The following is a 55,970-nucleotide window of genomic DNA, read 5'->3' as shown; positions in this document are numbered from 1 at the left end:
CTTGACCCCGCCGTCATGCGCAGGCAGTACCGCTCCGAGATCGTCCTGGAGGAGGGCCTCGCGGACGACCCGATGGCGCAGTTCGCCCGCTGGTTCCGGCAGGCGGCCGTCGCGCACGTCTTCGAACCGAACGCCATGATCGTCTCGACCGCCGACGCCGCCGGACGCCCCAGCTCCCGCACGGTGCTGCTGAAGCGGTTCGACGACCGGGGCTTCGTCTTCTTCACCAACTACGGATCCCGCAAGATGCGGGAGATCGACGAGAACCCGTTCGCCTCGCTCCTCTTCCCCTGGCACCCCATCGCCCGCCAGGTCGTCGTCACGGGCTCCGCCGAGCGGATCGGCCGCGACGAGACCGCCGCCTACTTCCGCTCCCGCCCGCACGGCTCGCAGCTGGGCGCCTGGGCGAGCGAGCAGTCCCGGGTGATCGGCTCGCGCGAGGAGCTGGACCGCCGCTACGCCGAGCTCGCGGAGCGCTACCCCGAGGGCGAGCAGGTGCCGGTGCCGCCCGAGTGGGGCGGGGTGCGGGTGGTGCCCGACGCGGTGGAGTTCTGGCAGGGGCACGAGAACCGCCTGCACGACCGGCTGCGCTACGTCGCGGACGACGGCGAGTGGCGGGTCGAGCGGCTCTGCCCGTAGGCCCTCGGGGCCGGGACGTCGGCGCCGGCCTCGGGCTCGGCGCCGGGAACGCAGACGACCCGCGGGCTCGGGTTCCTCTCCTGCAGTGAGAGGAGCCGGCCGGACGTGCCGGCGAGCCCGCGGGTCGGGTGACTGCTTGGGATTGGTACCGGGCTCTACGCCTGGCACCGCACTGGGTGCGTTGCTGACGACGGGCCCTAGCCCGCAGCCACCTCACGCGTCCGGTTTCCGTACATTTCGGGAACCACCTCCCTTCTCGTGTACGGCAGAGCCTAGGCCCGCCCCGGGAGCGCCTCAACCGATTTATCGGGGCGGGATTTCGACCTCCCGAAATGCCCTGCAACTTCCCTGTTTTGCAAGGGAGTTACTCCTTACACTGACCCTCCCGCACCGGGGCCGTCGGGGAGGGGTGTCATGAGCGCACGACTTCTGCCGCGCGAGTACCGCGTCCACGCCCGACAGATGACCGCCGTCTACGTCGCCGTCGGCATCGGCACACCCGGCGTCGCCCTGTCCGTCATGAACCTCGACGACGCCCCCGGCGGGGTGAAGGCCCTGGTCATGGCCGTGATCCTGGTCTTCTTCGGCTGGCTGGTGTGGGCGTCGAAGCGCTGCTCCACCTCCGCCGACCTCCAGGGGATCCGGGTCCGCCGCTTCACCCGGAGCCGCCGCCTGGCCTGGGAGGACGTCCAGGACATCCGGGCCGTGCCCCATCCGGGTGCCGCCCTGGCCGGGAGCGGGCCGAACCTGGTCTCGTACGCCTACGACTCCACCGGACGCCGCCTCCGGCTCGTGTACGTGGACGACGACCACGTGGACGTGCGGCGCGAGGTCGACGCCCTGCGCGCCGCCTGGGAGGAGCTGCGCGGCCCCGACTGGGAGGCCGAACCGCCGGCGCTGCGCCGCATGGACCGGCAGGCGGCGCGCGAGCGGCGGACGGTCGCCGCGCTGATGTGGGGCACGGTGGGGATCGTGGTGGCCTTCCTGGTCGCGATGGTCCTGCTGGTCACCGCCGACTGACGGCCGCCGCGGCGACCCGCGCGCACGACCGCCGCGGGCCGCCGGCCGGTATCGCACGGAACATTCCGGGACGATTCCGGGAAGTGCGTGTGGTGTGCGTCACGTTCCAGTTGAATGATCTGACGTGCCGCACACGCGAACACCTGCGGGGGGTGCCGGGTGAGTGCTTCCGGACGTGGTGAGACCACCGACGATCTGCTGGCAGCGCTGCTGGACGGGATGGACGCCGCCCTGTGCGCGTTCGACGCCGACGGCGTGATCACCCACTGGAACCGCGAGGCCGAGCGGATACTCGGCTGGTCCGCCGCCGAGGCCGTGGGCCGCCACGGGTTCGCCGGCTGGGCGGTGCGCCCCGCCGACGCCGACGACGTACAGGACCGGCTCATGGCGGCGCAGGACGCCCCGGGCCGGCGGGTCCACGAGTTCGCCCTGCTGACCAAGGACGGCGGCCGCGTCCTCGTGCGCACCCAGTCCGCCGGGGTGCCGGGCGCCGACGGGAAACCGGCCGGCGTGTACTGCGCCTTCAGCGAGGTCCACGCCCAGATCGACCTCGAACGCTCCATCGCCCTCAGCGAGGCGCTGATGGACGACGCCTCCTGGGGCGTCGTCCTCGTCGACGTCGACCTGCGCCCGGCCGTCGTCAACACCCACGCCGCCCGCGCCTTCGGGGCCGGCCGCGCCGCACTGCTCGGCCGGCCGCTCGGCGACCTGCTGGAACAGGGCGTCGAGGAACTGGAGGGCGCGCTCCAACACGTCCTCGCCGAGGGCGCGCCGCCCGCCCCGCTGGAGCTGTGGGTGTCCGTGCGCACCCCCGAGGGGGTGCGCCGGCGCTGCTGGCGGTCCGGGTTCCTGCGCCTGGCCTCCCCGCTCGCCGAGGAGCCGGTGCCGCTCGGGGTCGGCTGGCTGTTCCAGGACGTCACCGAGGGCCGGCAGGCCGAACTGGACACCGGGCAGCTGCGCTTCCGGGCCAACCAGCTCCACCGCGCCGGGCGGGCCGCCGCCGACTGCGAGGACCCGACCGAGGCCGCCGCCGTCCGCCTGGACTACGCGCTGGCCGGCTTCGCGGACCACGCGCTGGTCGACGTACTCGCGGCAGACTCGGGGCGCCGCCTCGTCCGCTCGACGCCCTCCCCGTCCGGACGGACGCTGACCCTGCCCGGCCCCGGCGCGATCCCGGTCCGCTACGAGAACGCGCACCCGGCGCTCCAGGCCCTGGACCGGATCGGCCCGGTCCGCGCCAGCGCCCCCGGGGCCCCCGGCGGCGAGGCGGCCGAGGCGTGGGCCCGCGCCCGAAGGTGGCCTTCGGGAGCGACGCACGCCCTGTGCACGGTGCTGCGCAGCCGCGGCCGGACCGTGGGCACGCTCACGTTCCTGCGCGGCCCCTCCCGGCCGGCGTTCGAGCGCGCGGACGCGCTGTACGCGGAGGAGGTCGCCGCCCGCGTCGCCGCCGACCTGGACCTGGCGGGACGCCCGGCGTAGCCGGCCCGGGGTCTCCCGCGAGCCGGTCGTGGGGCGGGCGGGGCGCTCAGTGCCGGAAGAAGATCCGGTCGCCGTACTCCTGCATCACGCGGCCGTTCCACTCGTGGCCGCCGTCCACGTTGCCCGAGCGCAGCAGCGGCGGCTCCAGGCCGCGCGCGGCGAGCTCGCCGGCCGCCGCCGCCATGACCGCCTGCATGATCGCGCTGGTGACCACGGTGGAGGCGGGGGCGAACGGGGCGTCGATGCCGTCGGCCGTCAGCTCGGCGTCACCGACCGCGATCTTGCTGTCGAGGACGATGTCGCAGTGGTCCTTCAGGTAGGTGCCCGAGACGTGCCGCGACCGGGTCTCCGTCGCGTACGCCAGGGAGGTCACGCCGATCACCTTGAGCCCGATCGCGCGGGCGTTCATGGCCATCTCGACCGGCAGCGCGTTGCGCCCCGAGAGGGAGATGATCACCAGTACGTCGCCGTCCGAGGCGGGGCTGCTGTCCAGAACCGCTCCGGCCAGACCGTCGACCCGCTCGAGGGCGCTGCCCAGTGTCGCCGGCATGACGTCGACGCCGGCGGTGCCGGGGACGGCGAGGAAGTTCATCAGCGCGAGTCCGCCGGCCCGGTAGACCACGTCCTGGGCGGGCAGCGAGGAGTGTCCGGCGCCGAACGCGAACAGTCGGTTCCCGGAGGCGACGGCCTCGGCGATGGCCGTTCCGGCCTCGGCGATCCGCGGGCCCTCCTCGTCGCGGACCCGCTCCAGCAGGCCGATGGCTGCGTCGAAGAACTGCCCGGCCAGCTTGCTCTCGCTCATACGCCGTAGGCCCTTCCAGATGCGGTGCGGTGGGGGTGCGTCGTGGTGTCCGCCGCTCACCGTGCGGTCTGGACCAAGGGCGTGTCAATACGGGCGTCAATCCCCGGACCGAGGTCCCGGGCGGCGGGGGCCGGACGGCCCGGGCCGGTGCGGGGGGAGATGTCCCGTACATGCCTTGACGCTCGGCGCGGGACGGTTGTCGGCCCGATGCGTCAGAATTGGGGGCAGGGCCAGCGCACGCAATCCGAGGGGCACGAATGTCCGGACTGATCGACACCACGGAGATGTACCTCCGCACCATTCTGGAACTGGAAGAGGAAGGTGTGGTCCCCATGCGCGCCCGGATCGCCGAGCGGCTCGACCAGAGCGGCCCGACGGTCAGCCAGACGGTCGCGCGCATGGAGCGCGACGGTCTGGTGGCGGTCGCCAGTGACCGGCACCTGGAACTGACCGACGAGGGCCGCAAGCTCGCCACCCGCGTCATGCGCAAGCACCGTCTCGCGGAGTGTCTCCTGGTCGACGTGATCGGCCTGGAGTGGGAGCAGGTGCACGCCGAGGCCTGCCGCTGGGAGCACGTGATGAGCGAGGCGGTGGAGCGGCGCGTGCTGGAGCTGCTGCGCCACCCGACCGAGTCGCCCTACGGGAACCCGATCCCGGGCCTGGAGGAGCTGGGCGAGAAGGCCGAGGCCGATCCGTTCCTGGAGGACGGCATGGTCAGCCTGTCCGAGCTGGACCCGGGCACCGAGGGCAAGACGGTGGTCGTCCGCCGGATCGGCGAGCCGATCCAGACGGACGCCCAGTTGATGTACACGCTGCGCCGGGCGGGCGTACAGCCCGGTTCGGTGGTGAGCGTGACGGAGTCCCCCGGCGGGGTGCTGGTCGGCAGTGGCGGTGAGGCGGCCGAACTGGACGCGGAGATCGCCTCGCACGTGTTCGTCGCCAAGCGCTGATCCCGCGTCCGGCGTCGGTCGACGCCGGGCCGGCCATGGGTGGAACGGTGGAAACGGAAGGTCCCGGCGCCTCGCGGCGCCGGGACCCGTCCTCCCCTGGTTGACCTGGAGCCCCGAGCTCTCAAGGTCATCCCCTTCGGACCGTCTTCCCCGAGCGGCCCGCCTCCCTGCTGAAAGGATCTCCATCGGCAGCGGCGGCCAATCCTTGAGCAAGGTCACTCGAAAGAGCGGTGTTGTCGGCGAGACGCCCGTTTTCGAATGCGGGTTCGATAGTCTGGCCGGGAGCGAAGGGGGTGCATCCGCGGTGGTACGACGCATCGATGTGACGGGGGCCGACGGCCTCCGCTTGGCCGCCTGGGAATTCCGCGAACCGCCGGAGGATCCCCGGACCCCCGGCGTCCTGTTACTCCACGGCCTGATGGGCCGCGCCCTCCACTGGGCCGACACCGCGCGCTGGCTCGGCGAGCACCGCCGGGTGGTCGCCCTCGACCAGCGCGGACACGGCCACAGCGACCGGCCGGAGGCCGGCGCGGACCCCGGACCCGACCCCGACCCCGGCCCCCACCCCGGCCCCCACTCCGTCCCCCGTCCCGGGCACCGCCCCGACCTCGACCCCGACCGCGGTCGCCGGCACCGTTCCGTTTACGGTCCGGCGTCGGGATCCCGCGCGGGCGGAGGACCGGGCTCAGGCCCGGATCCGGGCCCCGATGCCACGACCCCGCTGGGCCGCGAGGCCTTCGTGGCCGATGCCGAGGCCGCCGTCGAGCAGCTCGGCCTCGCCCCCGTGATCCTCGTGGGCCACTCCATGGGCGCCCTCACCGCCTGGCAGCTCGCCGCCCGCCGCCCCGACCTCGTCCGGGCCCTGGTCATCTGCGACATGCGGGCCTCCGCCCTGGGGGCGGCCTCGCAAGCGGAGTGGGAGGAATGGTTCCGCCGCTGGCCCCTGCCCTTCCCCACCCAGGACGCCGCCCGCCGCTGGTTCGGGGAGGACGACCCCCGGGTGGAGCGCCCCGACCCGGGCCGCGGCGCGTTCTTCGCCGAGGTCATGCACGAGGCCCCGGACGGCTGGCGCCCGCTGTTCTCCCGCGACCAGATGCTGACGGCCCGCGAGACGTGGGTGCACGACGCCCACTGGGAGGAGCTGGCCCAGGTCCGCTGCCCCACCCTCGTGGTCCGCGGGCTGGACGGCGAACTGGGCCGCGCGGAGGCCCAGGAGATGGTCCGCGTCCTGCCCGCCGGCCAGTACGCCGAGATCCCCGACGCCGGCCACTACCTCCACTACGACCAACCGGCCGCTTGGCGCGCGGCCCTCGAACCGTTCCTGGAGGGCATCACGGTCGCCACCCGCTGAATTCCCGCCGCGCACCCGCCGCACTTGAGACCCGTCACCGGCGAAAACCAGCCGCCGGTGACGGGTCGCCAACTCCGCCCACCCATGCGGGCGTTGCCGATCCGCCGCCATCGGGTACCTTGCAGCGACCGGGGACCGACCGCGACGCTGACGAGGCCGAGGCTGACGTGTGGGAACTGAGGGGGAGCGGAGCCGAGCCGCTGGAGGCGGACGATCCGCGCCGAATAGGGCCGATCCCGCTGGCGGGCAGGCTCGGATCCGGCGGTATGGGGCGGGTGTACCTCGGGGTGCACGAGGGCCGGTACGTGGCGGTGAAACAGCTGCTGGCCTCCGTCGTCGGTGAGGACGAGGACTTCCTGCGCCGCTTCGGGCACGAACTGGACAACCTCGCGCGGCTGCCCGCGCGGGCCACCGCACCGCTGCTCGCCGGCGACCGCACCGCGCGCCCGCCGTGGTTCGCCACCGCGTACGTCCCCGGGCTCACGCTCCGGCAGGCGGTCGAGCTGAACGCGGGCCCCCTGCCCGCGCCCGCCCTGTGGTCGCTGCTCCGCGAGGCCGCGGCGGGCCTCGCGGCCGTCCACGCGCTCGACATGGTGCACCGCGACCTGAAGCCGTCCAACGTCATGCTCACCCCCGACGGCGTCACCCTCATCGACTTCGGCGTGGCCCGCGCCGCCGAACAGAGCCAACTGACCCGGACCGGCATGGTCGTGGGCACGCCCGCCTACATGGCTCCCGAACAGGCCTCGGGCCGCCCGCTGAGCGGCGCGACGGACGTGTTCGCCCTGGGTTCCGTCCTCGCGTACGCGGCCTGCGGCCGGCCGCCGTTCGGCGAGGAGTCCGGGCACGGGGTGCTGTACCGGATCGTGCACGAGGAACCCGACCTGGAGCCGCTGCGGGAGGTGGACCCGGAGCTGGCCGGGGTCGTCGCGGACTGCCTCGCCAAGGAGCCCGCGGACCGGCCCACCGCCGCCGGACTCCTCGAACGCGCGGCCCGCCGAGGCCCCTCCGGCGCCTCCTCCGGTGCCCCGGCCGGCGCCCCGGTCTGGCCGGGCGCCGTCGCCGGGAGGCTGGCCGAACGGGCCGCGTTCGTCGCGACCGTCCGGGACCTCGACGTCCCCACCCTGCCCCTCGGCGGCGGCGCGGGCGCCCCGGACGCGGAGCCGCCCGCCGACGGGGCGCCGGAGGCCGCGGAGAAGCCCGCGGCCGCGGCCGTCGCGGACGCGCGGCGCCCCGAGCGGCGCCGCCACGACCGCCGGACCCGGATCCTGCTCGCCGTCGTCCCCGTCGTCGTGGTCGCGGGCGGCACCACGCTCGTCGTCCAGAACCTCCCGCACACCGGACCGCTCCGGGCCGGCGCGCCCGCGAGCCCGTCCGCGGGCGCCCCGGACCGGGCCGCCCCGCCCCCGGCGACGGGCTCCGGCACCCCCTCCCCGTCCGGCAGCCCCTCAGGGGTGCCCTCCGCCGGCCCGGGACAGGCGCAGGGACAGCCGCAGGGCCAGGTCCAGAGCCCGGCTCCCGAGGGGAACGCGGGCGCCGGCGGCGGCGCCCAAGGCCCGGCCGCCGGCGGCACGGGCAACGGCCCCGCCCCCGGACCGGGCCCCGGAACCGACCCCGGCCGACAGAACGGCGCGGGAGGCGGCGCGGGAGGTGGCGCAGGGGGTGGCACCGGCAACCCGGGAGGCACGCCCTCCGGTGGCAACGACCCGGCGCCGCCCACGGCCGCCCCGCCGAAGCCGCCCGCCCCGCCGTCCCGCCCCACCTCCGGCACGCACACCTTCCGCAACGGCGACAACGGGGAGTGCGTCACCCAGGTCTACGGCTCCTCGGACTCCGGCTCCTGCGCGGACGGCAGCGCGCGCTGGACCGCGCAACCCCGCTCCGACGGCGGCTTCAAGCTGAGGAACCAACAGTCCGGCGGCTGCCTGTACGCCAACTTCCTGGGCCAGGCCGTCTTCGTCGGGGACTGCGAGCAGGGCAATTCGATGGTGTGGCGGTGGACCTCGGACGGCGGCCTGCGCAACGACTTCAGCGGCGGCTGCCTCGACCTGCCGATGGCCGGCGGCCTGAACACCACGAGCTGCGCCGGCGAGGCCTCTCAGCGCTGGACCACGTAGCAGGCCCGGGCCGGCCGGTTCAGTCGGTCAGCGACAGGACGATCTTGCCGGTGGTGCGGCGGGTGTCGGCGCGCTCGTGCGCCTCGGCCACCCGCTCCAGCGGCAGCACCGCGTCGATCGCGGGCCGCAGCCGGCCGGCCCCGACCAGCGCCGCGATCTCCCGCATCCCCGCCGGGTCGGCCTCCACGGCCATGAACGCGGCCCGCAGGCCGAGCGGGCGGGCCCGTTCGGCGAGGTGGGCCTCGGCGGGGGAGGCGAGGGAGACCAGGAACCCGCCGGGGCGCAGGGCCTTCAGGGAGCGGGGCCCGTACTCCCCGCCGATCGTGTCGAGGACGACGTCGACCGGTGCGGTCGCCGTCTCGAACTCCGTGCGCGTGTAGTCGACGACCTCGTCCGCGCCCCACGCGCGCAGCAGGTCGTGCTTGGCGGCGCGGGCGGTCCCGATGACGTGGGCCCCGCGCGCCTTGGCGATCTGCACGGCGAGGTGGCCGACGCCGCCGGCCGCCGCGTGGACGAGCACCCGCTGTCCGGGCCGCACGTCGGCGGTGTCCACCAGCGCCTGCCAGGCGGTGAGCGCGGCCAGCGGCAGGGCCGCCGCCTCCACGTGGCTCAGCGCGGCCGGCTTGCGCACCAGGTGCCGGGCGGGGGAGGTGACGTACTCGGCGTACGTGCCCGCCGGGACGGGGTGGCGGGGCATGCCGAACACCTCGTCGCCGGGGGCGAGGGTGGTGACGCCGAGCCCGACCGCCTCGACCACCCCGGACAGGTCCCAGCCGAGCGGGACGATCTCGCCGGCGAGCCCGCCGGTGGCCCGGTGCCAGGAGTCCGTCGGGTTCACCCCGGCCGCGTGGACCCGTACGAGGACCTCGGCGACGGCGGGCTCGGGCCGTTCGGTCTCGACGACCTTCAGGACCTCGGGCCCGCCGAAGGTGTCCTGGCCGATCGCGCGCATCGTCTTGCCCATGGTTCGTTTCCCCTGCTCAGCGGGCCCTCGCGGCCCGGACGAGGACAAGATTTCCGCATCGGGGCAGGGGGAACGAGCGGCAAGAACGCCGACAACGGAACAGATCTTGCCAGTAGGATCCTGCCGTGCACCGCGTCGTCGTCCTCGCCCTCGAAGGCGTCTACCCCTTCGAGATGAGCATCCCCGCGAAGATCTTCGGCACGGCCGCCGGCCCGGCCGGGGAGCCGCTCTACGAGATCCTCACGTGCGGCCTCGACGGCGGCCCGGTGACCACGAGCGCCGACTTCACCATCGGCGTTTCCTACGGCCGCGAGGCCCTCGCCACGGCGGACACGCTCGTCATCCCGCCGTTCACCTGCGCCACCGGCGAGGAGCGCGACTGGCTGCCCGCCGAACTGGCCCGGGCCCTGGAACTGCTGCCACCGCACGCCCGCATCGTGTCGATCTGCACCGCCTCCTACGTCCTCGCCGCCGCCGGTCTCCTCGACGGCCGCCGCGCCACCACCCACTGGAACGCCGCCGCCGACTTCCAGCGGGCCTTCCCGGGCGTGGAGGTCGACGCGAAGGTGCTGTTCGTCGACGACGGGCGGGTGCTGACGGCGGCCGGTGTCGCCGCCGGGGTCGACCTGTGCCTGCACCTGCTGCGCCGCGACCACGGCAGCGAGATCGCCAACCGGGTGGCGAAGCTGTGCGTGGTCCCGCCGTGGCGGGCCGGCGGGCAGGCCCAGTACATCGAGAGCCCGATGCCGGAGCCGGAGGTCGCCACGACGGCGGCGACCCGCGCCTGGGCCCTGGAGCGGCTCCACCGGCCGCTTTCCCTGGCGGAGTTGGCGCGGCACGCCCGGATGAGCGTGCGGACCTTCTGCCGGCGGTTCGGGGAGGAGGTCGGCATGCCGCCGGGGCAGTGGCTGGCCCAGCGGCGCGTGGACCACGCCCGGCGGCTGCTGGAGACCACGGAACTGCCGGTCGACGAGGTCGCCGCCCACGCGGGCTTCGGTACGGCCGTCTCCCTGCGCCGGCACCTGTCGGACGCGATCGGCGTCTCCCCGACGGCCTACCGCCGCTCCTTCCGCGCGAGCTGACCGCGCGCGCGGCGCGCCGCGCGTACGGGACACCGCGTACCGCCCCGCGCGTACGGCGCGCCACACGCACCGCGCGCTCTAGGGGTTGTTCGGCAGCCAGCCCTGCTGGACCGCGCGGACCCCGAACTCGAAGCGACTGACCGCGCCCAGACGTTCCATCAGCCCGCCCGCCAGTCGGCGGGCCGTGCGCGGGGACACCGCCAGGCGCTTGGCGATGGCCTCGTCCGTCAGGCCCTGCGCCAACAGCCTGATCACGGTGGCCTCCTGCGCCGTGAGCGCCCCCTCGGCGCGGTCCTGCGCCACGCCCAGCGGGCGCGCGCCCGACCACACGTTCTCGAAGAGCGCGCACAGCGCGGTCAGCGTGCCGTTCCCCGTGAGGATCACCGCTCCGGCGGCGCTGTCGTCGGTGCTCACCGGGATCACCGCCGTGGAACGGTCGAAGATCATCATCCGGGTCGGCAGGTCCGGGGAGGTCCGCACCTCGCCGCCCAGCTCGGTCAGCCACGTCGCGTACGCCACGTTCGGCCGGCTGTTGCGCACGCTGTCCTGGAACAGCGAGCGCATCCGGATCCCCCGGCCCAGCAGCGCCTCGTCGGTCGGCTTCGACGCCTCCAGGGTCTGCGGGTGCTGGCCGCCGCCCGGCGCGAAGGTCATCAGCTCCGTCTGCGCGCCACGCGCCAGGGCAGTGATCCGGTTGCGGATCTCGTCCAGGCCGACGAGCTGGTCGACCCCCGGGCTGGTGGTCGCCGGCGTGAGGTCCGCGAACTCGGCGATGAGCTGCGCCGCCGCCGCGCGCGAGGCCTCGATGCGCAGTTGCTGGGCCGCCAGTTCGGCCTGCTGGCGGGCCATCAGGATCTCCATGCCGACCTCGGGCGAGACGGCGCGCAGCTCCCCGGCCTGTTCGTAGGACGGCCGGATCAGGGACAGTTCGCTGAGGGTGTCGAGGGCGCGGCGGACGTCGTCCTCGGGCGTGTCGAGGTGCGCGGCGAGGGCTTTGACCCCCTCGCGCGGGTACGCGAGCATCGCTCGGTAGACGGCCTCGGTGGTCGCGTCGAGGCCAAGTGTGGCTAGCACAGCGGTTCCCCCCGTGTGACCTTTGATCAAGGTGAGCGCATCATCGCACGCGGTGATCGGGTGGACCAGCGGCCGGCCGCTTCCGGCCAGGGCCCCAACCGTCCACACCGGCGGCTTCGACCGGGGCGGTCCGACCGCCACAGTGGGGCGCATGTACCTCGTTCACGTGGGCGTCCGCGCCCCCTTCGGTGCTGCCCGACTCGCCCCGGACGTGGCGGGTTCGATCCGCGCCCTCGCCGAGGCGGACGAGGACGGCCCGGTCGAGCACGTGTCGGCGCACCCGTACGCGCTGCCCGACCCCGTGGTGGGGGTGTACGTCCTCGCCGACACCCTGGGCGAGGCGGAGCGGCGTACGGAGGCCCTCTGCCGGCGCGCCGTGCGGGACGTACGGGCCCTGCGCGGCTGGCACGTCACCGGCGTCGGGGTCCCCCTCCTCGCGCCGTACCTCGCGGAGCTCGCGCGGGCCGTCCCCGGAGCCGGCGGCCGGATCGGGCCAGGGCCGTTTCCGTCCACCCGAAAGCCCTTCCGACCCCTTTGAGCCACGGCGAGGCTGGGACCACCGGAAGGGCGGGGGCCCGACCGGAGCCACCGGACGAGGCGTCACCGCGGGACGCGGCGCCGGGGCGACCACCCGTCAGCGTTCCCCGAAGGGCACTCCCATGCTGCGTACCCGTTCCGCCCAGGCCGCCGCGGCCGGCTCGCTCACCACCGCCTGGGAGTAGCCCCCGGGGCCCCGCGTCCTTCCCTTCACACCTCACTCATGGAGCCCCGCCATGTCCCGCCTCAAGACGATCGCCATCCGCCTCGCCTCGACCTCGGCCGTGGCCGCGACCGCCCTCACGATGGTCACCGCCGCTCCCGCCGCCGCCGACTCCCTCGGCGGCGCCATAGCCGCCACCGCCCGCGGCGAGGAGGGCAACGGTGCCTGCGCCCACGGCGGTTACGTGGGCGGCCCCAACCAGAACAGCAGCTGTGTGAACGGCCGGACCGCCCACGCCTGGTGCGCCGACTTCGCCGGCTGGGTCTGGGCCCGCAACGGCGTCAGGAACCTGGGCACCCTCAGCGACCTGGCCCTGTCCTTCTACACGTACGGCGAGAAGAACGGCACGCTCTCCTCCACCCCGCACGTCGGCGACGCCGTCGTCTTCAACTACGGCGGCGGCTACTCCGACGACCACGTGGCCCTCGTGACCGGCTTCGACGGCACCACCGTCACCTTCACCGGCGGCAACCAGGGCGGCGGTCAGGGCCGGGTCACCACCAACCGCACGTCCAGTTGGCGCGTGGGCCAGGTCCCGTGGGGCAGTCAGCGGATCAGCGGCTACATCTCGCCCGCCGGCAGCAACGCCCCCTCCTACCCGAACCCGGCCTCGCTGGCCGCCGGCACCCTCGTGAAGTCGCCCGCCGGCCCCGCCGTCAAGGTGATGATCGAGGGCGCGGGCGTCCCGGTGGCCGCCTCCGACGTCACGCCCGGCAAGTACGACCTGAGCCGGATCGTGACGATCGACGACGCGGCCTTCCGCTCCCTGGCCAGTGCCCCGCCGGCGGGCACCGTCGTCCACGACCAGGCCGGCGGCGCCGACCGCTACGTGGTGATCGACGGCGCGGCCCTGCGGATCGGCGCCGAGGACTGGACCGCCGCGGGGTACGACCAGCGCCGCGACATGGGCGTCCCGTCCGCCTGGCTGAGCGAGGCCCGGCAGCGCGACATGGCCTCCGGCCTCGTGGTGATGGATCAGACGGGCAAGGACCCCGCCCGCTACGTGATGGTCGACGGCGCCGCGCTGCACATCTCCGCCGAGGAGTGGACGGCCGACCGGTACAACGAGCGCATGCTCATGGGCGTGCCCGGCGAATGGCTCCGGGCGGCCGTCGCCAAGGCCCCCGGCAACGGCACCGTCGTCATGAACCAGAACGACCGGGACCCGGCCCGGTACGTGATGGTGGGCGGCTCGGCCCTGCACATCTCCGCCGAGGAGTGGACGGCCCACGGCTACGACCGGCGCCCGCTCATGGGCGTCCCCGGCTCCTGGCTCGGCGCCTCCGTCGCCAAGCGGATCCCCGACGGCACCATCGTCAAGGACGTCTCGGGCGCCGACGCGACCGTCTTCGTCACCGCCGGGGGCAAGGCCGTCCCGCTGACCCACGCGGACTTCACCGGCCTCGGCTACGACAAGCGGCCGCTGGAGGCCGTCCCCGGCGCCTGGCTGACCACCGCGCGGGACAAGGCGGCCCCGGCCGACGGCACGATGCTCCTCTCCCCGGGCGACAACACCGTCTGGGAGGTCGTCGCCGGCCGCAAGCGGGCCATGAGCGCCGACGAGTTCGGGCCCGGCAAGCGCGCCTGGACCGACATCGTCTCCGTCCCGGCCGCCTTCACCGCCTCCGTGCCGACCGCCTCCTGACCCCGGGAACGCGAACGGGGCCGGTCACCGCTCCCCGAAAGGAGCGGCGACCGGCCCCGTGGCCGTACGGGCGCGGGGCCTCAGCCCTTGCTGACCGCGTACAGGATCTCCGGGAGCTTGCGGGCCACCGTCGGCGCCGCCAGCCGCAGTCCCGACCAGGCGGCCAGGGTCCCCCAGGCGATGCCCACCGGCAGCACGATCCAGCGCAGCCCGTCGAGGCCGTCCGCCAGGCTCAGCCAGACCGTCAGCGCGATCACCGGCGCACTGATCAGCGTCGAGAACAGCATGCCGAGGCCGATGCCCGCCCACGCCAGACCACCCTGCCCGGGGGCGACGTTCTTGAAGGCGCCGTCCGTCGGGATGGAGTACGCGAAGCGCGCCGAGGCCAGCGCGCCCGTGCACAGCATCGAGCCCAGCAGCGCCAGCGCCAGCCCGAGCGCGGACGGGAAGCTGCCCCAACGGCCCACCAGGGCGGCCGTCACCACCGTGACCAGCACCGTGTACGGGACGGTGACCAGGCCCAGCGCGAGCGCGCGGGCCCGCAGTTCCTCGTAGGCGTCGCGCGGGGTCGAGATGGTCTGCGCGACCATCCAGAACGCCGAGGTGTCCTGACCGAACTGGTTGTACATCTGCATGCCGAGCATGCCCGCCCCGAAGCACGCCAGGTACACCGAACCGGTGCCCTGGAGTGCGTTGAAGACGGGGATGATCAGGCCGATCGCCAGCGCCGTCACCGTGGCCGACTTCGTCTTCGGGTCACGCACCAGGTACCGCAGCGTCCGCTGCATCACCGCGCCCGTGCGACCGACGGGCAGCCAGCCCCACGAACCGCCCGCGCCCCGCTCCTCGCGCGGCGCGGCCGAGGCGATCGTCGAACCGTCCGGGTTGACCATCAGGCTCGTCAGGCTCCGCTCCCAGAACCACAGCAGCCCGGCCAGGCCCGCCAGCGTCAGCGCCAGCTGGGCCAGCGCCACCCCGTACGCGCCCTCGCTCGCCGAGTCGACCATCCCGACGGCGGTCGCCGGCGGCACCCACCGCAGCACCGCCTCGGCCGGCTCCAGCTGCGCGAGGCCGCCCGTTTCGAACAGGCGCTGGCTCGCGAAGTTGGCCAGCTGCGCGCCGACCGCGATCACCAGGCCGCTGAGCAGGGCGAGGTCGCGCCCCTTGCGGCTGGACAGCAGTCGTACGTTCGCGGTCGCCGTGGCCCGGGCCAGGGCCACGCAGCCCAGCAGCAGCAGCGGGGCGCCCACCAGGGCCGCCACCACGCCCGCCGCGCCCCGCGCGACGGCCGCGACCGAGCCGATGGCCAGGCACAGCGTGAACACCGGGCCGATGCCGACCAGCGAGGAGGCCAGCAGGGCCCGTACGAGCGGACGCGGACGCAGCGGGAGCATCACGAGCCGGCTCGGGTCGAGCGTCTCGTCCCCGGCGGGGAAGAACAGCGGCATCACGGCCCAGCCGAGCGCCAGGATCGCGGCGAGGAGCACGACGACGGTGCCCGCCCGGTCGTGCCCGTGCAGCAGCGCCAGGCCCAGGGTGGCGAAGGCGCTGATGACGAGCGAGAAGACCAGGCTGGTGATCCAGACGGCCTTGCGCTTCGAGGAGCCCTTCAGCCCGTTGCGCATCAGGGACAGCTTCAGCCGGACGAACAGCGGCGTGAGCGCCACCTGCGGCGCTGCGGTGGTCGTGGCGGCGGGGGCGGTGGCGGTGGCGTCGGCGCTCATCGGGCGCCGCCCAGCCAGTCGAGGGAGTCGCCGTCGGCCCGGTCGCGGGCGCCGACGAGTTCCAGGAACGCGGCCTGGAGGGAGGGCGCGGAGCCGCGTACGTCGGCCAGCGGGCCCGCGGCGCGGATCTGACCGGCGGCCATGACGGCGACCCAGTCGCACAGCGACTCGACGAGCTCCATGACGTGGGAGGAGAACACGACGGTCGCACCGGAGGCGGTGTAACGTTCCAGCACTCCGCGGATGGTCTGCGCCGACACCGGGTCGACGCCCTCGAACGGCTCGTCCAGGAAGAGGACTTCGGGGTTGTGCAGCAGCGCGGCCGCCAGGCCGATCTTCTTGCGCATGCCCGTGGAGTAGTCGACGACCAGCTTGTGCTGGGAGCCCGCGAGGTCCAGCACGTCCAAGAGCTGCGTGGCGCGCTTGTCGGTCTCCTCGCCCGGCAGCCCCCGCAACCGGCCCATGTAGCCGAGGAGTTCCCGTCCGGAGAGCCGCTCGAACATGCGCAGCCCCTCGGGCAGGACGCCGATGCGCCGCTTCACCTCGACCGGATCGGCCCACACGTCGTGCCCGGCGACGAGCACCCGGCCCATGTCCGGACGCAGCAGACCGGTCACCATCGACAGGGTCGTCGTCTTGCCGGCGCCGTTCGGCCCCACCAGTCCGATGAACCTGCCCGCGGGCAGCTCCAGGTCGATCCCCCCGACGGCGATCTGCTCGCCGAACCGCTTCCAGAGGCCTTCCACCCGTACGGCGGCGGCCGGCGCGGATCGCGCGCCACCCGCCGTGTCCGTACCGTTCGTCGCCCCGCCCGTCGCATCACCCTGGTTCGGCATGCGCCTGCCTTTCGTCCTGTTCCCCGTGGTCCTGCTCTGCTCACCATAGGAGTCGGGGCGCGGGGGCAGTAGTTACGAATGTCATGAAGGCGCAGGTGGGCGGCGGGGAAGGGGAGTCGGGAAGAGCCGCGAGGGGCGTCGCGGTCCGCGCGGGAGGGGCCGTCGGGGAAGGACCCCGCGGGGGAAGGGGCCGTCGGGGTTCGCGGGGGAGGTCAGGGCTTGCGGCGGCCCCGGGCCGCGGCCGCCTCGCTGCCGCACGCGTACGCGAGGGCGTCGATCAGCTCCTCCGTGTCCGGCAGCCAGCGGTTCGCGGGCGTGGGCTTGCGCGCCCACTGCACCGGGCCCCGGCCGCCGAACCGGGTCGGAGGGGCCGCCACGTACTCGCCCTCACCGCGCGCCGCCAGATCGATCTGCGACGGCGACCACCCCGACTTGCGCACCAGGTCGGCCATCTTCACCCCGGCGCCCGGCAGGACGAAGAAGAGCATCCGGTGGTCGGGGGTCAGCATGACCGGGCCCAGGGTGCGCTGCATCCGCTCCAGCCGCGCCAGCGCCAGGAACCCGGCCGAGTCCGGGACGTCCAGCGCGTCGAAGGTCCGCCCCGTCGGCAACAGGATCGAGGCCTGCGGGTGCTTGCCCCAGATCCGGCGCACCCCCACGGCACTGCCCGACGCCAGCGAAGCCCAGTCCTTCACCGCCGGGTGCGCGCCCGGGGCGGGGCAGTCCACCGCCCCGCACGAGCACAACTCCCGGCCGTCGCCGGGCTCCAGCCACGTACCGGCGAAGACGTCCCAGTGCCGTTCTTCCACGTACCGCACGGCATGGTCCAGCAGCTGCTCGCCGCGCTGCTGGGGGATGGGCGCGGTCTCCGTGACTCCGATGGTCTCTTCCACGCCCTTCACAACTCCACCGTGCACCGTCGGTTACGGGCGTAAACCAGCCGGTGGGCGCTGCATCGATCCTGCATACGGGGCGCACCGGTGCACGCGTGGGGGCGCGTAGGAGGCCGGGGCGCGGTCGTTGGGTAACGACACGTCGCAGAGAGGAAGATTCTCCGCACTTCAGGCGGGAAGTGATCATTCCATCGCTCTCCCGTGGCTTCAGGGGGTTTTCAATGGCAGCCAGGCCTCTCGTCGCCCGTCAGCCGAACGAACGGCTGCAGGCGCTCATCCAGGAAGCCGGGTGCTCCAACGCCGGGCTCGCCCGGCGCGTCAACATGTGCGGGGCCGAGCACGGCCTCGATCTCCGCTACGACAAGACCTCCGTGGCCCGTTGGCTGCGCGGACAACAGCCGCGCGGCCGGGCGCCCGGGATCATCGCCGAGGCCCTCGGCCGCAAACTGGGCCGCACCGTCACCATCGACGAGATCGGCATGGCCAACGGCAAGAACCTGGCCTCGGGCGTCGGCCTCCAGTTCTCCCCGACCGTCCTCGGCGCCATCGAGCAGGTCTGCGAGCTGTGGCGCAGCGACGTAGGACGCCGCGACTTCCTGTCCGGGTCGAGCGTGGCCGCCTCCGCGCTCGTCGAGCCCAGCCGGGACTGGCTGATCACCGGGGCCGACCCGCAGGTGGCCCGCAGCGGCGGGGCGCGCGTGGGGATGTCCGACGTGGAGGCCGTACGGGCCACCACGCAGGCCCTGACCGAGCTCGACCACCGCTTCGGCAGCGGGCACGTACGGCCCGTGGTGGTGCACTACCTCAACTCGGTCGTCTCCGGCCTGATCGGCGGCTCCTACCGGGAGCCGGTCGGGCGCGCGCTGTTCGCGGCCGTCGCCCGGCTGACGGAACTGGCCGGGTACATGGCGGTGGACACCGGGCAGCCGGGGCTCGCCCAGCGCTACTACATCCAGGCCCTGCGCCTGGCCCAGGCCGCCGGGGACCGGGCGTACGGGGGCTACGTCCTCGCCGCGTCCATGAGCCACCTCGCCGCCGAGCTGGGCAACCCGCGCGAGATCGCGCAGCTGGCGCGGGCCGCCCAGGAGGGCACGCGCGGACAGGTCACCCCCCGGGTCGAGGCGATGTTCTACGCCGCCGAGGCGCGCGGGCACGCGCTGCTGGGCGACGGCCGGGCCACGGCGGTGCTGTCCGGGCGGGCGGTGACGGCGCTGGAGCGGGCGGAGCCGGAGTCCGGCGACGACCCGGTGTGGATCCGGCACTTCGACCAGGCCTACCTGGCGGACGAGCTCGCGCACTGCCACCGGGACCTCGGCCAGGCCGAGGCGGCGGGCCGGCGCGCCGAGGAGGCGTTGCGCGGCCTGCCCGAGACGAAGGCGCGCCGGCGGGCGATCGGGCTGCTGTTGCTGGCCTCGTCGCAGGTGCAGCGGCGGGAGGTCGAGCAGGCCTGCCACACGGCGACGAAGGCCGCCGAACTGCTGGGCACGCTGCGCTCGCGCCGGGGCGCGGAGTACCTGGACGACTTCCGGACGCGCCTGGAGCCGTACCGGGAGGAGGCGTCGGTGCGCGAGTTCGGGGCGCGGCTGGAGGTTCAGCCGGTCTGACGTGTCCACGGGGCGACCGGGTAGCGTGACCCGTCGGCCGCTCGGGTTCCCGGCGGCCGTCGGAGAAGGCGAGAGGGAGTCTCGGTGACCGAGTACGGACAAGGGGGCGTCCATCGGCCCGGCGTCGGGGAACCCGGCGCCGAGCAGAACGGGCCGCCGCCCCCCGGGTACGCGTACCCACCGCCGCAGTACGACCAGCAGGACCCGAACGGGCCCGCGTACGGCTACCCGCCGGCGGGCCACGAGGGCCCCGGCGCCCCGCACGGCTACGGCTACCCGCCGCTGCCGGACGGGGCAGCGCCGTACGTCCCGCCGGTCCCCGCCGACCCGAACGCCGCGCCGCCGCAGCCGTCCGTCCACGAGGCGGCGACGCAGTACATGTCCCCGGTCCCGGGCGGTGCTCCGGTGGGTGCCCCGCCGCCGTACGAGGCTCCCGCCCACGCGGCGACGCAGCTCATACCCCCGGTCCCGGGTGGCGGTCCGGTGGGTGCCCCGCCGCCGTACGAGGCTCCCGCCCATGCCGCGACGCAGTACATCCCGCCGGTCCCGGGCGCCGGTCCGCACGACGCGGCGACGCAGCTCATACCCCCGGTCCCGGGCGGTGGTCCGGTGGGTGCCCCGCCGCCGTACGAGGCTCCCGCCCACGCGGCGACGCAGTACATCCCGCCGGTTCCGGGCGCGGGGCCGCACGACGCGGCGACGCAGTACATCCCGCCGGTCCCGGGCGCGGGTGCGCACGAGGCGGCGACGCAGCTCATACCCCCGGTCCCGGGCGGTGGTCCGGTCGGGGCCCCGCCGCAGTACGAGGCTCCCGCCCACGCCGCGACGCAGTACATCCCCCCGGTCCCGGGCGCCGGTCCGCACGAGGCGGCGACGCAGTACATCCCGCCGGTTCCGGCGGGCGCGGGGGAGGCGGCGACGCAGCTCATCCCGCCGATCCCGGCCGGGCCGGTCGGCCCCGCGCAGCCGTTCGCGGCCCCGGGGCAGGCCGCCCCGCACGAGGCGGCCACGCAGTACGTCCCGCCCGTTCCGCCCGCGTCCGGCGGTCCCGCGGTCGGGGACGGGTTCGACGCGCTGTTCCGGGACTCCGCCGGCGACACCGGCGGCGGGCACACCCCGCCCCCGACGCCCGTCCACGAGGCGGCCCCGCCGCGCCGGACGCCGCCCCCGGCGCCCCCGCAGCGCCGCGCGCAGCCGAACCGCCGGTCCCAGCCCCCGCAACAGCCGCCGCACCCGCAGCGGTACGCGCCCGCGGAGCCCCCGCCGGGCCCCGCGCCCGCGCGCCGGATCCCGCCCGCCGTCATCGCGGCAGGGGTGTTCGGGCTGGCCGTGGCCGGGCTCGGGGTGGGCGCCCTGCTCAGCGACGGCAAGGCGCAGAACACCGACCCGGGGGCGGTGGCGCCGGTCGCCTCGACCTCGTCCGGTTCGGCGGCCGGCGCGGCCGACGCCCCGGCGGCGTCGGATCCGGCGCGTCCGCAGGCCGTCCAGCTCGACAAGCTGCTCGCGGACAGCAACGACAGCCGGGCCTCGGTGATCAAGGCCGTGGACGACATCAAGGGGTGCGACAACCTCGACCAGGCGGCGCAGGACCTGCGCGACGCCGCCCGTCAGCGCCAGGAGCTGGTGACCCGGCTCCAGGAGCTCAAGGTCGACAAGCTCCCGGACCACGTGAAGCTGTCGGCGGCGCTGACGAAGGCCTGGCGGTCCTCGGCCGCCGCCGACAACAGCTACGCGGCCTGGGCGGAGGACGTGGACGACAAGGGCGGCTGCAAGGACGGCAAGGCCAAGCCGACCGACAACGCGGCCGACGGCAACCGGTCGAGCGGTGAGGCGACCAAGGCGAAGGAGCAGGCGGCGAAGATGTGGAACACGATCGCGGCCAAGTACGGCCTGACCAGACGGGACACCTCGCAGCTGTGAGCATGCGCTCCGCGTTCGGGCGGATCTTCGGCTTCGAGCAGGGCCCCGGCTCGGTCCCCGGCCCGGTGGACCCGGACGCGGGCCCCGACGCGACCGACGGGGAGGGGCCCTCGCCCTCCGAGCACGTCGCGACGATGAGCCGCAACATGGCGAAGGCCCCGGACTTCAGCCACGAGGGCATACAGGCGCTGGGCGATCCCGTGCCGATCATGGTCGGCAACAGCGGCGACACCCTGCTGGAGCTGTGGCTGGAGCCCTTCGGCCAGGACTACTGGCTCCGGCCCGGGGAGACCTTCGTCGTGACCTCGTACGGGGAGCGGGGCCCGTCGGCGTTCGAGATCCACCACGAGCCGGGGCGGATCCAGGTGTGGGCGACGTCCTGGTTCGCCACCGTCAGCTTCCCGGACGGGACCGAGGTCCCCGGGGGCCACCAGCGGCCCCGCGAGGACTACTACGAGGCCTGACGGGCGGCCGGGCCTCCCGTCGGCCCGGCCGCCCGGCGGTCACGTCGAGCGGGGTGCCTGCTCCAGGGTCGAGATCATGTCCTGGGGCTGCTCGCCGGGCTGGGCCACGAGCCGGCCGGCCTGGACGACCTGGAAGGTGACCCGGCCGTTGACCAGGCGCGGGAAGCCGGCCACGGCCCGCATGTCCTGGTAGCGCCAGCTCAGGTCGGGGGTGAGGCCGCCGGTCTTGACGCCCTCGGACCGGTTCAGTTCCCGCGCGAGCTTGCGGGCGGTGACGTCCTCGTCCTTCCCGAAGTGCCGCACGACCTCGTTCAGCACGCTGTACGCGATCCAGGTGGTCTGCGCGCCGCTGTCGTCGGCGTCGACGGTGTCGTCGCCGAAGGCCTGCTCGGAGATGACCTTGCGCATCGGTTCCCACAGCGGGTCGCCGGCCACCGGGTACCAGCTGGTGACGTAGGCGCCCTCGAAGGGGCTCTCCTTGCCGCCGGTGCGGTCGACCAGGGACTGGCTGACGCTGCCGAGGACGGAGGAGATCTGCGGGTTGCGGCGCATGCTCTCGCTCGTGCGGCGGAAGGCGTCGAAGAAGGTCTCGGTGCGCGAGCCGAGCACGGCCGTCACGCAGCTCCGGCCGTCCTTCGGCGCGTCCTTGGCGGTTTCCTTCGCGGCGTCCTTGGGAGCCGTCGTGTCCTTGGCCGCCGGGGACGGGTCCTTCGCGGCGGGGTCCTTGGCGGGGTCCTTCGGGGCGGCGGCGGGCGCGGCCGGGCCGGCGAGGGCCTCGCGCGCCTGGGGCATGAGGTCGGCGGCGTCCTCGGCGGCCCGTACGTCGTTGGCCTCCGGGATCCTGTTGGCCTTCAGGCCGGCGTTCAGCAGCACCGGCATGGAGTCCCCGGCGAGGGTGTCGGGGCGGACCAGGGTGACCTGGCCGCAGACCCGGCCCAGCTGGTGGCCGGAGCCCGCGAGGAGGGCGGGCTGTCCGCCGTTGACGGGGTAGGACAGCGTGCTCTGGAACTCCTCCGCGGAGACCCCGTAGCCGCCGATGAAGGGGATGCCCTCGGCCTCCAGCGGGGCCATGAAGGCACGTCCGTGCTGGCTGTAGGAGCCGACGACGGCGACGGCCTTCTCGGCGATCGCCTTGCGCGCGCAGTCCGCGGCGCCCGTCGGGGTGTTCTTCTCGTTGCAGGTCAGGACGCGGAGCTTGCGACCGCCGACGCCGCCGTTGGCGTTCACCCAGCGCTCGTAGGCCTTGGCCATGCCGGGCATTCCGGGCATGTTGGTGGCCTTCGTGTCGATGGGGGCGAAGGTCATGACCGTGAGGGTGTCGCCGGAGGCCCCCGGGCCGCCGGTGAACACCCCACACCCGGCGGTGAGGCAGACGCCCAGTGCCGTGGCAAGAAGGGTGCGGGAGAAGGCAGTTGCGCGTTGCCGATGGGTCATGTCCACCGACCCTTCCGCCCGCCGGGGAACTGAAGAGTGAGGTGTACACAACATTCGGTGACGTGCAGGTGAATTGCGGGGGGCTCCGGCGCGCGGGTGCCTGAAGATCGTTCCCATCGGGAACGTACGATCGAAAGCGTGACATTCGCCCAAGGTTCGAAGAACTCTTCCCGCCGCGGCGGCCGCTCCACCACCATGGGCGGCATGCCCCTGAACGACATGCCGTGGTGGCGCTGGCGCGCGAACGTGCGCTCGGCGCTGCACATGCTCTCCGACCCGGTGTTCCAGGAAGAGGTCTGGCTGACCGGCGCGGAGGGCTACGGCGACGTCACCGACGCCGTGTACCGCCTCGTCGAGGACACCTGGCTCGACAGCTGGTCCGCCGAGAAGTACGTCGGCACGATCTTCCGCGACTCGCAGGAGGCCGCCACCGTCGACGTCGCCGTGCTGCGGGTGCTGCGCATCCTGCACCAGGTCGGACCCGACGCCCCCGTCTCCGCGTACCTGGAGCACCACGCCTGGCCCGAGGCGGTCCGCGCGGCCCGCGAGGCGCACGTACGGATGGCGACGGCGGACGGCGACGACCCGGACGGGGCCCCCCGCTCCGTGGAGGTCCTGCGGATCCTCACCGGCGCGGTGTGACCCGCGCGGTGTGAAAGGCTGTGCGGTCATGAGCGACCACCCGCGGCCCCAGCCGCAGCAGTACGTCCTGACCCTCTCTTGCCCGGACAAGCAGGGCATCGTGCACGCGGTGTCCAGCTACCTGTTCATGACCGGATGCAACATCGAGGACAGCAGGCAGTTCGGTGACCACGACACCGGGCTCTTCTTCATGCGCGTCCACTTCTCGGCGGACGACCCGGTGACCGTGGACAAGCTGCGCGCCAGCTTCGCCGCCATCGGCGACTCCTTCAGGATGGACTGGCAGATCCACCGTTCCGACGAGCGCATGCGGATCGTGCTGATGGTCTCGAAGTTCGGACACTGCCTCAACGACCTGCTGTTCCGCTCGCGGATCGGCGCGCTGCCCGTGGAGATCGCGGCGGTCGTCTCGAACCACACCGACTTCTCCGAGCTGGTCGGCTCGTACGACATCCCCTTCGTGCACATCCCGGTCACCAAGGACACGAAGGCGGCGGCCGAGCGGCAGCTGCTGGAGCTGGTGCGCGAGCGGGACGTCGAGCTCGTCGTCCTCGCCCGCTACATGCAGGTGCTCTCGGACACCCTCTGCAAGGAACTGAGCGGCCGGATCATCAACATCCACCACTCCTTCCTCCCGAGCTTCAAGGGTGCCAAGCCGTACCACCAGGCCCACGCGCGCGGTGTGAAGCTGATCGGTGCCACGGCGCACTACGTGACGGCCGACCTCGACGAGGGCCCGATCATCGAGCAGGAGGTCGAGCGCGTCGGCCACGAGGTCACGCCCGACCAGCTGGTCGCCATCGGCCGTGACGTGGAGTGCCAGGCGCTGGCCCGCGCGGTGAAGTGGCACAGCGAGCACCGCGTCCTGCTCAACGGCACGCGCACGGTCGTCTTCGCCTGACGCCCGCCCCGCCGTGCGGCCCGCCCGGACACCGGGCGGGCCCGGACCGGCGGGCGCGGGGCCGGCGACCGGCGGGCCGTCGGGCGTGGGGATCGCGGGCGCGCCCGGGCACGCGCCGGGGACCGTGCGCGGACCGGTTACGCGTCCGGGGCCTCGACCCCGCAGTACGCCGCGAAGGCGGTCAGGATCTCGTCCTCGCTGATGCGCCCGTCGCCGTCGGTGTCCAGCGCCGCCGCGACCGGTCCGGCCACCTCGGCCGGGGTGCCCAGGACGCGCAGGACGCGGGCCGCGCCCGCCGGGGTGGTGCCGCGGCCGTCCTCGTCCGCCACCGCGATCACGGCCGCCAGGAACGGCCGGGCGATCTCGGCGAACCGCCGCGGGTTGTCCCGCAGCCGCTTCGCCGCGCCGGTGACGAACTCCTCGCGGGACACCCGCTGGTCCCCGTCCACGTCGGCGATACCGGCCATGCCCTGCCAGAACGCCTCGGCGCCGTTGAAGACGGCCTGACCCTTGTCCGAGCGGGCGGCGGTGGCGAATTCGCTCAGCACGGCCCTCGCGGCGGTACTGAAGTCCTCCCGGTCGATATAGCCGGACCCGTCCTGGTCGAAGGTGGCGAATCGGGCGGCGATCTTGCGCTCGTATTCTGCGCTGTCCATGTTCGGCGTTCCGCCTTCACGTGTGCGATGGGTTGCGGTGGGGGTGCAGTTCAAGACAGGCAGGAGCGTAAGCCCTTCGTGGCCTGCGCGTTAAGCGAAGTGGTCGGAGAGGTGGCCGCATCGAACCCGCGCACGGGGAGCGCGGCGGGGCGCGTACGTGTGTTCCCCCGGGCGGACGCGCGCCCGTCCGGGCGCGCGCCGGTGCCCGAAGTGCCGTGCCGGGCGCCGAAGGTCGGGCAGGATCCGGAAGGGGCGGGCCTAGGGCCTGTCGTCAAACTCCTGTCGTCGCCCGTAGGGCGGCCCTGCGGCGGCTGGTGCGTGCTCTCGGCGTGCCGGGCGGAAGCACGTGTACCGGTCGTACTCGGTCTTTCGCCCGGTGCGGCGAGAGTGCGTGCCAGGCGTCGCGGGGCAGGCGGGAGTTTGACGACAGGGCCTAGCACGCCGGCCACTCCTCCAGGGTGAGGTTCGGCCAAAACAGGCGCGTCAGGGTGGGTGCGGACTACATTCGACGGGTCGACACATGGCTGGGGGCACGATGGCGAAGGATGTTCCACCGCGCTGGGACCGTCGTATGCAGCAGCGCCTCGCCCGCGGGGAGGCCGCCGCGCTCGGCGAGCTCTACGACCGGTTCGCGTCGCTCGTCCACAGCCTGGCGCACCGCGTGTTGGGCGACGAGAAGGCCGCCGACCGGATCACCCGCGAGGTCTTCGGCTACATCTGGGAGAACCCGGACGCCTACGACCCCAAGCAGGGCTCCATGCGCTCCTGGGTCGCCCGCATCACCCAGGGCCAGGCCGTCGCCCGGCTGCGCCAGGCCGAACTGGGCCGGGGATCGCGCGAGGAGCTCGAACAGAAGGTGCGCAGCGCCAACGCGGCGGCCCGCGCCGACTACATCGTCACCTCGATGCCCGCGCCCCTGCGCGCCGCCCTGGAACTGGCCTATTTCAAACGCCGTGACTACCGGCAGGCCGCCGCCGACCTCAAGATCAGCGAGGACGAGGCGCGGCGCAGGCTGCGGCTCGGCCTCCAGCTGTTGTCGACCGCCAACCTCCTTCCCCGGGAGGACGACGCGCCGCCCGGGTACGGCCCCAGCGGATATGGAACGCCCCGATGACCGGCCCTTCCGAAGACACCCCCGACGACGCGTACGAGCGGCCCCCGGTCGGTCCCGCGCGGATACCGGGCCCCCGGGCGGCCGGCGACGACCTGGCGCCGCCGCCGACCACCCCGATGCCGCCGACCCCGACCACCCCGACCCCGACCCCGGCCGCGCCGGACCCGACGCCCGCGACCCCTTCGGCGTCCGTGTCGGAGCCGCCCTCGCACGCCGTGCTGAAGTCCCTGCTCGGCGCGTGGGCGCTGGCCGCCTGCTCCGCCGAGGAGACCCGGGCGGTCGAGGACCACCTCACCGAATGCGCGCCCTGCGCCGAGGAGGCCCTGCGGCTGCGGGACGCGGTGGGGCTGCTGCACCCCGAGGAGAGCCTCGACCTGAAGCCGCTGCTGCGCTCGCGGGTGCTGGAGGACTGCCTGGGCAAGCGTCCGGCGCGGATCCCGGTACCGGTGTGGGCGAGCCCGTACGACACGGAGACGGCGCGGCTCGACGCGCTGCTGCGGGACTTCGGGGACTCCGAGTGGCACACGCCGGTCCGGCTGAAGTGGTTCGAGGAGGAGGAGCGGCGTACGCACCGGACCACGGTGGCGGGCGTGATCGGTCACCTGATGACGGTGGACGGGCTGGTGGCGACGGCGCTGGGCCTGGACGATCCGTTGGGTCCGCAGGCGCCGCCGGGCGGGCCCACGGACCGTACGGAGCACTTCTGGAGCTCGTTGCCGCACCCGCCGACCCGACGGGTGCGCACGCCGTGGCGGGAGCAGGGGCACACCCTGGTCCGTACGGTCTCCTTCGCGGGCCGGGGCGTGGCGGAACTGGCCGTGGACTACGGTGCGTTCGCGCTGCCGCTCGGGGACGCCTTCCTGGAGCGGGCCTTCGAGTGCTGGGTGCACGCCTGGGACATCGCGGACGCGGTGGACTACCCGTACGAGCCGCCGTCGGGTCCGCACCTGAACCGGATGATCGACCTCGCGGCGCGGTTGCTGCCGGGCGCGCTCGCGCAGCGGCGACGGGCCGGGCTGGCGGCGCCGGCGCGCGGGCTGGTCGCGGCGGGGGCTCCGGGGCGGACCCTGCACCTGGAGATCGAGGGCGCGGGCGGCGGTGGTTGGGACATCGCCCTGGACTCGCCGGCGGCGCGGCCCTCGCGGGAGCACACGGTGGCGGAGGTGGCCCTGGACGGGCTGGAGTTCTGCCAGTTGGCGGCCGGGCACATCTCCCCGGAGGAGGCCGCGGCGGGTCAGATCGGCGACCGGGAGGCGATCCGTGACGTGCTGTTCGCGGCGGCCTCGCTGAGCCGGCTGTAGGCCGTCCCTTCCGGACCCGGCCCGCCGGTACGGGTCCGCCCCGCGCGGGAGCGGACCCGTACGGGATCGGCCCGGACCCGAACGGGACCGGCCCGGACCCGAACGGGACCGGCCCGGACCGTGTCGGCCCGGACCTTGTCGGCCGGCCCCGCGCGGGGTCAGGCGTACCGTTCGCGCAGGCGGTACTTGAGGACCTTGCGCAGGGCCTCGTTGCGGGGCAGCGCGTCGACGATTTCGAGCTGTTCGGGCAGCTTGTGGGGGGAGAGCCCCTGCGCCCGCAGGTGGGCGGTCAGCTGCGGCAGGGTGAGCGGGGCGGCGCCGGCCGGCTGTTCCACGACGGCGCAGACCCGTTCGCCGCGTTCCGGATCGGGCAGGCCGACGACGGCGACGTCGCCGACTCCGGGGAGACCGTGCAGGAGGTCCTCGATCTCCTTCGCGGAGATGTTCTCGCCCTTGCGGATGATCACGTCCTTGGCGCGTCCGGTGAGGACGAGGTAGCCGTCGGCGGTGAGGTGCCCGAGGTCCCCGGTGATCAGGTAGCCGTCGGAGTCGAAGACCTCGGTCGAGGGGTCCTGGTTCAGGTAGCCCCGGCAGACGGCCTCGCCGCGCAGTCTGACCTCGCCGTCGGTGTGCGGGGGCAGGGGGGAGCCGTCGGGGGCGGTGATGCGGATGGACATGCCGGCCGGGGGGCGGCCCTCGGTCGTGGCGAGGTTCTCGGGGGTGTCGTCGGGGGAGCCCATGGTGATCATGGGGACCTCGGTCATGCCGTAGCCGTGGGTGAGCCGGCACCCCAGTTCGCGGACGACCGCGTGGTAGATCTCGGGCGGTTTGGGGGCGCCGCCGCCGGCGAGCAGGCGCAGGCTCGGTATGAGCTTCGTGGTGGGGTCCTTGCGCTGTTCGGTCAGGAACATCGAGTAGAAGGCGGTGGAGCCGCCGGCGACGGTGACGCCGTGGCGGCGGTAGCCGGCGAGGGCGTCCGGCATCGCGAACCTCTCGAAGAGGACCGCCGGGAAGCCGTACAGCAGCAGCATCACCGTGTAGTCGGGGCCGGCGATGTGGGCGAAGGGGAAGGCCATGGAGCCGACGTCGTCCGGTGTCAGGCGCAGGGCGTCGGCGAGGCAGGAGCCGCCGGCGATCAGTGAGCGGTCGGTGTGCAGGACGCCCTTGGGGTCGGAGGTGGTCCCGGAGGTCCAGTAGATCCAGCGGACGGCGGTGCCGTCGGCGGGGGGCGGGGGCAGGACGGTGGGGTCGCCGTCCGGGAGGGAGGCGTAGGCCTCGAAGATCCCGCGGGCGCCGAGGCGCTCGGCCATCGCGGTGTGGTCGTGGCCGCGCCAGACGCCGGGGACGGCGAAGAACTCGGCCTTCGACTCGCGCAGGGCGAAGCCGACCTCGCGGTCGCGGTAGAAGGGGATGACGGGGGACTGGACGGCCCCGATCCGGGCCAGGGCCAGGGAGAGCAGGACGGTCTCGATGCGGGTCGGGAGCTGCCAGGCCACGACGGTGCCGGGGCGCACGCCCATGTCGTGGAGGCCGGCGGCGACGCGTTCGGCGCGCTCGCGCAGGGCGCCGAAGGTCAGGGTGCGGTCGTCGGCGGGGTCGTCGGCGGCCTCGATGAGCACCGGGACGTCGGGGGTGAGGTCGGCCCGGTGGGCGACCAGTTCCCACAGGGTCGCGCGGCGGAGCGGCGGCGGGCCGCCTCGGTTCGCGGTGTCCGTCATCGCGGTCCTCCCTCGATGCACACAACTGACGGTTGGTCAGATCAGGCGGAGAGCGTAGGGCGCCGACGCTTGTCGGTCCAGGGGTGGCGGGGCTAGCTTGTTTCTGACGACCCATCAGATGCGGTCGGATTGGGGAGACCATGGAACTGCCTCGGATCATCAGCGTCGACGACCACGTGATCGAGCCCGCCCACCTCTTCGACGTCTGGCTGCCGGCCAGGTACCGCGACCGCGGCCCCAAGCCCCTCACCGCCGGCATCGGCGAGCTGGAGTACGTCGGCGGCAAGTACGTGATCTCCATGGACCCCGACGGCCCGCCGACCGACTGGTGGATCTACGAGGACCTGAAGTTCCCGTACAAGCGCAACATCGCCGCCGTCGGCTTCGACCGCGACGACATGACCCTGGAGGGCATCACGCGCGAGGAGATGCGGCGCGGCTGCTGGGACCCCAAGGCGCGCCTGCTCGACATGGACCTCAACCACGTCGAGGCCTCGCTGTGCTTCCCCACCTTCCCGCGCTTCTGCGGCCAGACCTTCGCCGAGGCCCACGACAAGGAGGTCGCCCTCGCCTGCGTCCGCGCCTACAACGACTGGATGGTCGAGGAATGGTGCGGCGACAGCGGCGGTCGGCTGATCCCCCTGTGCATCATCCCCCTGTGGGACATCGACCTCGCCGTCGCCGAGATCCGCCGCAACGCGGCCCGCGGCGTCCGGGCCGTCACCTTCTCCGAGATCCCCACCCACCTCGGCCTGCCCTCCATCCACTCCGGCCACTGGGACCCCTTCTTCGCCGTCTGCCAGGAGACCGGCACCGTCGTCAACATGCACATCGGCTCCTCCTCCCAGATGCCCGCCGCCTCCCCGGACGCCCCGCCCGCAGTCCAGGCCGCCCTGAGCTTCAACAACGCGATGGCCTCGATGATGGACTTCCTCTTCAGCGGAGTCCTGGTGAAGTTCCCGACGCTCAAACTCGCCTACAGCGAGGGCCAGATGGGCTGGATCCCCTACGCCCTGGAACGCGCCGACGACGTGTGGCGCGAACACCGCGCCTGGGGCGGGGTCCGCGACCTGATCCCCGAACCGCCGTCCTCGTACTACTACCGACAGATCTTCTGCTGCTTCTTCCGCGACAAGCACGGCATCGCCTCGCTGGACGTGGTCGGCCGCGACAACGCCACCTTCGAGACCGACTACCCGCACGTCGACTCGACCTTCCCGCACACCAAGGAGGTCGCCCTCGACCACGTCAAGGGCCTCGACGACGAGACCGTCTACAAGCTGATGCGCGGCAACGCCATCCGCATGCTGGGCCTGGACCTCGACCGGGACCGCTGATGGACCTCACCCACACCGAGGAGGAAGAGGAGTTCCGGGCCGAGCTGCGCGCCTGGCTCGCCGAGGTCCTTCCCGGGCTGCCCGCCAGACCGTCCCCCGACGACTGGCCCGGCCGGCGCGCCTACGACGCCGGCTGGCAGCGCAGGCTCCACGACGCCGGCTACGCGGGCCTGCACTGGCCGGTCGACGCCGGCGGGCGCGGCGCCACCCCGACCCAGCACCTGATCTTCCTGGAGGAGACCGAACGCGCGGGAGCCCCGTACGTCGGCGCGAACTTCGTCGGCCTGCTGCACGCCGGACCGACCATCGCCGCCGAGGGCACGCCCGCACAGCGCGCCCGCTGGCTGCCGCCCGTCCTGCGCGGCGACGAGGTCTGGTGCCAGGGCTTCAGCGAACCCGAAGCCGGATCCGACCTGGCCGCGCTGCGCACGCGCGCCGTCCGCGACGGCGACGACTACGTGGTCACCGGATCCAAGATCTGGACCTCGCACGCCGAGGTCGCCGACTGGTGCGAGCTGCTGGTCCGCACCGACCCGACGGCCCCCCGGCACCGGGGCATCTCCTGGCTGGCCCTGCCGATGGACGCGCCCGGCGTCACCGTCCGGCCCCTGCGCACCCTCGCCGGCTCCACCGAGTTCGCGGAGGTGTTCCTCGACGAGGTCCGCGTCCCCGTCGCGAACCGCGTCGGGGAGGAGAACGACGGCTGGCGCGTCACCATGGTCACCCTCTCCTTCGAGCGCGGCACCGCCTTCGTCGGCGAGGTCGTCGCCTGCCGGCGCACCCTCGCCGCGCTCGCCCGCACGGCCAGGGCCAACGGCCGCTGGGACGACCCGGTGCTCCGCCGCCGGCTGGGCCGCCTGTCGGGCGAGTTCGGCGCGCTGTGGCGCCTCACGCAGTGGAACGTCGCCGAGGCGCAGCGCACGGGCGGCGTCCCCGGGACCGGGGGCAGCGTCTTCAAGCTGGCCTACTCCCACGCGCGCCAGGAGCTGTACGAGGCCGCCGCCGAGGTGCTGGGCGCGGACTCCCTCGCGCTGGACGAGGAATGGGTCCTCGACCGCCTCTCGTCCCTGTCGTACACGATCGCGGCGGGCACCTCGCAGATCCAGCGGAACATCGTCGCCGAGCGGATCCTCGGCCTCCCGAAGGGGCGGTGAGCGGCATGGACTTCCAGCCGACGCGCGACCAGCTCGACCTGCGGGCGGGCGTACGGGACCTGCTGGCGGGCCGCTTCGGGCGCGAGGAGCTGCGGGCCCGCCTGGACTCCGGCGGGGCCCTGGACCGGAAGCTGTGGCGGGAGCTGGGCGCGGCCGGCCTCTTCTGCCTGCGGCTGCCGGAGGAGGCGGGCGGGGTCGGGCTCGGCCTGCCGGAGGCCGTCCTCGTCTTCGAGGAGGCCGGGCGGGCGCTGCTGCCGGGCCCGCTGGTGGCCACCCACCTGGCCGCCGGACGGGTCCCGGGCGCGGCCGAGGGGACGGCGGTGGTCACGGCCCACGACCTGGACGGGCCGCTGGTCGCGCACCTGGGCGAGGCCGACGGGGTGCTGGGCACGGCCCCCGGGCCGCTCCCGCCCGGCGAACGGGTCCGCTCGGCGGATCCGCTGACCCCGCTGTACGCGGTCGCGCCCGCGGACGCGGAGGCGGGCGCCCCGGCACCGGCGGACCGGGAGGCGGGCGCCCTGCTCACGGCGGCCCTCCAGGTCGGGAGCGCGCTGGCGACGCTGGACATGGCGGTGCGGTACGCCGGCGAGCGCGAGCAGTTCGGCCGGCCCATCGGGGCCTTCCAGGCGGTGGGGCACCTGTGCGCGGGCATGCTGGTGCGGGCGGAGCTGGCGCGTACGGCGGTGTACGCGGCGGCGGTCACGGCGGACCCGGCGGAGATCGCGGCGGCCAAGCTCCTCGCCGACGGGGCGGCCGTGGAGGGTGCCCGGGACTGCCTCCAGGTGCACGGCGGGATGGGCTTCACCTGGGAGGCGGACGTCCACCTGCACCTGAAGCGCGCGTGGGTGCGGGCGCGGCAGTGGCGTACGGCGGCGCAGGCGGAAGAGGCGTTGGCGCGTGCGCTGATCGACCCGGAGGTGGGTGAGGAGGGGTAGCAGCCTGTTACGAGAAGGCACGGGAGGGACGACGCGGGACGCATGTCCGATTACAGAGAGTTGATATCGGTTTGTGTCCTTCGCGCGCCTCGATCCGGGCCGGAGGCAGGGGTGTGCTCCGGTACGCTCCCACGAATGCGAGCGGTTGAGCGGCGCGAGCGTCGCACAGTATGCACCACGCCTACTCCTTCGCGCTGGAATATGCCCGAAGCGCTTGTTGTGGTGACTGTATGTCAACCATGCTGCTCGGCAAGGGGGTCACGGTCGGTGATCCCATCCTGTCGCGAGGCGAAGTGTCCGCCGGTTCGGATGGTGTGAGCGGTGCAGGTGCTTCAGGTACAGCTTGAGGTAGGACCGGACCCCGCCGAGGTCGGTCGGGCCCGGCGATGGGCCCGCTCCAGGCTGGCGGGGTCGGGGGTGGGGGAGGACGAGCCGCTCGCGGAGACGCTCATCCTGCTGATCTCCGAGCTGGTCACGAACGCGGTCGTGCACACGGGCTGTCCGGCCGTGCTGCGGATGCTGTTCGGCGGGCCGGGCGTGCGGGTCGAGGTCGCCGACACGAGCGACCGGGCCCCGGCGAGGCGACAGGCCGCCGGGGACGACACCGGCGGGCGGGGGCTGGAGCTGGTGGACGGTCTCGCGGACCGGTGGGGGTGGCAGCGCGAGGGTGCGGGCAAACGCATCTGGTGCGAGGTCGACCGGGCGGTGGCCCCCCAGGCCCCGGCGGCGGTCGCGGCGGTCGCGGGGCTCGCGACCGACCCGGAGGAAAACTTTGCCCGGTGCCGGGAACCGCGGGTGTACCTCTAACGAGGTGTTGACGGTTCGTCACATGTTGATCACCCTGGTGGTGAGCGATTCGTCGCGAGGGGACGCCAAGGGTCCTGTGCCTTGACGAGTGCGGGTCGTGGGGTGGCGGCTGCCGTGCCGCGCTCGGGGCGTGCACGAACGCACGCCGCCACCCGCAGGTCCTCGGTCAGGTCCCCGATCCGGTCCGGATCGGCGACGGACGACGGACCGGCGCCGCTGTCGGTGCCCGTTCGTACGATGATCGCCATGGCAGACATCTACGAGCTGGAACTCGCCCTGGACCTCGACGCGTCCACCCCCGAACCGGTGCTCGCGCGGCTCCGCACCCACCTCACGCCGTGGCCCGAGATCGACGGGGACGAGTTCGACGGGGACGAGTTCGGCGAGGACGGGTTCGACGGGGACGGCGTCCCGCCCCACCCGCTCGCGGAGTTCGACGCGGACGACGAGGCGTTCGAGGGCGCGTACGACCCGGACTACCGGGTGCTCGCCCTGCGCGGGGAGGCGTACAAGGTCGGCGGGACGCTGCACGCCGCGCTGGAGCCGACGGAGCGCGGCCTGCGCCTGACCGCCCGCCAGGAGTTCCACGTCGAGAACCGCCCGGAGGTGCGGGCCCTCCTCGCGCTGCTGGCTCCGCACGTGGTCTCTCCGACGGGCCCGGTGGGCGGGCTGCGCTGGTACGAGGACGACGAGGCGCACCCGCTCGTCCTGGACGCCGAGGGCGGCATCCGGCTGCCCTGAGGACCCCGGGGCGGCGCCGCGGGCGGCACGCGGGCGGGCATGTCGGTCATATGACCATTCACCGTAGGAGGGTCTTGCCGGGCGCCATCGGAGTGAAGGGCCGTTCCCCGGGTGCCGCGTGCGGGGTTGAAGCGGTCACGCGCTCGTTTCCCGGCGCGTCGACGAGATTCCTAGGAGAGTCATGCGTATCCGTTCTGCCCTGACGTCCTCTGTCCTGGCCGCCGGCATCCTGCTGGGCGGTGCCGGCGCCGCGCTGGCCGACGGTGGTGTCGAGATCGGCAAGTTCGCCGGTGGGCACGCGCAGTTCGCGCACACCTGCTCCGCGGCCGCGGCCATCCCGCGCCAGGTCGGCCCGGTTTGGACCTCGACCTGCGCCGGCGAGGGCGAGAAGGAGTGGGCGAAGGCCTACCACCTCGGCGCCTGACGACCGCGCCACGCGAAGGGGCGGTCGACGTTCGCGTCGACCGCCCCTTCGTGCCGGGCGGGGGCACGGGGGTGCCCCCGGCCCGGGGGGTGGGGGTCGGGGGCACCGGTCGGGGAGGGCGGTCAGGGGTGGTCAGGGGTACGGGTCAGCAGGGGCGGATGTGGTAGACGGGGGTCCAGGAGGCGGTTCCGGAGTCCTTGGCGACGTTGGACCAGCGTTCGCTGCCGTCCGAGTTGTAGAAGCGGGCCCGGGTGCCGGAGGTCTGGTTGTTGTTGAAGGTGCCGTTGCCGATGCCGTTGAAGTCGTAGTAACCGCACCGGTAGTAGTCGTAGTTGACGCCGCGCCCGTCCACGATGCACAGGTGGCCGTTGTTGCAGGCCAGGGCGGTTTCGGGGGAGGCGAGGTCGCGGGTTTCGGCGCGGCCCGGGACGGCGAGGGTCACGGTGCCGCCGGCGGTGGCGAGCCTGTTGGCGGAGACCTGGCGGGCCTGGGGGTCCTCGGTGAGGAAGGCGTCGACCCGCTCCTGGAGTTGTCCGGCCTGGCGGTCGGTGAGACCCGCGGCCCGCGCCTGCTCGGCGTAGGCGATCCGCTGGTCGGTCGGGGTGGCGGTCGAGGCGTGGGCGGACAGGACGGGGCCCGCGATCAGGGCCGCTGTAGCGGTCATGATCGCCAGGGTCTTGCGCGCTGACATGGTGGTTCCCCTCTGCGTCGGCGACCGGAGGGCCTTCGTGCGCGACGTGCGCCGGCCCGGTGTCGCGGCCCATCCTTTCGAAGGCGGCGCGGCACATGAAGGGCGTAATCGGTCGCGATGGGGGTCTTCTGGGCTTACCACCCATACCGTCCCACCCCACCAGCCTCACGCGTCTCGCACGTCTGTGCGCGTGCCTCGGTGTAAGGGGCAACGGTTTTGCCGCCCTGGCGTGCGCGTTCCCCCCGCCCCCACCCCTCCCCGCCCGCCCGCCCCGCCCGAGTGGCGCGAAACAGGGCGAAGGGGTCGGGAACGGGGCAGGGGTGCGGGGGCGCGGTTCCCTCGTGTGGGGGATGGTCCGTCTCGGGAGTTTCGAAGTAGTTTGAAAGACATGACCGCCGAGAACGCCGCAGTGAACTTCTCCGAGCTGGTGAACAAGAACAGGCAGACGCTGGCCCGCCTGAAGGAGTCGTCGCGGCTGGTCCTGCACCGCAGGGACGGTGAGGATCTCGTCCTCACCACCGCCGCCCGCGCCGAACAGGACAGGACGGTGGTGTCGGCCGCCACGCGCATGCTGGCGGCGATGGCGCGCCGCGAGCCGGGCAGCGCGGAGCTGCTCCTCGACATCCTGCCCGACGCGTTTCCGTGGGTGCGGTTCCTGCCGGAGCCCGACGTGCACGCCTTCGCCGTCGAGCTGGTGGACACGATGAGGGCGGCGGACTCGATCGGGAACAGCGCGTCCGTCGCCCAGATGCTGATCGCCTGGCAGCACACCGCCGAGGTGCACTCCGACCCGGAACTCCTCGCCGCCCTGACGGCGGACCACGACGCGGACTACGGCTCCGTGCCCGATCCCCGGGACGTCGTGTGAGCGTGGGCCGCGGCGACCGCGCCGCACCGCCGGCGCCCCACCTCGTGGACCTCGCGCGGGTCACCTGCTGGATCACCTTCGCCGGTACCGGGCACCCGCGGGCCACCGACGGCTGACCCCGCCGCTCCGTGCCGCCGTCCCCGGGGTCAGAGGAGGGCCACCGGGGAGACCGGGGTGCCCGTGGCGCCGACGAAGGGTTCCGGCATCGCGGACAGGAGGAAGGAGTGGCGGCGCGCTTGCGCACAGGCTGTGGACAGCGCCTCCAGGTTCCAGTTCTGGCCCTGGTGCATGCCCATCTCGACGAGGTCCAGCGCGTGCACCGGGAGCCACAGGTTCTCGATCTCCGGCGGGAAGATCTCGAAGGTGAGGGTGTCGTTCGCGACGGCGGCGACGTCGCGGGCGTGGAACCACTGCGGGGTGCGCACCGACAGGCCCGGTGACGGGAAGCCGTAGCCGTGCCGGTCGCCCGCCAGGTAGACCTGGACCTGCCCGGTGCGGACCAGGACGACGTCGCCCGCCCGGACCGTGACCCGGCCGAACTCCTCCGCCTCCGCCAGGTCCTCCGGGGTCACCGAGTGGGCGCCCGGGAGCCGGTCCAGGCCCTTGGCGCGGGCCACGTCCAGCAGGACGCCCCGCGACACGACGGGGGTGGCCTTGTCGATGCCGCTGAACTCGGCGCGCCCGTGCGCGGTGATCGTGGACGCGGGGCGGCCGTTGTAGATGCGGCCCGAGTGGGAGACGTGCGTCAGGGCGTCCCAGTGGGTGCCCGACTGGAGGCCCATCGTCACGGCGTCGTCGCTGCACGCCACCGTCCCCGGGCCGAACAGCTCCTGGTTGATCTGCACCATCGTGTGCAGCGGGTTGATCCGCCCGGGGATCAGCCCCGCTTGCACCCCGTCCTCCTTCAGGGGGAGGGCCAGGGGGATCCGCAGGCCGTCGCGGACCTCGGCGGCGGCGGCCCGCACCACCTCCGGCGTGATCAGGTTCAGGGTCCCGATCTCGTCGTCGGCACCCCAACGACCCCAGTTGTTGACGCGTTTGGCGATGTCGTGGAACTCGGGGGGCAGGGACACGGTTCCCATCAACTCCTGTGTGTGCGAGGGCCACTGTCGACGGCCGCTGCCGGCAACCGCTGCCGACAACCGATGCCGACCGGGGCTTGTGCCGCGGCATCCGACTGGTCATAGAATCTAACGGACCGTCAGAAAACGCGGGAAGGGGCCGGACGTGGGGAACTTCTTGGCAGACAAGGTCGTCGCCGTCACCGGCGCCGGCCGGGGCATCGGCCGCGCGGTGGCACTCGCCGCCGCCGCCGAGGGCGCCAGGGTCGTCGTCAACGACTACGGCGTCGGGATGGAGGGCAACGCGCCCAGCAGCGAGGTCGCCGACGCGGTGGTCAAGGAGATCCTCGCCGCCGGGGGGCAGGCCGTCGCCGTCGCCGACGACATCTCCACCATGGCCGGCGGCCAACGCGTCGTCGACACCGCGCTCGCCCACTACGGCCGCGTCGACGGGGTCGTCTGCGTGGCCGGCATCCTGCGCGAACGGATGCTCTTCAACATGTCCGAGGAGGAATGGGACCCGGTCCTCGCCACCCACCTCAAGGGCACCTTCACCCTCTTCCGGGCCGCCTCCGCCGTCATGCGCCGCCAGGGCGCCGGCACCCTCATCGGCTTCACCAGCGGCAACCACCAGGGATCCGTCGCCCAGGCCAACTACAGCGCCGCCAAGGGCGGGATCATCTCCCTCGTCCGCAGCGCCGCCCTCGGCCTGCACAAGTACGGGGTCACCGCCAACGCCGTCGCCCCCGTCGCCCGCACCCGGATGTCCGCCAACGTGCCCATGGAGCTCAAGGAGATCGGCGAGCCCGAGGACGTCGCCGCCCTCGTCACCTACCTCCTCAGCGACCGCGCCCGAGGCGAGGGCATCACCGGTCAGGTCTACACGATCGCCGGACCCAAGATCGCCGTCTGGGCGCAGCCCCGCGAACTGCGCGCCGGCTACGCCGAGGGCCCCTGGACCCCCGAGCGGATCGCCGACTTCCTGCCCGGGACCGTCGGCACCGACCCCATGCCGATGCTCGCGCAGCTCGAAGCCATGGCCAAGGCGGCGGCCGCCAAGGACCGCCCCAACGCGTAGGGGGACCCGGTGGACTTCAGCTTCGGCCCCGAGGCCGAGGAACTGCGCCCCCGCGCCCGCGCGTGGCTCGCGGAGCACCTCGTGGGCCCCTACGCGCGCGCCGTCGGCCTCGGCGGACCCGGCGGCGAACACCAGGAGGTGGCCCTCCGCCGCGCCTGGGAGCGCGAGCTGGGCCGCGGCGGCTGGATCGGCCAGGGCTGGGACCTGCCCGACGGAACGTACGGCCGGCAGCGGCTCTCCCTGACCGGACAGGTCGTGTGGGCCGAGGAGTACGCGGCGGCGCGCGCACCCGGCCGGGTCGGTCACATCGGCGAGAACCTCCTCGCCCCCACCCTGATCGCCTACGGCAGCCCCGAGCAGCGGGCCCGCCACCTGCCCGGCATCGCCCGCGGCGAGGAACTGTGGTGCCAGGGCTACAGCGAACCGGACGCCGGGTCCGACCTGGCCGGCGTCCGCACGAGCGCCGTGCGCGACCGGGGCGACGGGCTGCCGCGCGTCACCGGACAGAAGATCTGGACCTCGCTGGCCCGCGAGGCCGACTGGTGCTTCGTCCTGGCCCGCACCGAGGCCGGCTCGCGCCGCCACCGGGGCCTGTCCTTCCTGCTCGTACCGATGGACCAGCCGGGCCGCGTCGAGGTCCGGCCGATCCGCCAGATGTCGGGCACGGCCGAGTTCAACGAGGTCTTCTTCGACGGGGCCGTCGCCACCGACGTGGTCGGCGGCGAGGGCAACGGTTGGTCCGTCGCGATGGGACTGCTCGCCCTGGAACGCGGCGTGTCCACCCTCGTCCAGCAGATCGGCTTCGCCGCCGAACTGGAGCGGGTCCTCGCCGCCCACGCCGCCTCCCCCGCCCCGGACCCGGTCCTGCGCGAGGAACTCGTACGGCAGTGGGCCGAGCTGCGCGCCATGCGCTGGAACGCCCTGCGCACCCTGGGCCGCGCCGGGGACGCGGGGGCGCCGAGCGTGGCCAAGCTGCTGTGGGGGCGCTGGCACCGCCGGCTCGGGGAGCTGGCCGTGGCCGTGCGCGGGGCGGCGGCGACGGTCGGGCCGGACCCCTGGTCGGCGGAGGTCCCGTACGGGTCGGGGCTCGACGAGGCGCAGCGGCTCTTCCTGTTCACCCGCGCCGACACGATCTACGGCGGCTCGGACGAGATCCAGCGGAACATCATCGCCGAGCGGGTGCTCGGCCTGCCTAAGGAGTCCAGGTGAGAGGCGTCGTGTTCGACGGCAAGCAGGCCCGGGTGGTCGCGGACCTGGAGATCCGGGAGCCGGGGCCGGGGGAGGTGCTGGTCGCGATCCGCGCGGCCGGGTTGTGCCACAGCGACCTGTCGGTGATCGACGGGACGATCCCCTTCCCGCCCCCGGTGGTGCTCGGGCACGAGGGCGCGGGGGTGGTGGAGGCGGTCGGCGCGGGGGTCTCCCACGTGGCGCCCGGCGATCACGTGGCCCTGTCGACCCTCGCGAACTGCGGGGCCTGCGCGGACTGCGACCGGGGGCGGCCGACGATGTGCCGCAAGGCGATCGGGATGCCGGCGCGGCCGTTCTCGCGGGGCGGGCGGGAGCTGTTCCAGTTCGCCTCCAACTCGGCGTTCGCGGAGCGGACGATCGTCAAGGCCGTGCAGGCGGTGCGGATCCCCGAGGACATCCCGCTGACCTCGGCGGCGCTCATCGGCTGCGGGGTGCTGACGGGGGTGGGGGCCGTGCTGAACCGGGCCAGGGTGGACCGGGGCGAGACGGTGGTGGTCATCGGCACCGGGGGCATCGGGCTCAACGTGCTCCAGGGCGCGCGGATCGCGGGGGCGTCCACCATCGTGGCGGTGGACGCGAACCCGGCGAAGGAGGCGGTGGCCCGGCGGTTCGGCGCGACCCACTTCGTGGACGCCTCGGCCGTGGCCGACACCTCGGCGGCGGTGCGCGAGATCCTGCCGACGGGCGCGGACCACGCCTTCGAGTGCGTCGGCGACGTCCGGCTGATCCGGCAGGCCGTCGACCTCCTGGACCGGCACGGGCAGGCGGTCCTGCTGGGCGTGCCGGGCTTCAAGGAGGAGGCGTCCTTCCTCGTGTCGTCCATGTACCTGGACAAGACGATCATGGGTTGTCGGTACGGGGCCTCGCGCCCCCAGCGTGACATCGCGCTGTACGCCGACCTGTACCGGCGGGGGAGGCTGCTGCTGGACGAGCTGGTGACGGAGGTCTACCCGGTGGAGGACTTCGCGAAGGCCGTGGACGACGCCCACCACGGTCGGGTGGCCCGGGGGGTGCTCACCTTCTGACGGCGCACGCGCGCGAGCCCGGCCCGGTGGGACGACGGGCCGGGCTCGCGCGCGCCGGGGCGGGCCGCTCTCCGGTCGGGCTCAGTCGGTGGCCAGGCGGCCGAAGCGGCCCTTGTGGAAGAGGAGGGGGTCGCCCTCGCCCCGTGCGCCCATCGCCTCGACGCGGCCGACGACGATCAGGTGGTCGCCGCCGGTGTGCACGGCGTGGACGCGGCAGTCGATCCAGGCGGGCACGTCGTCGAGCTGCGGCGATCCGGTCGCGGGGGCGGGGCGGTGGCCGACGCCGGCGAACTTGTCGGCGCCGCTGATCGCGAAGGCGCGGCACAGTGCGCCCTGGTCGGCGCCGAGGACGTTCACGCAGAACACCCCGGCGCGGGCGATGCGCGGCCAGGTGGTCGACGTGCGCGCCACCATGAACGTGACCAGGGGCGGGTCGAGGGAGAGCGAGGCGAAGGACTGGCAGGCGAAGCCGGCCGGCCCGCCGTCGTCCTCGCCGGGCGGGGCGGTGATGATCGTGACCCCGCTCGCGAAGTTGCCCAGTACGGCGCGGAACTCGGCGGGGCTCACGGGCGCCCGTTCGTCCTCCCCTACGGCCCGCAGGTCGGGCCGTGGGAGCGCGTCGATCCCCGCGCCCGCGGGATCCGGCCCGCCCGAGGTGGGGGAGCCGACCGACCTGAGGTATCGGACGACGGTGGCCGCCATCCCTGCGTGTCCCATCACCCTCCCGATTGAAGCTGACGGATCGTCAGATGTGAAGGGGTGGAGGAGCGCGGGCGGGCGAACGCCCCGCGCCGGGGCGCCGCCGCCCGTACGGGTGAAACGCACGGGGTCGGTGGGCCGTACGGGGGCCCGCCCGTCGGGCGGTGGGCATCGTGGCGGGCGGAAACGAGGCGGTGCTCGCCCGCCGCCGTCACCACGGCCCCCAGGAGGACCTCATGCTCGGCACCGACTTCCGCACCGGATCGCCCAACTGGCTGGACCTCGGCAGCCCCGACACGGTGGCCGCCGCCGACTTCTACACCCGCGTCTTCGGGTGGGAGCACGTCTCCGCCGGATCCGAGGTCGGCGGGTACGGGTTCTTCCGGCTCGGCGGCCGGACGGTCGCCGCGCTCGGGCCGCTGACCGAGGAGGGGGCCTCGTCCGCCTGGACGGTGTACTTCCGCAGCGACGACGTCGACGCCACCGCCCGGGCCGTGACCGCCGGGGGCGGGCGGGTGCGCATGGAACCGGGGGACGTGATGGAGGAGGGCCGGCTCGCCGCGTTCACCGACCCGCAGGGCGCCGAGTTCGCCTGTTGGCAGCCGGGCAGGACCGTCGGGCTGGAGGCCGCCTCCGTCGAGAACACCCTCGTGTGGGTGGAACTGCACGCCCCCGACCCGCAGGCGGCCATCGCCTTCTACGCCGGACTGTTCGGCTGGCGCCACGCCGAGATGAGCACGCCCGGGATGACGTACCGCGTCCTGAGCGTCGCCGACGGGGACCAGGAGGACGGCTCCTTCGGCGGGGTCGCGCCGCTCGGCGAGGGCGCCGGCGACGGCGGGGCCGTGCGCTGGGTGCCCTACTTCCACGTGCCGGACGTGGACGCCACCGTCCGGACGGTGCGGGAGGCCGGCGGGAGCGTGCTGATGCCGGCCGCCGACGTGCCGGACGTCGGCCGGATCGGCTGGGTCGCCGATCCGGCCGGCGCGGTGTTCGCCCTGCTCAAGCCGAACCCCGGGGCGTAGGGCGCGGCGGGCTCCGGTCGGCGGGACGCGCGCCCCGCCGACCGGACCGGTTCACGGGGTCGTCTTGCCCACCTCCAGGTCGGCCGTCGGCTCCTTGACGGTGCCTCCGGGCGGGCCGGCCGCCGCGCTCGTGTTGTTCGCCGGGCGCGGGTCGGGGGTGAGGGAGTCGACCGTCGCGGTGTTGCGGATGTCGGAACCGTTGCCGGTGTACTCCGGGTCCAGCTTCACCTTGATCACCCAGGTCATCGAGGCGCCCGGGGCCAGGTGCGCCAGCGGGCCGCAGGTGATGGTCCGGCCCGAGGTGCAGGTCGGGTCACCCGAGACGAAGCTCAGCGCGGTCGGCAGGACGTCGGTGACCGTGACCTGGTCGGCCTGCGAGGGGCCGTTGTTGACGACGGTCATGGCGTAGTCGAAGGTCTCGCCCGGGGCGACCGGGGCGCTCTGCACGGGCTTCTTCGTGATCGCCAGGTCGGCCGCCGGTTCGGCGACGTGCCCGCCGGGGACGGTCGCCGTGCTCTTGTCGTTCTCCGACGCGGGGTCGATGTTGTCGGCCGTCACCTCGGCGGTGTTCCGCAGGTCGGAACCGTCGCCCTTGTAGGCGGGGTCGACCTTCACCGTCAGCAGGTACTCGACGGTCTCGCCGACCTTCAGCGGGGTGGTCCGCTTGCACGACACCAGCCGGCCCGCGACGGTGCAGCCCGCCGGCGAGGAGGCCACGTAGGACAGGCCCTCGGGCAGGTTGTCGGTCAGCTTCACGTTGAACGCGTCGGCCGACGGGCCCTTGTTGGTGATCCTGATCCGGTAGTCGAAGTTCTCGCCCGGGACCGGCGGCCGGGTGCCGACGGCCTCCTTGGTGACCCCGAGGTCCGCGGTCGGCTTGGTGACGGTGCTGCCCGGCAGGCCGGCCGGACTGCTGGTGTTGTTCTCCGGCTTCGGGTCCCTGGTCCGCGCGGTCGCCGTCGCCGTGTTGCGGATGTCCGAGCCGTTGCCCGTGTACTCGCTGTCCAGACGGACGGTGAAGCGCCACGTCCGCGAGGCCCCCGGCTCCAGTACGGCCAGCGGGCCGCAGGAGACCGTACCGTCCGTGGCCGAGCAGCCGTCGGGCGAGGACACGAACGCGAGCTGCGCCGGCAGCCTGTCGGTGATCGTGGTGTTCACGGCGCGCGACGGGCCGTCGTTCGTGGCCGTCACCAGGTACTCGAACGTCTGCCCGGGAGCGATCGGGGTGTCGTTCGCGGTCCGCTTCGCCGTCCACACGTCGGCCTGCGGCTCGGTGACCCCACCAGGCGGCAGCACCGGCTGCGAGGTGTTGTCGGCGGGCTCGGGCTCCTTCGAAGCCGACGAGGACGTCGCCGTGTTGCGCAGGTCGGAGCCGTCACCCGCGTACGCCGGGTCCAGCTTCACCTTGAACGTCCACGTCACGTCCCCGCCCGGCGCCATCCGCGCCAGCGGGCCGCAGGTGACCGTCCGGCCGGACACCGAGCACGGGTCCGCGGAGGAGACGTACGTCAGCCCGTCGGGCAGGGTGTCCGTCACCACCACGTTGCGCGCGTCGGAGGGCCCCTTGTTGGACGTGCGGACCTCGTACTCGAACTCCTGGCCCGGCACGGTCGGCCCCGTACCCAACGGGGTCTTCACGGTCGCCAGGTCCGAGACCGGCCCGAACGGCCCCGGAGGCAGCACCGGATCCGGCTTGTTGTTGCCGGGATCGGGGTCCGTGGCGTCCGAGGTGCCGTTCGCGCTGTTGCCGAGGTCCGAGCCGTCGCCCTGGTACGAGGCGCTCAGCCGGGCCTGGAAGCTCCAGCTGCGGCTCTGCCCGGCCGCCAACTGCGGCTCCGGCCCGCAGGTGACCGTCTGGCCGACCGCCGTGCAGCCGTCCGAGGAACCCACGTAGGTGATCCCGTCGGGCAGCCGGTCCCGCGCCGTCACGTTCCGGGCGACCGAGGGACCCCGGTTCCGCGCCGTCAGGGTGTACGTGATCAGGTCACCCGGGGCCTTGGCCTTCCCGTTCGCCTTCGCGTTCGCCTTCGTCCGCAGGACCGTCACCTCGACGGAATGGGCGCCCCGGGCCGTCGAGGCCGGCGCCGTGGTGATGGCCCGTACGGTCGTGGGCTGTGCGGCCGCCGGGGCCGGTACGGCCCACAGTGCGGCCGCGCAGAGCAGCGGGGCCAAGGCCCGCGCCACCGACCGCCGGCCCGGTGTCGTCGTCATCGCGCATCGTTTCCGTTTCGTGCGTGAGAGACCGTACAGAGCGCTGTACGGGAGTTCGGGGAAGGACGGGCGTGGGCATCAGCCCGCGCGCACGTCCTTGGCCAGCTCGATGTCGGCTCTCGCCGGGGCGATCCGCCCGCCCGGGGCACCCGCCGAACCGCTGTTGTCGGCCGGGTCGGGATCGGCGGTGTCCGACGCGGCGGTCGCCGTGTTGCGCAGCGCCACCCCGTCACCCGCGTACGCCGGATCCACCCGCACGGTGAACGTCCACGACCGGGAGCCGCCCGGGTCCACGACCGCCTCCGTCCCGCAGGTCACGTCCCTGCCCGAGGCGGTGCACCCGTCCGCCCCGGAGACGAACACCAGGCCCGCCGGCAGCGGATCGGTGACCCGCACCCGCCGGGCCACCGACGGCCCCGCGTTGCGCACCGTCACCGTGTACGTGAAGGTCTCCCCGGGCGCGACCGGCGTACGGTCCTGCGCCGCCTTGGTCAGCGACAGGTTCGCCCGCGCCGCCGCCAGACCGCCCGGCGGACCGGTCGCCGCGCTGGTGTTGTTCGCCGGCTGCGGGTCGGGCAGGCCCTGGCGGACCGACGCCACGTTGCCGAGGTCGGTGCCGTCCCCCGCGTACGCCGGGTCCAGCCGCACGCGCACCTGCCACGCGACGCTCGCGCCCGCGTTCACCGGGCCCCGGGCCGGACACGACAACTGCTGACCGGTGGCCGTACAGCCGCTCACCGAGGACACGAACCGCAGCGGGCCGGGCAGGGTGTCGGACATCAACACCGTCTGCGTGTGGGACGGCCCCAGGTTCCGGGCGGTGATCCGGTACTCGAACTCCTCGCCCGGTGCCACCGGCCCCGCCCCGACCCCCTCCTTCTCGGCGGCCAGGTCGGCGCGCGCCGTCACCGTGACGGCTGAGGCGGTGGAGGTGTTGTCCGCCGGGTTGGTGTCCGTACGGTCCGTCGGCGCCGTCACCGTCGCGGTGTTGGACAGGGAGGACGGCTGGGCCGGGGCGTTGCCGGTGATCGTGTACGTGACGGAGCCGCCGCGTTTGAGGTCGGCCTTCGTGTCCAGGACGTTGCCGCTCCCGGAGGCCGCCCCGCAGGTGCCGCCGGTGCCGGCCTTGCAGGTCCAGCTCACGCCGGTCAGCTCGGGCACGGTGTCGCGCACGACGGCGCCCGTCACGTCGTTGGCCTGGCTGTTGGAGACGGTGACCGTGTACGTCACCGGATCGCCGGCCGGCACCGTCGACTGGGTGGTCGACTTCACGACCTTCAGGTCGGCGGGCACGTTGATCGTCAGGTCGTCGATCTCGTGGTTGTTCGTGGCGCCGCCCGTACCGGCGGAGAAACCCACCTTCAGGGTGGAGGGCAGAGCGGGCTGATTGGTGATCGTCGTGACGTCGTAGTCGGTGACGAGCTGCGTCATCGCGGTGTCGGGGCCGCTGTCCGACCACACCGACAGCAGCATCTTGGAACCACTGGGCAGCAGCGAGACCCGCACCTTGCGTTCCTTGGCGCGGCTGCCCGTCTCCACGGTCGAGCCCGGCCCGTCGACGGCCGTGGCGTAGCGGTAGCCCGTCGTGCCGCTGCCGCCGCCGCGCACCACGACCTTGTTGGCCTGGGTGCCCGGACCGCCGTTGCCGACCCCCGTGGAGGAGAAGTTCCCGAACTCGTCGAGGCCGATGCCGAGGTAGGCGCCCGGCACGCCCGAGGTCAGGCAGCGGGAGGCCGCGCCCGAGCAGGCGTACCCGAGGCTGCCGCCGGAGGGGCCGACGCCGTCGGAGGCGCTCCCGTCGGTCAGGTAGAAGGACAGGCCGTCGCCGCGCTTGCCGTCGTAGGCGGTGCCGCCGTAGGTGGCGTAGCGGAACTCGGCGACGATGCCGAGGGTGGTGGAGAAGGCCTCCTTCATCTTCCAGGTGCCGGCCTGGTTGGTGCTCGTGGACGTCAGCCGCAGCCAGCCGCCCCCGGGGTAGCTCGCGTTGCCGCTGGTCGTGCCCAGGTTGGTCGAGCTGTCGAAGGTCTCGTTCACCGGGAAGCTGATCGCGCGGGGCAGGGGCCGCGGGGCGGCGGCCGGGCCGTCCGCGCCGGCGGCGGGGCCGGTCGCGGGCGCCGTGAGCGCGGCCGCGCACAGCAGGGGGACGGCGGCCCTGCGCCACCGGGCGGTCCAACGCGCTCTCATGCCGGTGCGTACCTCGTCATCGTGGTCGTCATCGTGGTCGTGGTGGTGGTGCGGGGGCGGTCAGCGGCGGGGGCGTCGTCGCGCGGCCACGCGGAGCGCGGCCCCGCAGGTGAGCAGGGCGGCCGAGGCCCACCCGAGCCAGGCGGGTACGCGGGCCCCGGAGTCGGCCAGGTCGCCGCGGCCCGGGTGGTGGTCCTTGCCGTCGTCCCGACCGGGCCTGCCGTGGTCGCCGTTGCCGTGGTCGCCCTTGCCGTGGTGACCGTCGTGGTGGTCCGGCCTGGCGGGGTGGTCGTGGTCGCCGTGGTGGTCCTTGCCGCCGTCGGACACCAGGCACAGCCGGCCGCCGTTCGGCCCCGTGGTGTCCGGGGCGTTGGCGTTGTCGGAGGGGTCGGGGTCGCGCACGGCAGAGGAGACCCGGGCGACGTTCTCGATCGGGGTGCAGCGCCCGCGCGGGGGGTTGGCCCGGTCGCGCGGGGCGGCCCGTACGGTGATCCGGAACTCCGCCGTGGCGCCCGGCGCGAGCCGGTCCAGGGCGGGGCACACGACGAGGCGTTCCCCGCTCGGGGCGAGCGCGCAGTCGTCGGGGGAGGACAGCAGGGTCAGCGTGGCCGGGAGCCGGTCGAAGACCTCGACGGCGCGGGCCGTCGCCGGGCCCGCGTTGTGCACCGAGATCAGGTACGTGAACTTCTCCCCCGGCCGTACGTCCTCGCGGCCCTTCGCGAGCAGGGCGGTCTTGCGCAGGGAGAGGTCCGCGAGGCGGGCGCTGGGCGGGAGCACCAGGCCCGTCAGGGAGGTGGAGTTGTTCCCGGTGTGGGGGTCGGGGGTGAGGGCGTCGACGGTCGCCTCGTTGACGATGTCGTCGCCTTCGCCCCGGTAGCCGGGCGCGAGTCGCACCGTGAGCACCCAGGTGTGCGAGGCGCCGACCGCCAGGGTGGGCAGCGGCCCGCAGGTGACCGTCCTGCCGGCGGCGGTGCAGCCGTCGCGGGAGGAGAGGAAGTCCAGGGCGGCCGGGAGCCGGTCGGTGACGGTGATCTGACGGGCGGTGGAGGGGCCGTGGTTGGTCACCGTCACGAGGTAGTCGTACGTCTCCGTGGCGGCGAGGGCCCCGCCGTCGTGGCGCTCGCGCTCCGGTGCGGCCGGGCGGGCGCGCACGCCGGCGGAGACGGCGAGGTCGGCGCCCGGGCCGACGCCCTGGCCGGTGCGCGGGCCGGTGTCCCGGTCCGGGAGGAGGGAGGGGGTGGGGGTGGGGGTGGGGGACGGGGCCGGTCGTCCCGGGTCCGGCGCGCGGTCGCCGCCGTCCGGCGGCGCGGACGATGCCGAGGGGGAGGGCGCGGCGGGGGCGAGGGGGTCCGACACGGCGGGGTCCGCCCGGTCCGGGCCGACGTCCGGTCGGGCGTCCGGGCGGGTGTCCGGTCCGGTGGCCGGCTCGGCCGTGGTGCGCGGGCCCGGGTCCGTCGGGGCGGAGGCCGCGGCGGGCGTCACGGTCAGGAACACGGAGGCCGTCGCGGCGCACAACGCGCGCGGCACGCGGCCTTTCACTCGCCAAGTAGGACCCATGCGGTCAGCTATTCACACAAATCGGTCGCGCATGCCGTGCCGAGTTGATCTCTGCTGCCTCATGGGTGAGCGTTTTCAGCCCCTCGGACGCACCCCCGTCCCTCCGGGAGCGCTCAGCGGCCCAGGTACTTCGGGGTCCGCCGCTCCACGAAGGAGGCCACGCCCTCGTTCGCGTCGGCGGTGCCCATGTTCAGCTCCTGGGCGGTGGCCTCGGCGGCCAGGGCGGCCGCCCGGTCCCCGTCCAAGGAGGCGTTCACGAGCTGCTTGGTCAGGGCCAGCGCCCGGGTGGGCCCCTGCGCGAGCCGCTCGGCCCAGGCCCGGGCGGTGGCCTCCAGTTCCGCCGCCGGCACCACCGCGTTGACCAGCCCCAGCCGGGCCGCCTCGGCCGCCGGCACGGCGTCCCCGAAGAACATCAGCTCCTTCGCCTTCCGCGGCCCCACCAGCCGCGGCAACAGGTACGCGCCGCCGCCGTCCGGCACGAGCCCGCGCCGCACGAACACCTCGATGAACCGGGCCGGCTCCGCCGCCACCACCAGGTCGCAGGCCAGGGCGAGGTGGGCGCCGATGCCCGCGGCCGTCCCGTTGACGGCGGCGATCACCGGCTTCTCGCAGTCCATGACCGCCGTGATCAGACGCTGCGCCCCGAGTCGGATCAGGCGGGCGACGTCACCGACGCCCCGCTCGCCGGTCGCCGGGGCCCCGCGCAGATCGGCGCCGGCGCAGAAGCCCTTCCCGGTCGCGGTGAGGACGACGGCCCGCACCTCGGGGTCGGCCGATGCCGCGTCGAGCAGGGCGATCACCCGCTCGCGCTGCTCCGGGGTGACGGCGTTCATCACGTCGGGGCGGTTGAGGGTGATCCACGAGACGCCGGCCTCGACGCGGTGCAGGACCTCGTCCGAGGGGTCCCGGGGCGGGGCGCTCGGGGCGCTCGGGGCGGGCTCCGGGCCCGGGTGGGTGGCGGACATGGCGGGCGGCTCCTTCTCGACGGCGGGGGTACGGGGCGCGGTCCGGGTACGTTCCGGGCGCGTGCGGCGCGTGCGGCGCGTGCTGTGCGTCAGCGGCAGACGGCCAGGGCGTCCAGGGCGACCGCCCCCTGGCCGCGCGGCAGCACCATCAAGGGGTTGATGTCCAGCTCGGACAGCACGTCGCCCAGTTCGAGCGCCATCCGCTGCACGCGCAGGATCACCTCGACCAGCGCGTCGACGTCCGCCGGCGGCGCCCCGCGGACGCCCTCCAGCAGGGGGTGCCCGCGCAGTTCGGTGAGCATGTGGCGGGCCTGGTCCTCCCCGAAGGGCGGCACCCGCACCGCCGCGTCCCGCAGCACCTCCACCAGGACCCCGCCGAGCCCCACCGTCACCGTCGGCCCGAAGAGGTCGTCGCGGGTGACGCCGACGACCATCTCGACGCCCCGCTCCACCATCTGGCAGACGAGGATGCCGTCCAGCGGGACGTTCTCGTAGCGGGCGATGTCGGTGAGCTCCCGGTAGGCGTCACGGATCTGGCTCGCGGACGTCAGCCCGATCTTCACCAGGCCCAGCTCCGTCTTGTGCCCGAGCTGCGGCCCCGAGGCCTTCATCACGACCGGGTACCCCACCAGGCCCGCCGCCCGCACGGCGGCGGCCGCGCTGGTCACGAGCTGCTCGCGGGGGACCCGTATCCCGTACGCCCGCAGGAGCTGCTTGGCGGCGTGCTCGCTGAGCTGCTGGCCGGGCCGCATCAGGGCCTGCGCCTTGCGGTACGAGGGGGACGGGGTGCGGGGGGCCTCGTCGAAGGGAGAGCGGTAGGAGGCGGTGAAGCGGTGGTGGCCGAGGTAGGCGCGCACGGCGGTGATGCAGTTGCCGAAGGTGCGGAACGTGGCCACCTTGGAGGAGCCGAGCAGGGTGGTGCGGTAGGCCTCCTCGGTGCCGACGGGGGAACCCCAGATCACGCAGATCAGCTTGTCGGTGGCCTCGGCCGCGTCCACGAGGTCCTGGGCGAGGCGGTCGCTCATCGGCGGGAAGGGCCCGGTGATCGGACAGATCAGGACGCCCACGGAGGGGTCCGCCAGGATCGCGTCGATGATCTTCCGGCCGCGCCAGTCGCCGACGGGGTGCCCGCCGTTGTCCACCGGGTTGGCCACGTTGAGGTAGGACGGGATCCACTGGTGCAGCTCGTCCTGTTTGGCCGCGGAGAGGGTCGGCAGGCTCAGGCCCGCCTCGGTGGCCAGGTCGGAGAAGTGGGCGCCGGTGCCGCCGGAGATGGAGTAGACGACGACCCCGTCGGCGCGGGGCGCGCGGGCGCGGGCGAGGAGGGCGGCGGTGTCCTGGAGTTCGTCCAGGCCGTCCACGCGGATCACCCCGAACTGGCGCATGGCCGCGTCCACGACGGTGTCGGCCCCCGTCAGCTTCCCGGTGTGCGAGGCGGCCGTGCGGGCGCCGGTCTCGGTGCGCCCGACCTTGACCGCGACGACGGGGACCCCGTTGCGGGCGGCCCGGTCGGCGGCCAGCAGGAAGGAACGGCCGTCCTTGAGGCCCTCGACGTAGCAGGCGATGGCCCCCACCTCGGGCTGCTCGGCGAAGTAGGAGATGAAGTCGGAGGTCTCCAGGTCGGCCTCGTTGCCGGTGGGCGCCCAGTGCGAGAGGCGGATGCCCAGTTCCTGGAGGGTGTAGACGGGGCGGCCCTGGTGGCCGGACTGGGTGATGAGGGCGATGGCCGGCCCGTCGAGGTCCTCGCGGAACTCCTGGAAGGCGTTGAGGTTGGTGTTCGGGCCCAGCAGGCGCAGCCCGGAGCGGCGCACGGCGGCGGCGAGGCGGGCCTGCGCGGCGGCCCCGGTGTCCCCGGTCTCGGCGAAGCCGGAGGCGAAGGCGACGGCGAACTTCACCTTGGTGTCGGCGAGTTCCTCGATCACCGGGACCGGGTCGGCGACGAGGAGGACGGCGAGGTCGACCGGTTCGGGCAGCTCGGCCAGGTCGGCCACGGAGGACAGGCAGGGCAGGCCGAAAACGGAGGTCCGGGTGGGGTGCACGGGGTGGACGCGGGCTCCGACGCGTTCGGCCCAGGCGATCAGCTGCCGGGTGATCCCGGTGTTGGGTCGGCCCTCGGCGTCGGAGGCGCCGATGACGGCCACGGACTCGGGCCGGAAGAACCGGTCGAGGTCGGGCGCATCGGAGTGCAGGGGTCGTCCGCTGACGTCCAGGGCGGCGGGGTCCTCGCCGGACAGGGCGGCCGTGGAGTGGACGGCCGTCCTGGGGGTCTCCCCGCAGGCCTCGACTCGTGCGCGGAGGTCGGTGGTCAGGGTGCCGTGAGTTGATCCAAGCATCGCTTCGCCCGCTCCTGCTCGATGAACCTCGATGGAATCAATAGCTGACGCTTAGTCAGGTTACTGAACTGACGAGCCGTCAGGAACAGGGATGCGCAGGAAAGGTGGTGGAGGTGATGTGCGGATGTGTCCGTGTCCGCGTCCGTGGGATCGCACGCGTCCGCGTCCGTGTGCGCGCCGCTGTCCGCACGGCCGTCGGCGCGCGGACCCGCCCGCCGGGGCGGTGCGCGGCCCCGCCGCACGGTGGTACGCGCCCCCGCCTGCACGGTGGCACGCCGCTCCGCACACGGTCCAGACCCGATCCGGCCGACGCCGGCGCCCCCGACCCGGGTCGGCGCACGGGCCCAGGCGCGGCTACGCGCGCTTCTTCCGGGCCAGCGCCCGGGCGATCCTCTCCGCGTCCCGGGCCAGCTCGCGCAGCATCCCGCTGATCGGGTTGGTGTACCCGGTGAAGTACAGCCCCGGCGCCCCCGGAGCGGTCCGCGCCCCGTGCGCCAGCGGTCGACCGCGCCCGTCCAGGACCCCCAAGTGCCCCACGAGCCCCTCCAGCCCCCGCCGGTAGCCCGTCGCCGCGACCACCACGTCCGGGGAGATCCGCGTCCCGTCGGACAGCACCACCTCGCCACCGTCGAAGGAGGCGACGGCCGCGACCGGCTCCACCCGCCCCGCGCGCACCGCCGCGATCAGGCCGACGTCCTGCACCGGGATCGCCCCCTGCCGCACCCTGCTGTACAAGCCGGTCGTCGGGCGGGGCAGCCCGTACGCCGACAGGTCGGGGACGGAGGCCTTCGCGACCGGCTTCGCGAGCCGGTCCACGAGCCGCACCGGCAGCCGCCGCACGAGGATCCCCGTACGCTGCGCCGGCCATCCGCACGTCGAGCGGCGCAGGATGTGCGGCGCGGTGCGCACGGCCAGCCGCACCCGTGCCGCCCCGCCCTCGACCAGGTCCACGGCTATCTCCGCGCCCGTGTTGCCGGCCCCGACGACGAGCACGTCCCGGCCGGCGTACGGCCCGGGCTCCCGGTAGCGGGCGGCGTGCAGCAGCTCGCCCGTGTACGTGTCGAGGCCGGGCCAGTCGGGCACCGCCGGGGTGTGGTTGAAGCCCGTCGCCACGACCACGGCCCGCGCCGCGAGCAGCCGGCCTCCGGTCGCGTGCAGGACCCAGCCGTCGCCGGGGGCGGCGTCTGCGGGGGCGGCGTCGCTCCCGCCGGCGGCCCGCTCGACGCGGGTCACCTCCACGCCGGTCACCAGCTCCAGCTCGTGGAACTCGGCGTACTTCTCCAGGTACCGCACCACGTCCGCCCGCGCGACCCACCGCCCGAAGCGGCGCGGGATCGCCAGCCCCGGCAGGGCCGACAGACGCCGCGTCGTGTGCAGGCGCAGCCGCTCGTAGTGGCCGCGCCAGGAGGCGCCCACGGATCCGGACTTCTCGACGACCACGGCGCGGACCCCGCGCGCACGCAGCGCGGCGGCGACCGCGAGGCCACCGGGCCCACCGCCGATCACGTACACCGGGCGGGGCTGGGTGGCGGTCATGTCGGCGGCGGTCACATCGGTCGCGGGCATGAGGAGTGAGCGTATCGACACCCAGCGTTGATGGGTCTCGGACGAGGAGTGAATCGATTGCGGATCGATCACGGCGCGGCCCCGCGGACGGGGGCCCCCGCGCTGCCACAGTGGAGATCCGAAACCGGAACCGGACGCGGTCGGACACGACCTGACACGACCGGACGGGGCAGGGCAGAGCACGGCAGGACAGGGCAGGACAGGGCAGGACAGGACGGGTCCGGACGCGGCCGGACCCCGGCGGAGAGGGACGCGCGATGTGGCAGCCCGACGGGTGGGACGTACGCGTCCGCCTCGGAATCCTCACCCCCCACGCCGACGTCGGCCCCGAGTCGGAGCTGCGCGCCATGGCCCCCGCGGACGTGGGCCTGCACGTCGCGCGCGTGCCGTTCGGCGCGATGGGGCCCGGCGGGGCGATGGACGACACCATCCCCCTGGCCCCCGTACGGGCCTTCGCTGAACCCCCACACGTCGACGACGCCGCCGCCCTGCTCGCGGCGGCCCCCGTCGGCGCCCTCGCCTACGCCTTCACCAGCTCCGCCTACGTCATCGGCGCGCGCGGGGAGGCGTACATGCTCGACCGGCTGCGGGAGCGGGCCCACGGGCTGCCCGTCGTCGCCCCCTGCGCCGCCGCCGTCGAGGCGCTGCGGCTCCTGGGCGTCGAACGCATCGCCCTCGTCGACCCCCCGTGGTTCGGGGCCACCCTGAGCGAACTCGGCCGCGGCTACTACGAGGAGGTCGGCTTCGAGGTCCCGTACGCCGCCCCCTGCTCCCTGCCCAGCGGGCAGGTCCTGATCCGGCCCGAGGCCCTGCACGCCTGGGTGGCCGCCGAGGTCCCCGACAGCGCCGAGGCGGTGGTCATCGGCGGCAACGGCTTCCGCGCCGTCGGGGTCATCGAGGCCCTCGAAGCCACCCTGGGCCGCCCCGTCCTCACCGCGAACCAGGTGCTCCTGTGGGCCGCCCTCCGCGCGACGGGCACCCCGACGGACGGGGTGCGGGGGTACGGGGAGGTGTTCGGGGCGTAGGCCGCGCCGCCCCCCTTGCGGGATCGGCCGACATCCGCTGAACTGACGTACCGTCAGATCGAGGGTGGGAGGGGCGGCGATGCAGACCATCTGGCTCAGCGGTGCCGAATGGCTCGCCGTGCTGCGCATGGGCCTGGGCCTGTGGTGGCTGGAGAGCTGGCGGCACAAGGACAAGAAGGGCTGGTTCGAGCGCGGCACGGGCATCGCCTGGGCCGCCGACGTCGCCGGCAGGCACCGGTGGCCCTTCGTCAGGACCGGGTTCGCCAAGGTCGTCCAGCCACGACCCAGGATCGTGGCGTACGTCGTCGTCTACGCCGAACTCGCCCTGGGCCTCGGCCTCGTCCTCGGCTTCCTCACCCCGATCGCCCTGATCGGCGGCCTCCTGCTGAACCTGCTCTACCTCGTGCTCATGATCCACGACTGGGCCGAGCAGGGGCAGAACGCCATGATGGCGCTGATCTCGCTCGTCGCCCTCTTCGCCATGGGATGGCAGACCTGGTCCCTGGACGCGGCGATCGGACTCTTCCTGTGACCGCCGGCGCGGCCGACGGCGCGGGCGTGGGCCCCCGCTTCGACCTCCCCGAGGTCGACGAGTTCACCCGCCCCTACTGGGAGGCCGCCGGCCGCGGCAGCCTCCTGCTGCGCCGCTGCGCGGACTGCGCCCGCGCGCACCACTACCCGCGCGAGTTCTGCCCCCACTGCTGGGCGGGCGAGGACCGGGTGACGTGGGAGCCGGCCTCCGGCCGCGCGACCCTCTACACCTGGTCCGTCGTCCACCGCAACGACCTCCCGCCCTTCGGCGCGCGCGTGCCGTACGTGGCGGCCGTGGTCGACCTGGAGGAAGGACCCCGGATGATGACCGAGGTCGTCGACTGCCCGCACGAGGGGCTGCGCGTCGGCATGCCGCTGGAGGTCGCCTTCCGGGAGGCGGCCGAATCGGTCCACGTCCCGGTGTTCCGCCGGGCCGGGGGGCCGGGCGGGGCTCGCTAGGGCCTGTCGTCAAACTCCTGTCGTCGCCCGGAGGGGGGCCCCGCGGCGTCCGGTGCGGCGAGAGCGCGTGCCGGGCGTCGCGGGGCAGACGGGAGTTTGACGACAGGCCCTAGGGCCAGAGCAGTTCGCGCCGCCAGGCGGCGGGGCCCGTGCGACGGTAGCGCAGCCGGACGTGACGGCGGGCCGCGTCGCCCTGGAAGAACTCCACCTCGGCGGGGTCGAGGACGTAGCGCGTCCAGGTCGGCGCCGGAGCCTCCGGCTCGGCGCCGGCCCGTTCCCACGCCGCCGCCGAGGCCCGCGCCAACTCCTCTGGTGAATCCAGGACCTCGCTCTGGCGCCCGGTGAGGGCCGCCGCCAACGCCCCGCGCGAACGCACGGCCAGGTCCGCCCGGCTCTCCTCGGGCCCGCACGCGCCGACCCGACCCCGCACCCGGACCTGGCGCCCCACCGAGGGCCAGTAGAAGCAGAGCGCCGCGTCCGGGCGCCCGGCCAGCTGCCGCCCCTTGGCGCTGGTGGCGTGCGAGGCGAAGTGGAAGCCGCGCGGGTCCGCGTCGTGCAGCATCAGGACGCGGACGTCGGGCCGGCCCTCGGCGTCCACGGTGGCCAGGTTCACGGTGTGCGGCTCGGGCTGCCCGGCCCGGGCGGCCTCGACGAACCACTGCCGGAACAGGGGGAGGGGCTCGTCGGGCGCGGCGTCGACGTCGAAGCCGGGGAGCAGGGTGTCCCAGACCCGCAGGGAGTGCAGGGTGCTGTGGAAGTCGCTGGTCATGGGGTCAGGCTAGAGGGGGATCGAGGGGCGGGGGCGGGGGTGCGGCCGGGGCACGGCGGAACACCGCGGGGCGGGGTCGGGGAGGTGCCGGGGGTTTCCCGTCAGTCTCATCGTCTCTCCGGGGCGGGCCGGGCCCTCAAGGGCGCTCACTTCGTTCGCGTCGCTTCGCGATGGCCTTCGGCCACCC

At 74.1% G+C, this 55,970-nt stretch carries 49 protein-coding genes; 30 read left to right on the top strand and 19 right to left on the bottom strand.

The annotated features are described in order from the left end of the window. The first annotated feature begins 15 nt into the window (after positions 1–15). From pdxH to AB0D01_RS14275, 3 genes are all read left to right on the top strand, one after another. The gene (gene pdxH, locus AB0D01_RS14285) at positions 16–639 is read left to right on the top strand and encodes a pyridoxamine 5'-phosphate oxidase (RefSeq protein WP_363055605.1); all 624 of its coding nucleotides are present in this window, start codon (positions 16–18) and stop codon (positions 637–639) included. Between the two features lie 414 nt (positions 640–1,053). Then, complete coding sequence (locus AB0D01_RS14280; RefSeq protein WP_363055446.1) at positions 1,054–1,659, top strand: PH domain-containing protein; 606 nt, start codon at positions 1,054–1,056, stop codon at positions 1,657–1,659. A 159-nt stretch (positions 1,660–1,818) separates the two neighbouring features. Further along, positions 1,819–3,138 (top strand): PAS domain-containing protein, encoded by a 1,320-nt coding sequence (locus AB0D01_RS14275; protein WP_363055445.1) that lies wholly within the window; start codon positions 1,819–1,821, stop codon positions 3,136–3,138. A 46-nt stretch (positions 3,139–3,184) separates the two neighbouring features. Here AB0D01_RS14275 and AB0D01_RS14270 read toward each other — a convergent pair whose 3' ends face one another. Beyond that, on the bottom strand, positions 3,185–3,940 hold the full coding sequence (locus AB0D01_RS14270) for an SIS domain-containing protein (RefSeq protein WP_363055444.1): 756 nt from the start codon (positions 3,938–3,940) through the stop codon (positions 3,185–3,187). A gap of 257 nt (positions 3,941–4,197) precedes the next feature. Between AB0D01_RS14270 and AB0D01_RS14265 the strand changes: the two genes are divergently transcribed. From AB0D01_RS14265 to AB0D01_RS14255, 3 genes are all read left to right on the top strand, one after another. After that, positions 4,198–4,890 carry a metal-dependent transcriptional regulator gene (locus tag AB0D01_RS14265; protein ID WP_363055443.1) on the top strand — a complete coding sequence of 231 codons (693 nt, stop codon included), beginning with the start codon at positions 4,198–4,200 and terminating at the stop codon, positions 4,888–4,890. A gap of 304 nt (positions 4,891–5,194) precedes the next feature. Beyond that, on the top strand, positions 5,195–6,241 hold the full coding sequence (locus AB0D01_RS14260) for an alpha/beta hydrolase (protein ID WP_363055442.1): 1,047 nt from the start codon (positions 5,195–5,197) through the stop codon (positions 6,239–6,241). A 167-nt stretch (positions 6,242–6,408) separates the two neighbouring features. Beyond that, positions 6,409–8,358, top strand: a complete 1,950-nt coding sequence (locus AB0D01_RS14255) for a serine/threonine protein kinase (protein ID WP_363055604.1) — start codon at positions 6,409–6,411, stop codon at positions 8,356–8,358. Between the two features lie 19 nt (positions 8,359–8,377). On the opposite strand, the gene AB0D01_RS14250 is transcribed toward AB0D01_RS14255, so the two are convergent. Continuing rightward, complete coding sequence (locus tag AB0D01_RS14250) at positions 8,378–9,322, bottom strand: NADP-dependent oxidoreductase (RefSeq protein WP_363055441.1); 945 nt, start codon at positions 9,320–9,322, stop codon at positions 8,378–8,380. Between the two features lie 125 nt (positions 9,323–9,447). On the opposite strand from AB0D01_RS14250, the gene AB0D01_RS14245 reads away from it, so the two are divergent. After that, a complete protein-coding gene (locus AB0D01_RS14245; RefSeq protein WP_363055440.1) occupies positions 9,448–10,404 on the top strand; it encodes a helix-turn-helix domain-containing protein in 957 nt (318 codons plus the stop codon). A 78-nt stretch (positions 10,405–10,482) separates the two neighbouring features. Here AB0D01_RS14245 and AB0D01_RS14240 read toward each other — a convergent pair whose 3' ends face one another. Continuing rightward, the gene (locus AB0D01_RS14240) at positions 10,483–11,478 is read right to left on the bottom strand and encodes a LuxR C-terminal-related transcriptional regulator (protein WP_363055439.1); all 996 of its coding nucleotides are present in this window, start codon (positions 11,476–11,478) and stop codon (positions 10,483–10,485) included. Between the two features lie 151 nt (positions 11,479–11,629). On the opposite strand from AB0D01_RS14240, the gene AB0D01_RS14235 reads away from it, so the two are divergent. Both AB0D01_RS14235 and AB0D01_RS14230 read left to right on the top strand, forming a co-directional pair. Next, a complete protein-coding gene (locus AB0D01_RS14235) occupies positions 11,630–12,016 on the top strand; it encodes a hypothetical protein (protein WP_363055438.1) in 387 nt (128 codons plus the stop codon). A 235-nt stretch (positions 12,017–12,251) separates the two neighbouring features. Next, positions 12,252–13,883, top strand: coding sequence for a CHAP domain-containing protein (locus AB0D01_RS14230; protein ID WP_363055437.1), 1,632 nt, complete (start codon positions 12,252–12,254; stop codon positions 13,881–13,883). An 80-nt stretch (positions 13,884–13,963) separates the two neighbouring features. On the opposite strand, the gene AB0D01_RS14225 is transcribed toward AB0D01_RS14230, so the two are convergent. From AB0D01_RS14225 to AB0D01_RS14215, 3 genes are all read right to left on the bottom strand, one after another. Then, complete coding sequence (locus AB0D01_RS14225; protein ID WP_363055436.1) at positions 13,964–15,607, bottom strand: transporter; 1,644 nt, start codon at positions 15,605–15,607, stop codon at positions 13,964–13,966. Beyond that, complete coding sequence (locus tag AB0D01_RS14220) at positions 15,604–16,443, bottom strand: ABC transporter ATP-binding protein (protein ID WP_363055435.1); 840 nt, start codon at positions 16,441–16,443, stop codon at positions 15,604–15,606. The genes AB0D01_RS14225 and AB0D01_RS14220 overlap by 4 nt, the downstream gene beginning before the upstream one ends. Before the next feature lie 212 nt (positions 16,444–16,655). Further along, positions 16,656–17,336 (bottom strand): bifunctional DNA primase/polymerase, encoded by a 681-nt coding sequence (locus AB0D01_RS14215; protein WP_363055434.1) that lies wholly within the window; start codon positions 17,334–17,336, stop codon positions 16,656–16,658. A gap of 221 nt (positions 17,337–17,557) precedes the next feature. Here AB0D01_RS14215 and AB0D01_RS14210 point away from each other — a divergent pair, with 221 nt between their 5' ends. The 3 genes from AB0D01_RS14210 (at position 17,558) to AB0D01_RS14200 (ending at position 21,324) form a co-directional block, all read left to right on the top strand. Beyond that, the gene (locus AB0D01_RS14210) at positions 17,558–18,940 is read left to right on the top strand and encodes a transcriptional regulator (RefSeq protein WP_363055433.1); all 1,383 of its coding nucleotides are present in this window, start codon (positions 17,558–17,560) and stop codon (positions 18,938–18,940) included. A gap of 84 nt (positions 18,941–19,024) precedes the next feature. Next, positions 19,025–20,860 (top strand): hypothetical protein, encoded by a 1,836-nt coding sequence (locus tag AB0D01_RS14205; protein WP_363055432.1) that lies wholly within the window; start codon positions 19,025–19,027, stop codon positions 20,858–20,860. Then, positions 20,857–21,324 carry a hypothetical protein gene (locus AB0D01_RS14200; RefSeq protein ID WP_363055431.1) on the top strand — a complete coding sequence of 156 codons (468 nt, stop codon included), beginning with the start codon at positions 20,857–20,859 and terminating at the stop codon, positions 21,322–21,324. Before AB0D01_RS14205 ends, AB0D01_RS14200 begins: the two co-directional genes overlap by 4 nt. A 39-nt stretch (positions 21,325–21,363) precedes the next feature. Here AB0D01_RS14200 and AB0D01_RS14195 read toward each other — a convergent pair whose 3' ends face one another. Continuing rightward, positions 21,364–22,758, bottom strand: a complete 1,395-nt coding sequence (locus tag AB0D01_RS14195; RefSeq protein WP_363055430.1) for an ABC transporter substrate-binding protein — start codon at positions 22,756–22,758, stop codon at positions 21,364–21,366. A gap of 195 nt (positions 22,759–22,953) precedes the next feature. Between AB0D01_RS14195 and AB0D01_RS14190 the strand changes: the two genes are divergently transcribed. Both AB0D01_RS14190 and purU read left to right on the top strand, forming a co-directional pair. Beyond that, on the top strand, positions 22,954–23,400 hold the full coding sequence (locus tag AB0D01_RS14190; RefSeq protein ID WP_363055603.1) for a hypothetical protein: 447 nt from the start codon (positions 22,954–22,956) through the stop codon (positions 23,398–23,400). A 28-nt stretch (positions 23,401–23,428) separates the two neighbouring features. Next, on the top strand, positions 23,429–24,301 hold the full coding sequence (gene purU, locus AB0D01_RS14185) for a formyltetrahydrofolate deformylase (RefSeq protein WP_363055429.1): 873 nt from the start codon (positions 23,429–23,431) through the stop codon (positions 24,299–24,301). 137 nt (positions 24,302–24,438) lie between these two features. Here the strand turns inward: purU and AB0D01_RS14180 are convergent, their stop codons facing one another. Then, a complete protein-coding gene (locus AB0D01_RS14180; protein WP_363055428.1) occupies positions 24,439–24,957 on the bottom strand; it encodes an EF-hand domain-containing protein in 519 nt (172 codons plus the stop codon). Positions 24,958–25,492: 535 nt separating this feature from the next. On the opposite strand from AB0D01_RS14180, the gene AB0D01_RS14175 reads away from it, so the two are divergent. After that, positions 25,493–26,071, top strand: a complete 579-nt coding sequence (locus tag AB0D01_RS14175) for a sigma-70 family RNA polymerase sigma factor (protein WP_363055427.1) — start codon at positions 25,493–25,495, stop codon at positions 26,069–26,071. Next, entirely contained in the window at positions 26,068–27,372 is a 1,305-nt protein-coding gene (locus AB0D01_RS14170; RefSeq protein WP_363055426.1) for a zf-HC2 domain-containing protein, read from the top strand. Before AB0D01_RS14175 ends, AB0D01_RS14170 begins: the two co-directional genes overlap by 4 nt. Before the next feature lie 158 nt (positions 27,373–27,530). Here the strand turns inward: AB0D01_RS14170 and AB0D01_RS14165 are convergent, their stop codons facing one another. After that, positions 27,531–29,090 (bottom strand): AMP-binding protein, encoded by a 1,560-nt coding sequence (locus AB0D01_RS14165; RefSeq protein ID WP_363055425.1) that lies wholly within the window; start codon positions 29,088–29,090, stop codon positions 27,531–27,533. 140 nt (positions 29,091–29,230) lie between these two features. Here AB0D01_RS14165 and AB0D01_RS14160 point away from each other — a divergent pair, with 140 nt between their 5' ends. From AB0D01_RS14160 to AB0D01_RS14135, 6 genes are all read left to right on the top strand, one after another. Beyond that, positions 29,231–30,427: an amidohydrolase family protein gene (locus AB0D01_RS14160; RefSeq protein WP_363055424.1), complete on the top strand. Its 1,197-nt coding sequence runs from the start codon at positions 29,231–29,233 to the stop codon at positions 30,425–30,427. Continuing rightward, a complete protein-coding gene (locus tag AB0D01_RS14155; protein WP_363055423.1) occupies positions 30,427–31,581 on the top strand; it encodes an acyl-CoA dehydrogenase in 1,155 nt (384 codons plus the stop codon). The genes AB0D01_RS14160 and AB0D01_RS14155 overlap by 1 nt, the downstream gene beginning before the upstream one ends. Positions 31,582–31,586: 5 nt before the next feature. Next, positions 31,587–32,516: an acyl-CoA dehydrogenase family protein gene (locus AB0D01_RS14150; protein WP_363055422.1), complete on the top strand. Its 930-nt coding sequence runs from the start codon at positions 31,587–31,589 to the stop codon at positions 32,514–32,516. Positions 32,517–32,837: 321 nt separating this feature from the next. After that, the gene (locus AB0D01_RS14145; RefSeq protein WP_363055421.1) at positions 32,838–33,323 is read left to right on the top strand and encodes an ATP-binding protein; all 486 of its coding nucleotides are present in this window, start codon (positions 32,838–32,840) and stop codon (positions 33,321–33,323) included. 246 nt (positions 33,324–33,569) lie between these two features. After that, the gene (locus AB0D01_RS14140; protein WP_363055420.1) at positions 33,570–34,064 is read left to right on the top strand and encodes a hypothetical protein; all 495 of its coding nucleotides are present in this window, start codon (positions 33,570–33,572) and stop codon (positions 34,062–34,064) included. A 181-nt stretch (positions 34,065–34,245) separates the two neighbouring features. After that, positions 34,246–34,488 (top strand): hypothetical protein, encoded by a 243-nt coding sequence (locus AB0D01_RS14135; RefSeq protein WP_363055419.1) that lies wholly within the window; start codon positions 34,246–34,248, stop codon positions 34,486–34,488. A 145-nt stretch (positions 34,489–34,633) separates the two neighbouring features. On the opposite strand, the gene AB0D01_RS14130 is transcribed toward AB0D01_RS14135, so the two are convergent. Next, positions 34,634–35,179: a hypothetical protein gene (locus tag AB0D01_RS14130; RefSeq protein ID WP_363055418.1), complete on the bottom strand. Its 546-nt coding sequence runs from the start codon at positions 35,177–35,179 to the stop codon at positions 34,634–34,636. A gap of 388 nt (positions 35,180–35,567) precedes the next feature. Here AB0D01_RS14130 and AB0D01_RS14125 point away from each other — a divergent pair, with 388 nt between their 5' ends. Further along, the gene (locus tag AB0D01_RS14125) at positions 35,568–36,047 is read left to right on the top strand and encodes a hypothetical protein (RefSeq protein WP_363055417.1); all 480 of its coding nucleotides are present in this window, start codon (positions 35,568–35,570) and stop codon (positions 36,045–36,047) included. Positions 36,048–36,193: 146 nt separating this feature from the next. On the opposite strand, the gene AB0D01_RS14120 is transcribed toward AB0D01_RS14125, so the two are convergent. Then, positions 36,194–37,120: a cyclase family protein gene (locus tag AB0D01_RS14120; RefSeq protein ID WP_363055602.1), complete on the bottom strand. Its 927-nt coding sequence runs from the start codon at positions 37,118–37,120 to the stop codon at positions 36,194–36,196. A gap of 154 nt (positions 37,121–37,274) precedes the next feature. On the opposite strand from AB0D01_RS14120, the gene AB0D01_RS14115 reads away from it, so the two are divergent. The 3 genes from AB0D01_RS14115 to AB0D01_RS14105 are packed head-to-tail and all read left to right on the top strand — an operon-like array spanning position 37,275 to position 40,459. Beyond that, positions 37,275–38,186: an SDR family oxidoreductase gene (locus AB0D01_RS14115; protein WP_363055416.1), complete on the top strand. Its 912-nt coding sequence runs from the start codon at positions 37,275–37,277 to the stop codon at positions 38,184–38,186. 9 nt (positions 38,187–38,195) lie between these two features. Then, positions 38,196–39,395: an acyl-CoA dehydrogenase family protein gene (locus AB0D01_RS14110; protein WP_363055415.1), complete on the top strand. Its 1,200-nt coding sequence runs from the start codon at positions 38,196–38,198 to the stop codon at positions 39,393–39,395. Next, entirely contained in the window at positions 39,392–40,459 is a 1,068-nt protein-coding gene (locus AB0D01_RS14105; protein WP_363055414.1) for a Zn-dependent alcohol dehydrogenase, read from the top strand. Before AB0D01_RS14110 ends, AB0D01_RS14105 begins: the two co-directional genes overlap by 4 nt. Before the next feature lie 81 nt (positions 40,460–40,540). Here AB0D01_RS14105 and AB0D01_RS14100 read toward each other — a convergent pair whose 3' ends face one another. Further along, positions 40,541–41,161 carry a flavin reductase family protein gene (locus AB0D01_RS14100; protein WP_363055601.1) on the bottom strand — a complete coding sequence of 207 codons (621 nt, stop codon included), beginning with the start codon at positions 41,159–41,161 and terminating at the stop codon, positions 40,541–40,543. Positions 41,162–41,394: 233 nt separating this feature from the next. Between AB0D01_RS14100 and AB0D01_RS14095 the strand changes: the two genes are divergently transcribed. Further along, the gene (locus AB0D01_RS14095) at positions 41,395–42,183 is read left to right on the top strand and encodes a VOC family protein (protein WP_363055600.1); all 789 of its coding nucleotides are present in this window, start codon (positions 41,395–41,397) and stop codon (positions 42,181–42,183) included. Between the two features lie 51 nt (positions 42,184–42,234). On the opposite strand, the gene AB0D01_RS14090 is transcribed toward AB0D01_RS14095, so the two are convergent. From AB0D01_RS14090 to AB0D01_RS14065, 6 genes are all read right to left on the bottom strand, one after another. Beyond that, positions 42,235–44,394 carry a DUF11 domain-containing protein gene (locus AB0D01_RS14090; RefSeq protein WP_363055413.1) on the bottom strand — a complete coding sequence of 720 codons (2,160 nt, stop codon included), beginning with the start codon at positions 44,392–44,394 and terminating at the stop codon, positions 42,235–42,237. 78 nt (positions 44,395–44,472) lie between these two features. Further along, complete coding sequence (locus AB0D01_RS14085) at positions 44,473–46,578, bottom strand: hypothetical protein (RefSeq protein ID WP_363055412.1); 2,106 nt, start codon at positions 46,576–46,578, stop codon at positions 44,473–44,475. Positions 46,579–46,638: 60 nt separating this feature from the next. After that, positions 46,639–48,105 (bottom strand): DUF11 domain-containing protein, encoded by a 1,467-nt coding sequence (locus AB0D01_RS14080; RefSeq protein WP_363055411.1) that lies wholly within the window; start codon positions 48,103–48,105, stop codon positions 46,639–46,641. Between the two features lie 143 nt (positions 48,106–48,248). Continuing rightward, positions 48,249–49,100 (bottom strand): enoyl-CoA hydratase-related protein, encoded by an 852-nt coding sequence (locus AB0D01_RS14075; protein WP_363055410.1) that lies wholly within the window; start codon positions 49,098–49,100, stop codon positions 48,249–48,251. A gap of 89 nt (positions 49,101–49,189) precedes the next feature. After that, a complete protein-coding gene (locus tag AB0D01_RS14070) occupies positions 49,190–51,433 on the bottom strand; it encodes an acetate--CoA ligase family protein (protein ID WP_363055409.1) in 2,244 nt (747 codons plus the stop codon). A 354-nt stretch (positions 51,434–51,787) separates the two neighbouring features. After that, complete coding sequence (locus tag AB0D01_RS14065; RefSeq protein ID WP_363055408.1) at positions 51,788–52,999, bottom strand: NAD(P)/FAD-dependent oxidoreductase; 1,212 nt, start codon at positions 52,997–52,999, stop codon at positions 51,788–51,790. Positions 53,000–53,256: 257 nt separating this feature from the next. Here AB0D01_RS14065 and AB0D01_RS14060 point away from each other — a divergent pair, with 257 nt between their 5' ends. The 3 genes from AB0D01_RS14060 to AB0D01_RS14050 all read left to right on the top strand — a co-directional run bounded on the left by AB0D01_RS14060 (position 53,257) and on the right by AB0D01_RS14050 (position 55,014). Then, positions 53,257–54,024 (top strand): aspartate/glutamate racemase family protein, encoded by a 768-nt coding sequence (locus AB0D01_RS14060; protein WP_363055407.1) that lies wholly within the window; start codon positions 53,257–53,259, stop codon positions 54,022–54,024. 79 nt (positions 54,025–54,103) lie between these two features. Further along, complete coding sequence (locus AB0D01_RS14055; protein ID WP_363055406.1) at positions 54,104–54,556, top strand: DoxX family protein; 453 nt, start codon at positions 54,104–54,106, stop codon at positions 54,554–54,556. Further along, a complete protein-coding gene (locus AB0D01_RS14050; protein WP_363055405.1) occupies positions 54,553–55,014 on the top strand; it encodes a Zn-ribbon domain-containing OB-fold protein in 462 nt (153 codons plus the stop codon). The genes AB0D01_RS14055 and AB0D01_RS14050 overlap by 4 nt, the downstream gene beginning before the upstream one ends. A gap of 109 nt (positions 55,015–55,123) precedes the next feature. On the opposite strand, the gene AB0D01_RS14045 is transcribed toward AB0D01_RS14050, so the two are convergent. After that, positions 55,124–55,783: a pyridoxal 5'-phosphate synthase gene (locus tag AB0D01_RS14045; RefSeq protein ID WP_363055404.1), complete on the bottom strand. Its 660-nt coding sequence runs from the start codon at positions 55,781–55,783 to the stop codon at positions 55,124–55,126. Positions 55,784–55,970: the final 187 nt, after the last annotated feature.

This window comes from Streptomyces sp. NPDC048606 (assembly GCF_040650855.1).
Classification (GTDB): Bacteria; Actinomycetota; Actinomycetes; order Streptomycetales; family Streptomycetaceae; genus Streptomyces.
Note: the sequence above shows the minus strand (reverse complement) of the source record. Positions and strands in the feature narration are given on the sequence as shown.

Excerpts from the sequence above, each read along its gene's own strand:
- pdxH (WP_363055605.1), top strand. The coding sequence starts at position 16 with ATGCGCAGGCAGTACCGCTCCGAGATCGTCCTGGAGGAGGGCCTCGCG.
- AB0D01_RS14280 (WP_363055446.1), top strand. The coding sequence starts at position 1,054 with ATGAGCGCACGACTTCTGCCGCGCGAGTACCGCGTCCACGCCCGACAG.
- AB0D01_RS14270 (WP_363055444.1), bottom strand. The coding sequence starts at position 3,940 with ATGAGCGAGAGCAAGCTGGCCGGGCAGTTCTTCGACGCAGCCATCGGC.
- AB0D01_RS14265 (WP_363055443.1), top strand. The coding sequence starts at position 4,198 with ATGTCCGGACTGATCGACACCACGGAGATGTACCTCCGCACCATTCTG.
- AB0D01_RS14250 (WP_363055441.1), bottom strand. The coding sequence starts at position 9,322 with ATGGGCAAGACGATGCGCGCGATCGGCCAGGACACCTTCGGCGGGCCC.
- AB0D01_RS14235 (WP_363055438.1), top strand. The coding sequence starts at position 11,630 with ATGTACCTCGTTCACGTGGGCGTCCGCGCCCCCTTCGGTGCTGCCCGA.
- AB0D01_RS14230 (WP_363055437.1), top strand. The coding sequence starts at position 12,252 with ATGTCCCGCCTCAAGACGATCGCCATCCGCCTCGCCTCGACCTCGGCC.
- AB0D01_RS14225 (WP_363055436.1), bottom strand. The coding sequence starts at position 15,607 with ATGAGCGCCGACGCCACCGCCACCGCCCCCGCCGCCACGACCACCGCA.
- AB0D01_RS14220 (WP_363055435.1), bottom strand. The coding sequence starts at position 16,443 with ATGCCGAACCAGGGTGATGCGACGGGCGGGGCGACGAACGGTACGGAC.
- AB0D01_RS14210 (WP_363055433.1), top strand. The coding sequence starts at position 17,558 with ATGGCAGCCAGGCCTCTCGTCGCCCGTCAGCCGAACGAACGGCTGCAG.
- AB0D01_RS14195 (WP_363055430.1), bottom strand. The coding sequence starts at position 22,758 with ATGACCCATCGGCAACGCGCAACTGCCTTCTCCCGCACCCTTCTTGCC.
- AB0D01_RS14190 (WP_363055603.1), top strand. The coding sequence starts at position 22,954 with ATGGGCGGCATGCCCCTGAACGACATGCCGTGGTGGCGCTGGCGCGCG.
- purU (WP_363055429.1), top strand. The coding sequence starts at position 23,429 with ATGAGCGACCACCCGCGGCCCCAGCCGCAGCAGTACGTCCTGACCCTC.
- AB0D01_RS14180 (WP_363055428.1), bottom strand. The coding sequence starts at position 24,957 with ATGGACAGCGCAGAATACGAGCGCAAGATCGCCGCCCGATTCGCCACC.
- AB0D01_RS14175 (WP_363055427.1), top strand. The coding sequence starts at position 25,493 with ATGGCGAAGGATGTTCCACCGCGCTGGGACCGTCGTATGCAGCAGCGC.
- AB0D01_RS14170 (WP_363055426.1), top strand. The coding sequence starts at position 26,068 with ATGACCGGCCCTTCCGAAGACACCCCCGACGACGCGTACGAGCGGCCC.
- AB0D01_RS14165 (WP_363055425.1), bottom strand. The coding sequence starts at position 29,090 with ATGACGGACACCGCGAACCGAGGCGGCCCGCCGCCGCTCCGCCGCGCG.
- AB0D01_RS14160 (WP_363055424.1), top strand. The coding sequence starts at position 29,231 with ATGGAACTGCCTCGGATCATCAGCGTCGACGACCACGTGATCGAGCCC.
- AB0D01_RS14155 (WP_363055423.1), top strand. The coding sequence starts at position 30,427 with ATGGACCTCACCCACACCGAGGAGGAAGAGGAGTTCCGGGCCGAGCTG.
- AB0D01_RS14150 (WP_363055422.1), top strand. The coding sequence starts at position 31,587 with ATGGACTTCCAGCCGACGCGCGACCAGCTCGACCTGCGGGCGGGCGTA.
- AB0D01_RS14140 (WP_363055420.1), top strand. The coding sequence starts at position 33,570 with ATGGCAGACATCTACGAGCTGGAACTCGCCCTGGACCTCGACGCGTCC.
- AB0D01_RS14135 (WP_363055419.1), top strand. The coding sequence starts at position 34,246 with ATGCGTATCCGTTCTGCCCTGACGTCCTCTGTCCTGGCCGCCGGCATC.
- AB0D01_RS14130 (WP_363055418.1), bottom strand. The coding sequence starts at position 35,179 with ATGTCAGCGCGCAAGACCCTGGCGATCATGACCGCTACAGCGGCCCTG.
- AB0D01_RS14125 (WP_363055417.1), top strand. The coding sequence starts at position 35,568 with ATGACCGCCGAGAACGCCGCAGTGAACTTCTCCGAGCTGGTGAACAAG.
- AB0D01_RS14100 (WP_363055601.1), bottom strand. The coding sequence starts at position 41,161 with ATGGCGGCCACCGTCGTCCGATACCTCAGGTCGGTCGGCTCCCCCACC.
- AB0D01_RS14095 (WP_363055600.1), top strand. The coding sequence starts at position 41,395 with ATGCTCGGCACCGACTTCCGCACCGGATCGCCCAACTGGCTGGACCTC.
- AB0D01_RS14090 (WP_363055413.1), bottom strand. The coding sequence starts at position 44,394 with ATGACGACGACACCGGGCCGGCGGTCGGTGGCGCGGGCCTTGGCCCCG.
- AB0D01_RS14085 (WP_363055412.1), bottom strand. The coding sequence starts at position 46,578 with ATGAGAGCGCGTTGGACCGCCCGGTGGCGCAGGGCCGCCGTCCCCCTG.
- AB0D01_RS14075 (WP_363055410.1), bottom strand. The coding sequence starts at position 49,100 with ATGTCCGCCACCCACCCGGGCCCGGAGCCCGCCCCGAGCGCCCCGAGC.
- AB0D01_RS14070 (WP_363055409.1), bottom strand. The coding sequence starts at position 51,433 with ATGCTTGGATCAACTCACGGCACCCTGACCACCGACCTCCGCGCACGA.
- AB0D01_RS14065 (WP_363055408.1), bottom strand. The coding sequence starts at position 52,999 with ATGCCCGCGACCGATGTGACCGCCGCCGACATGACCGCCACCCAGCCC.
- AB0D01_RS14060 (WP_363055407.1), top strand. The coding sequence starts at position 53,257 with ATGTGGCAGCCCGACGGGTGGGACGTACGCGTCCGCCTCGGAATCCTC.
- AB0D01_RS14055 (WP_363055406.1), top strand. The coding sequence starts at position 54,104 with ATGCAGACCATCTGGCTCAGCGGTGCCGAATGGCTCGCCGTGCTGCGC.
- AB0D01_RS14045 (WP_363055404.1), bottom strand. The coding sequence starts at position 55,783 with ATGACCAGCGACTTCCACAGCACCCTGCACTCCCTGCGGGTCTGGGAC.